Here is a 57,093-nt window from a genome sequence, read left to right on the forward strand (position 1 = left end):
AGTCTGTTATGCCAAGTTAGACGCAGTCAAAAAACACACAATCTGATTCCAGACTCTATGAATTCGCCAGGTAGTTCCCAGCAACTGCCCAGCAACAAGTTATGCCTGATGACCATAGCAAGTTGGTACCACTCCTTCCCATCCCGAACAGGACAGTGAAACGACTTTGCGCCGATGATAGTGCGGGTTCCCGTGTGAAAGTAGGTCATCGTCAGGCTCTTACAGCCCAGTAACGCCCCACTCAGCATTTGAGTGGGGCGTTTCTGCTTTCTGGCAGCAAACATATTCGTGTCTTATGGAGGCGGGAAACTGTCCGCACACGGTAATGCAACTTCAAGATATTTTGTATTCACAAGGGTTTGGTACCCGTCGTGTTTGCGCGGGCCTGGTTCAGCATGGCTGGGTGGAGACGGCACGCCTGGGCCAAGGCGCTTCTTTTAGCCCTTGTACGGATGCCTCGCTGGAATTCGATACCGCCGATCTGCGTTTGCGGATTCAAGGTGTGGAGTGGCAGTACCACGCCAAAGCGTATGTGATGCTGCACAAGCCTGCAGGCACCGAATGCTCGCAGAAACCGTCAACTTACCCCAGCATCTACACCTTGCTGCCAGCGCCGCTGCGGCAGAGGCCGTGCAAGAGTGCTATCCAAGGTGTGCAGGCTGTCGGTCGTCTTGACCAAGATACGACGGGTCTGCTGTTGCTCAGTGACGATGGGCAATTCATCCATCGCATGAGTTCACCTAAAAAGCATGTTCCGAAGATATACCGGGTAAGGGCCAAGCATCCGGTGGATGAATTGCAAATTGCCAAATTGCTGGAAGGCGTGGTGCTTGACGATGATCCCAAACCTGTGCGGGCCGCCGCGTGCACATTCGTGGACAGCCATAGCCTGGATCTCACCCTGACGGAAGGTAAGTACCATCAGGTCAAGCGCATGCTGGCTGCCGTGGGCAATCGGGTGGAGCAATTGCATCGCTCGCGCATTGGCGCGCTGGACCTTCCCTCTGATCTTGCGCCCGGTCAGTGGAGATGGTTGTCTGATGAGGATTTGTTGAGGCTGACCTCCGTGCCTTGAACTCGTGTCTGCAGGACAACGTCAGGCGAGACGGTCATTTCGTTTGCTGCCTTTTTGCTGCGGTTGCCCAATTCATGCGTGGCCAGTACGCGCATTTTTTACGCCTTGGGTTGAATACATGGGGTTGCGCAGCGCTAAACTTCCTTGCAGCTTTGAAAGTGGGTTCCTGTGAAGATTTTTTCTCATGTGTGCGGTTACGCCACGTTGGCATGGTTCATGTTGTCTTTCGCCCATGCTGCAACGCCTGCCCCTCCCCCTGTTTTTGTCCTGAATTCGCTGGAGGCCAATGTCAGCGTGATCGATCCCGTGACCTGGACTGAAACCGTGCGAATTCCCACAGGAAAGGAGCCGCACCATCTGTACCTGACCCCGGACGAAAAATCGCTGATCGTTGCCAATGCCCTGGGCGACACCCTGACCTTTGTGGATCCGAGAACGGCGCAGGTGCAGCGCACGGTCCGGGGCATCGTCGATCCCTACCATCTGCGCTTCACGCCCGACATGAAGTGGCTCATCACGGCGGCCAACCGGCTCAACCATGTGGACTTTTACCGTTGGGACGGAAGCGAGCCCGTGCTGGTGAAACGTGTGGCCACTTCTCGCACACCCAGCCATATGTGGATAGACAGCCGCAGCACCACGGTTTACGTGTCGATGCAGGACAGTGATGAACTCGTGGCGATGGACATCGCTACGCAAACCATCAAATGGCGCACGAAAACGGGTGCCATGCCCGCAGATGTGTATGGCAGCGGCGACGATCGGCGTCTTTTTGTCGGGCTGACGGGCAGCGACGGCGTCGAGGTCTTCGATATTTCCGGCCGTGAGCCGCGCAGCATCAAAAAGATCACCACCGGCAATGGTGCCCACGCCTTCCGGGCTGCGGGAGATGGTCGCCACCTCTATGTCAGCAACCGCGTGGCCAACTCCATCAGCAAGATCGACATGGGCACGCAAGAGGTGGTGGCAACCTATCCCGTGCCAGGAGGGCCCGACTGCATGGATGTGTCTGCCGACGGCCGCTGGATTTATGTGAGCTCGCGCTGGGCGCGCAAGCTTTCGGTGGTGGATACCCAGGTCGGCAAGGTGGTGCGGCAAGTGGCCGTGGGGAAATCGCCCCATGGCGTCTGGACCTTGCAGCACGCGCCCCGGTGACGTGATGTGCGGCGTGCTCATGCGGTGGTTGGGGGCGGCGGCGAATGCTTTTATTTTGATAGCGTTTGGCGCCTTTCCTGTAAGCGCTGGCGCTCAAAATGATTGTAAAAAACCGCTCTATCTCACCTTCGACACGGGCCACATGGAGGTGGCTCCACTGATTGCGGATGTGCTGCAACGCCAGCAGGTAAAGGTGACCTTTTTTGCCGCGCAGGAACCCACCAGGCAGGGTGATGGCAGTCTTGGATCGCACTGGGCGGCATGGTGGCGCGCCCGCGGGGGCGAAGGCCACGCCTTTGCTTCCCACACCTGGAACCACGTTTACTGGCGTGCCGACCTGGGCGATGCGGCCACACCTGCGTTTCGCGTGCGACCCTCGGTCGGTCCGCGCCAGGGACAGGAGTTCACCATGGGGGCACCAGAATATTGCGAAGAGCTTGCCCGTGCCGCGGATCGGCTGCTGGCCCTCACCGGCCAGAAGCCATTGCCCCTGTTTCGGGCGCCGGGTGGCAAGACATCGCCCCAGTTGCTCGCCAGCACCAAGGCCTGTGGCTACACCCATGTGGGCTGGTCGCCGGCGGGGTTTCTGGGGGATGAGTTGCCCAGCGAAAAATTCAGCAATGAAGCACTGCTGCGCAAGGCCTTGCAAGGAATACGCAGTGGAGACATCCTGATGGCGCACCTGGGCATCTGGTCACGCAAGGACGCTTGGGCCCCGGCTGTGCTGGAGCCCTTGATCGTGGGTCTGAAGGCGAAGGGTTTTTGTTTTCACACCTTGCGGGAGCACCCGGATTACGCGCCCGGGCAGGTGCGCTGACCTGGGCACTGCCGCTGCATTCGCTCAGCACCATGCGCAGAACAACGACAGAGGGGTGAAATGATGGAGTGGTGGGCCGATGCCTTCGATGGGGTGCAGCAGTGCTTGTTCGAGTCCACGCTGCAGCCTTTGCTCTTTGCGTTGGGACTGGGCAATCTGCTGGAAAATGGGTACGAGGCCACGGGTTGGCTGCTGGTGGGCCTGCTTCAGCTCGTGGTCATCGTGGCGGTATTCGGTCCCTTGCAGCGCTGGCGTCCCGTGGAGCCCATCACCGACCGGGCGACCGTTCGTACCGACATGCTCTACACCTTGCTGCACCGGCTGGGGCTGTTTCGGGTGCTTCTGTTCTTTGCCATTGCCCCATTGATGGACATGCTGTTTGGCACGCTCCGGGTGTTTGGCATCAGCACGCTGCAGCTCGATGGCCTGTGGCCCGGGGTGACGGATATTCCATGGGTCAGCCTGCTGCTTTACCTGGTGGTTTTCGACTTCGTGGACTACTGGCTGCACCGGGGCCAGCACCATTTCGATTGGTGGTGGCGGCTGCACTCGCTGCACCATGCGCAGCGCCAGATGACCATGTGGAGCGACAACCGCAACCACCTGCTCGACGACGTGCTCCGGGACACGCTTCTCGTGATCGTTGCGCAGGCCATCGGTGTCGCACCGGGGCAATTCATCGCCATCGTGGCGATCACGCAGCTCAGCGAGAGTTTCCAGCACGCCAACCTGCGCATCTGGTTTGGCCGCTGGGGTGAGAGGCTGTGGATCAGCCCCCGGTTTCATCGGCGGCACCATACCATCGGTTTTGGCCATGAAACCGTCCCTGCGTTGCCGCCATCCACCCCACGGGCCGACAAGGCCCCAGGTCAGTTGCCACCCGCAGTGCGCAAGGAGGTGTTGGGCGGACATAACTTTGGCGTGCTGTTGCCTTGGTGGGACATGATGTTTGGCACTGCTGATTTCGCTGTCCGATACGACCCCACGGGCGTCAGAGACCAGGTGGAGCCCGATCCGCAGGGGCGCCTGCGCGACTACGGCAGTGGTTTCTGGTCACAGCAATGGCGCGGCCTGCTGCGGCTGGTCGGAAAGGCCTGAATCCGCGTTCAGACCGCCTGTTGAACCGATTTTGGGGCAGTCAAGGTATGCTTGCCAACATGGGACTCATGGTCGATTCTTTCTGGCGCGCGGCAGTGTATTGCCTGCGCCCCCGTGTAATCTTGCTGTCGATGGTGCCATTGCTGCTGATCGGGGTTTTGGGTGGCGCCTTGGGGTATTTCTATTGGGATGGCGCTGTACGGGGCATGCGTACATTGCTGGAGTCTTCGGCGCTGCTGGCAACCTTCTGGGGCTGGCTGCATGCCTGGGGCATCGGCGACGTGACTGCGGTGATGGCGCCGCTCCTGGTGATTCTGGCCGCCGCGCCGGTGCTGGTCATGATCTCTCTGCTGGCGGTCGCCCTGCTGACGACGCCTGCCCTGGTCATCCTGGTCGCGCAGCATCGGTTTCCCCATCTTGAGCGCAAGAAGGGCGGCTCTTTCTGGGCCAGCACCATGTGGTCGTTGGGCTCCACCCTTTTGGCGCTGATTGCCCTGGTGGTGTCGGTGCCGCTGTGGCTGGTGCCGCCCTTGGTGCTGGTGCTGCCGCCGCTGATCTGGGGCTGGCTGACCTACCGTGTCATGGCGTTCGATGCCTTGGCCGAGCATGCCAGCAAGGAAGAGCGTTGGGAGATTTTGCGCAGCCACCGAGCCAGCCTGCTGGGAATCGGTGTGTTGACCGGCTATCTGGGCGCAGCGCCCAGTCTCGTATGGGCGTCCGGAGTGGTGTTTGCTGCTGCATTTTTCATACTGGTGCCGCTGGCGATCTGGATCTACACACTCGTTTTTGCCTTCTCGTCCCTGTGGTTTGCCCACTATTGCCTTGCAGCTTTGGAGCGCCTGCGATCGGAGGGCAGTGCGCCGTCGCCTCCGGCGGCGTCTGGCGGCGATCAGGCCGCCCTGGCCATTGCAGCCACGCCGGATGCGCCCCCCGACACCTTCATTTCGGAGCACAAATTGCCATGAGTTCGCATATTGGTCTGATCATCGTGGGTGACGAAATTCTTTCCGGCAAGCGTGCCGACAAGCACATGCCCAAGGTGATCGAGTTGCTGTCTGCGCGCGGGCTGGCCTTGTCCTATGCCGACTATGTGGGCGACAGCCCCGAGCGCATCACCAGCACCTTGCGGCGTGCGTTCTCCACGGCCGATATCGTTTTCTCGTGCGGCGGCATCGGTGCCACGCCCGATGACCACACGCGCCAGTGCGCGGCGCGGGCGCTGGGTGTTGGGCTGGTGCTGCACCCGCAGGCCGAGGTTCTGATCCGGGAGCGCATGCAAGACATCGCACGCGAGCAGGGCGTGCCCTACTCGGCAGACCGGCCAGACAATGTTCAGCGGCTCAACATGGGCGTGTTCCCAGAAGGCGCGCGCATCGTGCCCAACCCCTACAACAAGATCCCTGGCTTCAGCTGCCATGGGCCCGGCGGTGGGGCCGTGCATTTTGTGCCCGGCTTCCCGGTGATGGCGTGGCCCATGATCGAATGGGTGCTGGACCACGAATACCCGCATCTTTTCAATCGGTCCCCCCAGACCGAGCGGTCCGTCATTGTCTTTGGCGCCATGGAGGCGGCGTTGACGCCGCTGATGGAGCGCATCGAGCAGGAGCACCCCGGAATCCGGGTCTTCAGCCTGCCCAGCGTTGATCATCCACAATATGGGCGCCACATAGAATTGGGCGTGAAGGGGCCTGCCGCAGCGGTTCCCGCCGCCTGGGCGGACTTGCAGGCAGGGCTGCACAATGTTGGTGCAAATTGTGGCCCAGAATTGGTGCGAAATTTGCGTTGAGCATATTGCGAATGCAGATATGCACATTTTTGGTGATGTTGCGTGCCGGGGATTCTTTGGTTTTGCCCTGAATGCTCCGTCCGAGTGCAGTCATCGCACTCGCCTGGCACGTAAACTGCTTTTCGTTTGGCAGATTTTTTAACAAGCGCTTTACCCAGGAGAACCTGATGGCCAAGACCGTTGCAGACGTGATGAAGCTGGTGAAGGAAAACGAAGTCAAATTCGTGGATTTCCGCTTTACCGATACCCGTGGCAAGCAGCACCACACCACGGTGCCCGTCTCGCATTTTGACGAAGACAAGTTCGTTTCGGGCCATGCCTTTGATGGCTCTTCGATTGCCGGATGGAAGGGCATCGAAGCCTCCGACATGCAGCTGATTCCTGACCCGAATTCGGCCAACATTGATCCGTTTTTCGAAGAAACGACGCTGATCCTGACCTGCGACGTGATCGAGCCCAGCGATGGCAAGTCGTATGACCGCGATCCCCGCTCGGTTGCCAAGCGCGCCGAAGCCTATCTCAAGGCCTCTGGCCTGGGCGATACCGCATTCTTTGGTCCCGAACCCGAATTCTTCATCTTCGATGGCGTGCGCTGGAGCACCGAACCCAACCATACCTTCTACGAAATCGAAGAATACGAAGCACCCTGGAACACCGGTTCCAAGCTGGAAGGCGGCAACCGCGGCCACCGCCCCACCCTCAAGGGCGGCTACTTCCCCGTGCCTCCTGTCGACAGCACGCAGGATATGCGCGCCGAGATGTCGCTGATTCTCGAATCCCTGGGCATTCCGGTCGAAGTGTTCCACCACGAAGTGGCGGGTGCCGGCCAGAACGAAATCGGCACGCGTTTCAGCACCCTGGTCGAGCGCGCCGACTGGACCATGCTGCAAAAGTATGTGATCCACAACGTGGCCAACGCCTACGGCAAGACCGCCACCTTCATGCCCAAGCCCTACCATGGTGACAACGGCTCCGGCATGCATGTGCACCAGTCGGTCTGGAAGGATGGCAAGAACCTGTTTGCGGGCGACGGCTACGCCGGTCTGTCGGATTTTGCGCTGTACTACATCGGCGGCATCATCAAGCACGCCCGTGCGCTGAACGCCATCACCAATCCAGGCACCAACAGCTACAAGCGCCTGGTGCCGCACTTCGAAGCGCCGGTGAAGCTGGCCTACTCGGCCAAGAACCGTTCCGCCTCGATCCGCATTCCTTACGTGGCCAACCCCAAGGGCCGCCGCGTGGAAGCCCGCTTCCCCGATCCACTGATGAACCCCTACCTGGGCTTTGCTGCGCTGCTGATGGCGGGTCTGGACGGTGTGGAAAACAAGATCCATCCCGGCGAAGCTGCCACCAAGGATCTGTACCATCTGCCTCCCGAAGAGGACAAGCTGGTGCCCACCGTGTGCCACAGCCTCGACCAGGCGCTGGAAGCGCTGGACAAGGATCGCGGCTTCCTGACCAAGGGTGGCGTGTTTTCTGACAGCATGATCGACGCCTACATTGACCTGAAGATGGGCGAAGTCACGCGTTTTCGCATGGCGGTTCATCCGGTCGAGTACGACATGTACTACTCGCTGTAATCGCCTGCCCGCAGGCCATTGCATCCCAAGGCGGCGCGAGCCGCCTTTTTTCTTGGGGCGGGTGAGGCGAGAGGGCATGCGCGGGCGCTGCGCCTTCATCGGTGCCATCCTCCCACAATAGCCCGTGGGTCAGCGGGTGGTGAATTGGCGATGTATTGTGATTAGGGGATACTCAACAGCACACCCCTGCATTGCATGTGCGAGAGACCTCATGAATAAATCGCTCACTATCCTCCTGGTTTTTACCGCCATGGCGCCCGCGGCCTGGGCTCAAGACCGCATCTACCGTTGCGGCAATGAATACACCAATAACGCCACGCAGGCCAAGGAGCGCGGCTGCAAGCTGGTCGAAGGCGGCAATGTGACGGTGGTGCAGGGCAGCCGCCCCAAGACTTCGGGCGCTGTCGCGCCGACCACCACCACGGCCTCACCGGCCGGAGCACCCCGCGTGGACAACAACGATCAGCGCGCCCGCGATGCCGATGCCCGTGCCATTCTGGAGTCCGAACTGCGCAAGGCCGAGGCACGCCACGCCGAGCTGCTGAAGGAATACAACGACGGCGCACCCGTGCGCAGTGCGCTGGAGCTGCGCAATCCCCAGATTTACATGGAGCGCACGGCCGAACTCAAGGCGAGTGTTGCGCGCAGCGAGAGCGACCTGGCCGGAATCCGGCGCGAACTGGCCCGCCTCGCCCCCGCCACCAGTGCAAAGTAAGCAGGGTGGAGCGTTCGGTGCGTGATTCACTGGTGGCAGAAACGGAGCGCTTTCACTCGCTGGACCTCATGTCCACCCTGGTGGCGGTGCTGCGGTCGGACGGTGCCGTGCAGTTTGCCAATGCGGCCCTGGAAAACACGCTGGGCCTGTCGCGGCGCACGCTGGAAGGCGTGGATTTTTCGACCTTTTTTACCGACCCCACCCTGCTGCAGATGGCATTGTCCGGTGCGCGTGGCAAGGATTTTGCAGCGCTGCGTTACGAGGCCAGCTTGAAGCGTCTGCACCAGGAGCCTGTGCCCGTGCATGTCAATGTGGCCGATGCCGAACAGGTGGGTGAAATCCTGGTAGAGCTGTGGCCGCTGGAGCAACACGCCCGCCAGGACCGTGAAGAGCGGCTGCTGGATCAGGCCCAGGCCAACAAGGAGCTGATCCGCAATCTGGCCCACGAGATCAAGAACCCCCTCGGTGGCATTCGGGGCGCCGCGCAATTGCTGGAAATGGAGCTTGAAAGCCGCGAGCTCCACGAATACACCCAGGTCATCATCCATGAGGCCGATCGACTGCAAAGCCTGGTGGACCGGCTGCTGGCGCCGCACCGGCACCCGCATCTGGTGGGTGACGTGAACATCCACGAGGTGTGCGAGCGCGTGCGTTCGCTGGTGCTGGTGGAGCATCCGCAGGGCCTCAAGGTGCTGCGCGATTACGACACCTCGATCCCCGAGTTCCGCGGTGACCGTGCCCAGCTCATCCAGGCCTTGCTGAACATCGTGCAGAACGCCGCGCAGGCACTGGCAGAACGCATGGCGGCGGGCGATGCCGTGATCACGCTGCGCACCCGCGTGGCCCGCCAGGTCACGTTTGGCCGCCAGCGCTATCGGCTGGCACTGGAATTGCATGTCATCGACAACGGACCGGGCGTGCCCGATGCCATCAAAGAGCGGATTTTTTACCCGCTGGTGTCGGGACGGGACGGGGGATCGGGGCTGGGGCTCACGCTGGCGCAAACCTTCGTGCAGCGACACCATGGGTTGATCGAATGCGACAGCGTGCCGGGTCGCACCGACTTCCGCATCCTGATTCCCTTGCCCTGAGGTCCCCTGACACGCAACCACAGTGAAGGTATAAAAACACATGAAGCCGATCTGGATAGTAGATGACGACCCCTCGATCCGCTTCGTCCTGGAAAAGGCGCTGGCCCGCGAGAACCTGCCCACGCGCAGTTTCACACACCCCCGCGAAGTGCTGGATGCCCTGGCAGATGTCACCGTTGGTGACACCGCACGCCAGAGCCCCCAGGTCCTGGTGAGCGACATCCGCATGCCTGGTGGCTCGGGCCTGCAACTGCTCGAAAAAGTGCGCGAACTGCAGCCCGGCCTGCCCGTCATCATCATGACGGCGTACTCCGACCTGGACAGCGCTGTGTCGGCCTTCCAGCGTGGAGCGTTCGAATACCTGCCCAAGCCGTTCGACCTGCCCAAGGCGGTAGAGCTGATCCGCCGCGCGGTCGAAGAGAGCCAGCGCGAAGAAGTGACGGAAGAGCGGCAGGCCGACACTCCCGAAATGCTGGGCCAGGCGCCCGCGATGCAGGATGTGTTCCGCGCCATCGGCCGGCTCAGCCAGAGCCAGGTCACGGTGCTGATCACAGGCGAATCTGGCTCGGGCAAGGAGCTGGTGGCACGTGCGCTGCACAAGCACTCGCCGGTTGCAGACGGCCCCTTTGTCGCCATCAACACGGCCGCCATCCCCAAGGACCTGCTGGAGTCCGAACTCTTCGGCCACGAACGTGGCGCCTTCACCGGCGCACAGACGCAGCGGCGCGGCCGCTTCGAGCAGGCCGAAGGCGGCACGCTGTTTCTCGACGAAATCGGCGACATGCCGTTTGATCTGCAGACCCGCCTGCTGCGCGTGCTGTCGGATGGCCAGTTCTACCGCGTGGGTGGCCATGCGGCCGTGAAGGCCCATGTGCGCGTGATCGCCGCCACCCACCAGAACCTGGAGCAGCGCGTCAAGGAAGGCGGTTTCCGCGAAGACCTGTTCCACCGCCTTAACGTGATTCGCCTGCGCCTGCCCGCGCTGCGCGAGCGGCATGAAGACGTGCCCATGCTCACGCGCCACTTCCTGCAGCAAAGTGCGCGCCAGCTGGGTGTGGAGCCCAAGCGCATTGCCGACTCGGCGCTGGCGCGGCTGGAGCAGTTCGCGTTTCCGGGCAATGTGCGGCAACTGGAGAACATCTGCCATTGGCTCACGGTGATGGCTCCTGCCCAGGTGATCTCGCTGCAGGACCTGCCGCCCGAAGTGCTCGAGGTCCCCGTGTACCAGCCACCCGTGCGGGCAACGGTGGGTGCTGAACCTGCTGCGGCCACGGTGACATCGATGCCGGTAGCGCCGCAGACCCCTGTGGCACCCGCGGTGCAGGCGCCCTTGGCGCAGCAGCCCCCGCCTGAAATGGTGGGTGGGCTGCACCCTACCGCGGCAGTGCCGTCCTGGTCGGCTGATGCTGCTGCCACTGCCCACAGCTGGGAGCAAGCGCTGGAAACCGAAGCGCAAAGGCTGCTCGCTGGGGGCCAGCCCGAGGTGTGGGATGCACTGACGCGGCGTTTCGAGTCGCGCCTGATTCGCACGGCCCTTCTGGCCACCCATGGCCGTCGCATGGAGGCCGCGCAGCGGCTGGGCATTGGGCGCAACACCATCACCCGCAAGATCCAGGAACTGGGGCTGGATGCCCCGGATGAAGCATGAAAATGGCCGCTAGCGCTTGATGAGATTGCGCTGGCCGCAATTGCATTGAGAACTCATCTGGTGAAGGTGGGTGGCGCGGCTTTTGCCAAAAGATCGGCGCCTGATGCGCCAAGACCCCAGGCCGGGTGCTGGCCGATGTCCTACACGCAGGTCCTCCATGGGCTGACCTGCAGCTCCGGTGCTTGCTTCAACAATGAAGTCACTGCCAACCAACCGGAGATTTCCTATGTCGGATTTCAACGATGCCAACCGTGACCCTTTGACCCATGAGCCCGGTGCCCACCCCGTCGGAACCGGTGTGGGGGCTGCCATGGGTGGCACCGCAGCAGGTGCTGCCGCAGGTGCATTCGGAGGCCCCGTCGGGGCTGCCATTGGGGGTGTGGCGGGTGCGGTGGCGGGCGGCTTGGCAGGCAAAGCCGCTGCCGAAGCCGTGAACCCCTCGGCCGAAGACGCCTACTGGCGCGTGGCCTATGACCGCGAGCCCTACTACGTGGGCGGGCGCACATATGACCACTACCGGCCCGCGTACGAACTGGGCTGGTCGTCGGTGGGGCGGTACGACGGTGACTTTGACGTCATCGAACCGCGCCTGGCGGATGACTGGCGCGCCCGCCACGCCGCCGATGGCCTGGCGTGGACCGATGTGCGTCCCGCCACGCGTGCCGCCTGGGAGCGGGCCTCGGTCAACCGCCAGGTCCCCGGTGACCGCTCCCCGGATGGGATCATCGGCAACGAAGACGTGGTTGATGTGCTCAATGACCTGCTGGAATCGGCGCACGATGGTGAATATGGCTTTCATGCCTGTGCGGAGCATGCCGAGTCGGGTGCGCTCAAAAGTATCTTTGAGCGCCACTCGCGCGAATGCGCCGCGGCCGCCATGGAACTGGAGCATGAGATCCGGCGCCTCAACGGCGAGCCAGCTTCGGGTGGCACGGTGGCCGGAGCGTTGCACCGCGGCTGGGTGTCGCTCAAAGCGGCGCTGTCCTCACGGGATGACAAGGCCGTGCTCGAAGAGTGCGAGCGTGGCGAAGATGCCGCCGTGGCCCGCTATCGCAAGGCGTTGAAGACCGCGTTGCCCGTTGGTGTCCACGCACTGGTGGAACGCCAGGCGCAGGGGGCGCAGCGCAACCATGACGAGGTGCGCACGCTTCGCGACAGTTTTTCGCCACAGCGCTGATCCCACCGTCTGCCGTTGAATGGGTACAGCCAAAAGGCTGCCAGGTGAAAACCTTGCAGCCTTTTTCGTTGTTGCCCCGGCACCTACCGATGGGGGCGTTTTACCCGGCATCGGGCTTGGCAGATCGCTCAGGCCAGCGTGACCACCACCGGCGCATGGTCGCTGGGCTGCGGATTCTTGCGCGGGGCACGGTCCACCACGCAGGCAGTCACACCGGGGCGCAGGGCTTCGCTCACAAGAATATGGTCGATGCGCAGGCCCCGGTTCTTCTGGAAGCCCAGCATGCGGTAATCCCACCATGAGTAGCTTTTTTCGGGCTGCTCGAACAGGCGAAATGCGTCGGTCAGGCCCAGGGCCAGAAGGGCCTGGAAGTGGTTGCGCTCTTCGGTGGTGTGGTGAATGGTCTCGCGCAGGCCCACGGGGTCGTAGGAGTCGCGGTCTTCCGGCGCCACGTTGAAGTCGCCCACCAGCATCAGGCGGGAGTGGGCCGCCATCTCGGCGCGCACCATGTCCTGCAGGGCCTGCAGCCAGCGCATCTTGTAGGCGAACTTTTCCGAGCCTGGCTCCTGGCCGTTCACGAAATAACCGTTGAGCAGGCGCAGGGGGCCCGTGGGCGTATCCAGCGTGGCCGCGATCACGCGGGCCTGCTCATCCCCGAACCCGGGGATGTTGCGCACCACATCGCGCAGCGGGTGGCGGCTCAGGATCGCGACGCCGTTGTAGGTCTTTTGCCCGAATGCCGCGGTTTCATAGCCCGCCTCTTTCAGCGCATCGTGCGGAAACTTGTCGTCGGTGAGCTTGAGCTCCTGCAGGCACAGTGCATCGACCGGATGGGCGGCCAGCCAGGCCAGCACCTGGGGCAGGCGCACGCTGAGGGAGTTGATGTTCCAGGTGGCGATCTGCATCGTTGATTCTCTATGGGAAGCCGTGAAGGTGCGCCATTGTCGTCTGACCGCACTCCGCTCGGGCGATGCCGTGCCAGCTGGGGATGGCTGCGGATTTCTCCGGCTGCCTGCACTCTGCGCGGTGGCGGCTCGGTGGCGGCCATCGTCACCCACGGCAATTGCATGGAGCTGGGGCTGGCCGTGGGCGGCACGGCCGCGGCGATCTTCAGGGCTTCCTGCGTGATCGTGGGCGCTCCGGCGTAGGCGTTCAGCCCCGGCGCTCGTAGCGCACAAAGGCGAACGGCAGGCCGCTGGCGCTGGTGTGCTCTTCGCGCGTGGTTTCCCGCCATTCGGGGCCGAGTTCGGGGGCGTAGGCGTCGCCGTCGAAGCGCTGCGCGATTGCGGTCACTTCCACGCGGTGGGCCAGGGGCAGGGCCTGGGCGTAGATCTGCGCGCCGCCGATGACCCACACGGTGGTGGGATTGGATTGCTTTGCTACTTGCAGCGCCTCGTGCAGGTTGGACGAGCGCTGAGCGCCGATTTCACTCCAGTCTGGTTGGCGTGTGACGACGATGTTGCTGCGCCCCGGCAGCGGGCGAAAGCGCGGCGGGAGCGAGTCCCAGGTCTTGCGCCCCATGATGACGGGGCTGCCCTGCGTGAGCTGCTTGAAATGCGCTAGGTCTTCGGGCAGGTGCCAGGGCATGGTGCCGTCCTTGCCGATGACACCGTTGGTGGCGCAGGCATAGATGAGGGCGATTTCCATCACACCGCCACCGGTGCCTTGATGGCGGGGTGGCACTGGTAGTCCAGCACTTCAAAATCTTCGTACTGGTAGTCGAAGATGCTGTCGGGCCGGCGTTGGAGGCGCAGCGTGGGGTAGGGGTAGGGGGCGCGCGCCAGTTGCGTCTGCACCTGCTCGGTGTGGTTGCTGTAGATGTGGCAGTCGCCACCGGTCCAGATGAAGTCACCCACCTCCAGATCGCACTGCTGCGCCACCATGTGCGTGAGCAGGGCGTATGACGCAATGTTGAAAGGCACGCCGAGGAAGATGTCGGCGCTGCGCTGGTAGAGCTGGCAGCTCAATACTCCTTTGCCGCCGGGCGTGGTGGCCGGCGCCACGTAAAACTGGAAGAAGGCATGGCAGGGCATGAGGGCCATCTTGGAAAGCTCGGCCACGTTCCAGCTGCTCACGATGATGCGGCGCGAATCGGGGTTGGTTCTGAGGGTGTCTATCACCTGGCTGATCTGGTCGATGTGGCCGCCATCGGGGGTGGGCCAGCTGCGCCACTGCACGCCATACACCGGGCCGAGGTCGCCGTCGGCACGCGCCCATTCGTCCCAGATCGTGACACCGCGCTCTTTGAGCCACAGGTTGCTGCTGGAGCCGGTGAGAAACCACAGCAACTCCACGATGATGGACTTGAGGTGCACCTTCTTGGTGGTGACCAGCGGAAAGCCTTCGCGCAGGTCAAAGCGCATCTGGTGGCCAAACACGCTCTTGGTGCCGGTACCCGTGCGGTCGCCCTTGTCCACGCCGTGCGTGAACACATGGCGCATGAAGTCTTCGTATTGCGAGCGGACGGGGCGCAGGTGAGGGGTAGAAGTCATGGGGTAAATAAACTGGCGTTTGACAGGCGGCGGCCCGCGGTGGCGCCGAGCCCGGTAGTGTGCCACCGATGGCCGGGCGGTCCCTGGGGCTAGGCGCCAAACCCTGTGGTGGCCACCTCTGTGCCATCTTCGAACAGCAGCGTGCGCTCGGGCCAGCGCAGTGCGGCCAGCCGGTATTGCGGGTCGTGGGGCATGCCGGCCTGGCGGGCCCGCCAGCGCCCGCCCACCGAGTAGTCCACGCAAAACACGTTGTGGCGCTGGCCGTGCCAGGCAAAGGGCGGGATGTGGCCGAACAGGCCGGCTTCTTCGGGCGTCAAGCTGCCCAGGGTGTCGGGCGCGGCCACGACGGGGCGCCGCCAGTAGTGGCCCACCACCACGGGGGTGGCGTCGGTGTAGCTGTCCCACCAGGCCATGCGTTCGACAAAGCGCCATTTGCCGCCGGCAACAAAGGGATCGGTGCCCTGGCGTTCGACCCCCGAGGTCAGCACCTTCAGGGGGTTGAGCATGGCCTTGAGCAGCTCGTTGTCGGCATGGGCCTGCAGAAAGGGCGGCTTGTGCAGCGGGTCTTCGAGGTCGTGCGGCCATTGCTGGCGCTCGGCCGCCATGCGCCGGGCGAGCGTGCCGTCCTGGGCCTGGCGGCGCACCTCGGCTTCCCAGTGGTCGTATTCGCTGCGGACGCTGCCGGGCGGCAACTGGCGTGCGGCAGCGATCTGGCCTGGCAGCCATGCGGCGTGCACGATGCGCAGGTCTGGCCGCTCCAGCGCCACTGGCAGGGTGCTTAAAAAGGCGACGATGGCCGCGCGCTCGCCGGCCGTGGGGCGCGCAAAGGGCGCATATTTGCCCTCGTCGGAGGCCAGGCGCGCATCAAAGTACCAGCCGGCGCCATCCTTGGCGTCGTTGCGCAGCAGGTTGATCTCGTGGTTGCCGATCACGGCCACAGCGCGGCCGCTGGCCACCAGCTGCGCCACACGCATCAGCACGGCGGGGCTGTCGGGGCCCCGGTCGCAGAAGTCGCCCACAAAGACCAGCGTGCGGCCACCCGGGTGCTGGCCCTGGGCGTCGTAGCCCAGGTGGGGCAGCAACTGTTCCAGCGCATCGATTTCGCCGTGGATGTCGCCGACGATGTCGAGTGCTCCCGAGGGCAGTGCCTGGATGAGACTCATGCGGCGCCCAGTACACGCCCCGGGTTCATGATGCCCTGCGGATCCAGTGCCGCCTTGATGGCGCGCATCATCCCCAGTGCCGTGGGCGACTGGTATTGCTCCAGCTTCTCCACCTTGAGCGCGCCAATGCCGTGTTCGGCCGAGAACGAGCCGCCGAACTGCGCCACGGCCTCGTAGACGAGGTGGTTCACCCGGTCTTCCTGCTCGCGCAGGAAGGCCTTGGCGTCGCCGCCCTCGGGGGCCTGCACGTTGTAGTGCAGGTTGCCGTCACCGAGGTGGCCGAAGTTGACCAGGCGCACGCCCGGAATCTCGCGCACCATCAGCGCGTCGGCGTATGCGACAAAGGCCGGAATGCGCGAAATGGGCACCGAAATATCGTGCTTGATGTTCAGCCCCTCTTCGGCCTGCGCCAGCGGGATGCTCTCGCGGATATGCCACAGGTTGTGCGCCTGCGTGAGGTTTTCGGCCACCACGGCGTCGGTCACGCAGCCGGCCTCGAAGGCGGTCTCCAGCAGCGCCTCGAAGCGTGCGCGGGCGTGGTCCTCGGATTCGCTGTCCGAGTTTTCCAGCAGCACGCCGTAGGGCACGTCTTCCTGGTCGATGAAGGGAACGCGCAGTTGCGACATGTGCTTGTGCACGAGCGACAAGGCAAAGCGCCCCATCACCTCAAACCCCGTGAGCCCCGCGCCCAGGTGCTGGTGTGCCAGGCCCAGCAGCGCCACGGCATGTTCCATCGAGGGCACGGCGGCCCAGGCCGTGAGTTGCGCAGCGGGCTTGGGATACAGCTTGAGTGTGGCGGCCGTGATGACGCCCAGTGTGCCCTCGCTGCCGATAAGCAGGTTGCGCAGGTCATAGCCCGTGTTGTCCTTGCGCAGGCCCTTGAGGCCATTCCATACCTCGCCCTGGGGCGTGACCACTTCGATGCCCAGGCACAGATCGCGGGCGTTGCCGTAGCGCACCACCTGGGTGCCGCCGGCATTGGTGCCCAGGTTGCCGCCAATGGTGCAACTGCCCTCGGCCGCCAGCGACAGGGGGAACAGCAGCCCCGCCTTGTCGGCCGCGTCCTGCACGTTCTGCAGGATGCAGCCGGCCTCCACCGTCAGGGTCAGGTTGTCCTTGTCGAGGTCGCGCACGGCGTTCATGCGCGCAAGGCTCAGCACCACCTGAGTGCCCGACAGATCCGGCGTCGAGCCCACGGCCAGGCCGGTGTTGCCGCCCTGCGGCACGATGGCGGTGCCCGCGGCGGCGCAGGCGCGCACCACGGCTGCCACCTCATCGGTGTTGCCCGGGCGTACCACGGCCAGCGCCTTGCCGCGCTCGCGGCGGCGCCAGTCTTGTTCCCAGGCGCTCAGGTCGCCGTCGGTCAGAACATGGGCGGCACCCACAATGCGCCGCAAGGTGTCGAGCAGGGGGGACATGGGGAGGACTCTTTCAGGTGAACAGTGAAGGGTGCGCAGAGGGCGGTCTCAGGGCGCTATGGCTGTGGTTTCGGCATTGGCCTGTGCCTGGGCCCGGGCGTTGCGCTGGCGCAGCCGTATATGCAGCGTGCAGGCCGTGAACAGCACCACGCACAGCACGATCTCGCCCATTGCCAGCCAGGAGCTGGGGCGGGTGTCGCCCCAGGCCCGTACCACGCCTTCGATGAAATACAGCCAGATCACCAGGCTGACCCAGCGGTAGGTGTACATGCGGTTCTTGAGGATGCCGGCCAGTGGAATGCACAGCGGCAGCGCCTTGAGCGCCAGCCACGAGCCGCCGGGGCGCAGCGGGGCCAGTACCAGCTCCCAGGCCAGGCTCAGGGCGATCAGCGCCAGCAGGCTGCCTGCGGCGAGCCAGCGGGTGGCGGCAACGGCATTGTCAGGAGAGGGGCGGGATGAATTCATGGAATAGGTGGTCGGGAGGGGGACGGCGCGGATTGCGCTCAAGCCAGGCGGTTGGGGCCACAATGCGCGCTCGATCTCAGCACAAATCGGCAGCATCCATGCAGCGTTTTTTCATCAGCTTAGGAGCCCGTCGGACTTGGAGCGTCGATAGCGAAAATTGGCCCCAGCGAGAACAGTTTTTGCCAGATTTGCAGCCCCATAGCATGGCTATGGGGCAAAAAGACGGTAAAAAATGGACCGCTGCGGCCAATTTGCAGCCGACGATTTCCAAGTCCGACAGGCTCCTAACGGCCCCAGGATCATATCGGCCATGTCCTTGACCCCACAGACCGTGGTCCAGCGCTTGCAGGCGCTGCTGGCCGAGCTGTCGCACTTTCCCTGGAAAACCACCGCCCAGACGCTGCGCGAGCGCTTTCGTGAAGACCGCCTGGGCCTGACCGCCAGCAGCCTCACGTTCACCACCGTGCTGGCCCTGGTGCCGTTTGTGACGGTGGCGCTGGCCGTTTTCACGGCGTTTCCCATCTTCGGCAAGCTGCAGGAGGTACTGCAGCGCTGGCTGGTGGACAGTCTGGTGCCCGACAGCATCTCGCGCCAGGTGCTGGGCTACCTCACGCAGTTCGCGGCCCAGGCCAGCCGGCTGGGGGTGGCGGGCTTCAGCATCCTGCTGGTGACGGCGCTGGCGCTGATCCTGACCATCGACCGCACCCTCAACAACATCTGGCGCGTGCGCCGCCTGCGGCCGCTGGGGCAGCGGGTGCTGATCTACTGGGCCGCGATCACGCTGGGGCCGGTGGTGCTGGGCGCCAGCCTGGCGCTCACCTCGTATGTGATGTCGGCCTCGGGCGGGTTGGTGCGGGCCGTGCCCGATGGCGTGCGCCTGCTGTTCGACTCCATCGAGTTCTTCGTGCTGGCAGCCGGCATGGCGGCGCTTTACCACTATGTTCCCAACACGCCCGTGAAGTGGCGCCACGCCTGGGCTGGCGGCCTGTTCGTGGCCGTGTGCATCGAACTGGCCAAGAAGGTACTGGCCATTTACCTGGGCAAGGTTCCGACCTATTCGGTGGTGTATGGCACCTTTGCCACGCTGCCCATTTTGCTGGTCTGGATCTACGTGGCGTGGGTCATCGTGCTGCTGGGGGCGGTGGTGGTGGCCTACCTGCCCAGCCTGCTGGCGGGTGTGGCCCGGCGCGGCAAGGTGCCGGGCTGGACCTTTCAGCTGGCGGTGGAGGTGCTGCAGGAGCTGCAGCGCGCGCGCCGCCACATCGGCAAAGGCCTGCGTGCCAGCCAGCTGGCGCAGCTGCTGCGCGTGGATGTGCTGCAGCTGGCGCCGGTGCTCGACGCCCTGACGGCGCTCGACTGGGTGGGGCGCACCAGCGACCCGGCGCAAAGCGCTGCCGACGACCCCGAGCCGCGCTATGTGCTGCTGGCCGACCCCGGCACCACCCTGCTGGAGCCCCTGCTGCAACGCCTGCTGCTCGACCGCACCGACCGCCTGGAGCCACTGTGGGGCAGCGCCGGGCTGGCGCAGTTGCATCTGTCGGATGTGCTTCCAAAAGAATAGCCGCTGGCGTTTATGGAAAAAGCGCCGGATGGCGATGGAGTCGCGTATTCAACTGCGTAGTGCGCAGCTGTCCGGTAAAGGTGTTCTGCGTCGTTGCGCAGGCCTGGCCAGCCCATCGCGGCACTGCCGGGTGCATCCTGCTGCCGTTTCGCGGGTTTCTGCAGGCCTTGCTGGCGGCGCCTGAACAACCGGTTCTGGCTCGCAGACTGCATTTTGAAAAATGACCCATGGACCTGTTGAGCAGGAACTGGTAAATCAAGTAAGTCTTTATTCCGGATGGCGGATTGCCTTGCAAAGGCTGCGGCGTAGTGCTAAACCGCACCAGCGGTAAATTTCTCACGCCACTGATCAGGAGCGACCGGTCGGTCTTGCTCCATCCTTTGTGCAAGGGGCGAATTCAGCCGCAGCGAAGGAGAAGGTCATGAAAAATTTGCAAACCCAGCAGGTGCGGGCGTTGAAAGAGGGGCTTCAGGGGCCGGTGATTTTGCCGGATGACTATGCCTACGAAGCCGCGCGCAAGGTCTGGAACGCGATGATCGACAAGCACCCTGCAGCCATCGTCTGCTGCACGACCACCGCGGATGTGGTGCATGCGGTGAATTTTGCGCGCGACCAGGGCTTGCCGCTGGCCGTGCGCGGCGGTGGTCACAACATTGCCGGTAGCGCTCTGTGCAACGATGGCATCGTCATCGATCTGTCGGAGATGCGGTCGGCGCAGGTGGATGCCGACGCGCGCCGCATCACCATCGAAGGCGGTGCCACACTGGCGGATTTTGATGCCGCCACCCAGGCCCACGGCCTGGCGACGCCGCTGGGCATCAACTCCACGACCGGCGTCGCCGGCCTCACGCTGGGCGGCGGCTTTGGCTGGCTCAGCCGCAAATACGGCATGACCATCGACAACCTGGAATCTGCCGAAGTGGTGACGGCGGCGGGCGAGGTGTTGCACGCCAGCGCCACCGAGCATCCAGACCTGTTCTGGGCGCTGCGCGGCGGCAGTGGCAATTTCGGTGTGGTGACGCGCTTCGAGTTCCGGTTGCATCCCGTCGGCCCGAATCTGCTGGCTGGGCTGATCGTGTTTCCGATTGCCGAGGCAAAACGGGTGCTGCAGCAGTACCGCGAATTCATGGACCAGGCGCCTGACGAACTGTCGGTCTGGGTCGTTTTGCGCAAGGCGCCGCCGCTGCCGTTCCTGCCCGAAAGCGTCCATGGCAAAGAGGTGGTCGTGCTGGCGCTGCTCTATAGCGGCGACCCCGTGCCGGGAAAAGCGCTGGTCGAGCCGCTGTACCGCTTTGGCACACCGGCTGGCTCCCATGTTGACGTGATGCCCTACGTGGCTTGGCAAAAAGCCTTTGATCCGCTGCTCACGCCCGGTGCACGCAACTACTGGAAGTCACACAATTTCTTGGAACTCAAGGACGGACTGTTCGATGCCGTCATCGACTACATCGCCAGGTTGCCGTCCTCCCAGTGCGAGATATTTTTCGGTGCCATTGGCGGCGCCACCACCGAGCCTGCGCCCGATGCCACCGCCTATGCCCACCGGGATGCCCGTTTCGTCATGAATGTTCACGGCCGCTGGGATGACTCGGCCGATGACGCGCGTGGCATGGGCTGGGCGCGCGACTTCTTCAAGGCCTCGGCGCCCTATGCCAGCGGCGGTGTCTATGTCAATTTTCTGACCGACGATGAGAGCGACCGGGTGAAGGCAGCCTATGGCCAGAACTACGAGCGGCTGGTGCAGATCAAGCGCCGGTACGACCCCGCCAACCTGTTCAGCACCAACCAGAATATCCGACCCGCCTGAACGCGATCCTCGGTGGGGCAGGTCGGCAAAAAAGCTGCTTTGGAATCAAGCAGGCGGCGTGCTCATGCGTTCAAAAAATCCCGGATGGCCGTCAGCGTGCCATCGGGCGCCTCGGTCATCTGGTTGTGCCCCACGGGCAGGCTGACCACCTGCACGACCTTGCCGGCGGTGCGGGCCATGGCGATCAGGCCCTGCGCGGCCTTGGGAGCGGTCATCTGGTCTTGCGCACCCAGTGCAAACAGCACCGGGCACTGCAGCTGCGCCATGGCCTGCTCGCCGTGGGCATAGCTGTCGCAGGCCACGAAGCCCCGGTGGAACAGGTTGACCTCGCGGTTGCTGCGCAGCACCTTGCGGCCCAGCGCCATGCCGGCGCCAAACACCCAGAAGCCCGCACCCGATGGCGGTGCCAGCGTGCTGCGCGAGAACACATTGACCATGCGCAGCGCCTTCTCGGGCGCATTCAACGCCGATTCGATGAGCGCGGGTGACACCTTCATGGGGTAGGCCGTGCCCACCAGCACCAGGTGGCTTGCGCGCGGGCCCAGCTGGGCCGCCGCTTCCAGCGCAATCAGCGAGCCCCAGCTGTGGCCCACCAGTGCGGCGCGTTCAATGCCCAGGGCGTCGAGCAGCGCCGCCACAAAGGCAGCGCCTTGCTCCACGCTGGCCGGGGCATCGCCACCGCTGCGGCAGTGGCCGGGCAGGTCGACGGCCAGCGCATTCCAGCCGTGGTGGGCCATGTAGCGGCTTTGCAGGGCCCACACGCTGTGGTCGTTGAGCACGCCGTGGATGAAGACCACCGTGGGCTTGGCCGCATCGAAGGCTTTGCCACCGGTGTAGCAATAAATCGGGGCACCGTTGACTTGGATGTGCATGGTCAGGCTCCCGCTTTCTCGGCGGCCTTGAGTGCGCGCTTGAGATCGTCAATCAGGTCGTCGGCGTCTTCCAAGCCAATCGACAGCCGGATGGTGCCCTGGCTGATGCCCGCATTGGACAGGGCCTCGTCGCTCATGCGGAAATGCGTGGTGCTGGCCGGGTGGATCACCAGGCTGCGGCAGTCGCCCACATTGGCCAGGTGGCTGAAGACCTTGAGGGTTTCGATGAACTTCTTGCCCTGCTCGCGGTTGCCCTTGAGGTCGAAGCTGAACACCGAGCCGGCGCCGCGCGGCAGCAGCTTTTGCGCCAACGCATGGCTGGGGTGCGACGCCAGCATGGGGTGGCCCACACGGGCCACAAAGGGCTGTGCCGCCAGAAACTCCACCACCCTTTCGGTGTTGCGCATGTGCTGCGCCATGCGCAGCGGCAGGGTTTCGATGCCCTGCAGGATGAGCCAGGCCGTGTGCGGGCTCATGCAGGCGCCAAAGTCGCGCAGGCCTTCGCGGCGCGCGCGCAGCAAAAACGCGCCCACGGTGCTCTCCTCGGTGAACACCATGTTGTGAAAGCCGTCGTAGGGCTGCGTCAGCTCGGCAAACTTGCCCTGCGACCGGGGGCCGTCCCAGTCGAAACTGCCGCCGTCCACCACGATGCCGCCGATGACGGTGCCGTGGCCCGAGAGGAACTTGGTGGCCGAGTGGTAGACCAGGTCGGCGCCATGCTCGAACGGCTGGATCAGCCAGGGCGAGGTGAGGGTGGAGTCCACCAGCAGCGGCACGCCCGCTTCATGCGCAATGGAAGACACGGTGGGGATGTCCAGCACATCCAGGCCGGGGTTGCCCACGGTTTCGCCAAAAAAGAGCTTGGTGGTGGGCCGCACGGCGGCGCGCCAGGCGTCGATGTCGCCGGGCTGCACAAAGGTGGTCTCGATGCCGAAGCGCGCCAGCGTGTAGTGCAGCAGGTTCTGCGAGCCGCCATACAGCGCCGTGCTGGCCACGATGTGGCTGCCCGCGCCCATCAGTGTGGCAATGGCCAGGTGCAGCGCGGCCTGGCCGCTGGCCACGGCGATCGAGCCCACGCCGCCTTCCAGCGCCGCCACGCGCTGCTCCAGCACGGCATTGGTGGGGTTGCTGATGCGGCTGTACACATGGCCCGGGCGTTCGAGGTTGAACAGCGAGGCGGCATGGTCGCTCGATTCAAAGACAAACGAGGTGGTCAGGTGGATGGGCACGGCACGCGCGCCGGTGGCGGGGTCGGGTGCGGCGCCTGCATGCAGCGCCAGCGTGTCAAAGCCGGGGTCGGAGTAACCGGGCATCTTGTGTCTCCAGGGTTGTCAGATCAGCCGGGCATTGTGGGCTATATTTGCCGAGAACCAGCCTGTTGCGCCCCACGCGCCCTCGGAGAGCACACCATGAAAGTCAGCGACATCCTTCGCGTCAAGGGAAATACCCTCTACACCGTGACACCGGACGAAACCATTGCCGTCGCCTTGAGCGTGATGGCGGAAAAAGACATAGGTTCGCTGGTGGTAATGGAGCTGGGCGACCTGGTGGGCATGCTCACCTTTCGCGAAGTGATCCAGGCCATGGTGCGCAATGGCGGCAGCATCGGCAGCATGCTGGTGCGTTCGGCCATGGACGACCACCCCCTGACCTGCACGCTCGAAACCGACATGGACGAGGTGCGCCGCATGATGCTCGACCGCCACGCGCGCTACATGCCGGTGATGGACCGCAGGATGCTCATGGGCGTGATCAGTTTTTACGACGTGGCCAAGGCCGTGGTGGACGCCCAGAACTTCGAGAACAAGATGCTCAAGGCCTACATTCGCGACTGGCCGGACGAAGACGCGCGTCCGGTGGTTTGAGAGATTTTTTGGTGAAATAAGGCGGCAGTGCCTGCTGGCAAATCGCTGGCAGCTATTTTTTGAGAGCGACGGGTTTGCCGCCTGCATTGCGGGGCAAGTGCCGGGCTCTGGGATAATCCAGCGCCATGAGCGGCAACACCTTCGGCACCTTATTCGCAGTCACCAATTTTGGTGAATCCCACGGCCCGGCCATTGGCTGCGTGATTGACGGTTGCCCGCCTGGCATGCCGCTCTCCGAGGCCGACATCCAGGCCGATCTGGACCGGCGGCGCCCCGGCACCAGCCGCCACGTCACGCAGCGCAACGAGCCCGATGCGGTGGAAATCCTCTCGGGCGTGTACGAGGGCCGGACCACCGGCACTCCGATTGCCCTGTTGATCCGCAACACCGACCAGCGCAGCAAGGACTACAGCAACATCGCCGAGAGCTTTCGCCCCGGCCATGCCGACTACACCTACTGGCACAAATACGGTATCCGTGATCCGCGCGGTGGCGGCCGCTCGTCAGCCCGCCTCACGGCGCCCACGGTGGCGGCCGGCGCAGTGGCCAAGAAGTGGCTGGCCCAGCAATATGGTGTGCAGTTTCGTGCCTGCATGACGCAGCTGGGCGAGCTGCCCATCCCGTTCGAAAGCTGGGACCATGTACCTGGCAACCCCTTCTTTGCGCCGGTGGCCGATGTGGCGCCATACGAGGACTACATGGACGCCTTGCGCAAGGCCGGAGATTCCTGCGGTGCCCGCATCCGCGTGCAGGCCACGGGCGTGCCGGTGGGCCTGGGCGAACCCCTGTTCGACAAGCTCGATGCCGACATCGCCTACGCCATGATGGGGCTCAACGCGGTCAAGGGCGTGGAGATCGGCGCCGGCTTTGCCAGCGTGGCCCAGCGCGGCACCACGCATGGTGATTCGATGAGCCCCGGCGGTTTTCGCAGCAACCACGCAGGCGGTGTGCTGGGCGGCATCAGCACCGGGCAGGACCTGGAAGTGAGCATCGCCATCAAGCCCACCAGTTCCATCATCAGCCCGCGCGAATCAATCGACATCCACGGCCACAGCGCCGAGGTCATCACCAAGGGGCGCCACGACCCCTGCGTGGGCATCCGCGCCGCGCCCATTGCCGAGGCGCTGCTGGCCCTGGTGGTGATGGACCACGCCCTGCGCCACCGCGCCCAGTGTGCCGATGTGGTGGCCAGCGTGCCGCCCATTCGGGCTTCATTGCTGTAAGAGCCTGTTGACGATCTTCCAGGGGTCGCGCAGCGGTCTTTGCGCGATGGGATGCCAGGTGCGGTGCGCAGTGGATAGTCCGGCTATCCACAAGCGCCCCAACGCGGCAGACCGCCCGGCAAGGCAATTGCCCGAAGGGTTGGAGTGAAATCGGGCCGATGTACTTGGAGTGTTGGCGCCCCGGCTGCCGGCATGGGCGCGAGCCCATGCGGCGCATCCAAGGCATCCACTCATCCCGATGGCGCTCCAACGCGATTTTCTCCGAGATCGTCAACAGGCTCTTATGGTGAAGTGCCGTGTGGAAAGACCCACTGCCCGGGTTCCGTGGTGATGCCATCGGTCCACGATTTGCTATTTAAGTGATAGCTGTAGTGCCTGGTGCGTAAGCACTTTGGGCCCAAACGCTCTCAATCTGGCGCAATTTACTTGCGCACCTCATCGACCATCGCGCGGAAGTCGTCGATGTCCTCAAAGCTGCGGTACACGCTGGCAAAACGGATGTAGGCCACCTTGTCGAGCTTCTTCAATTCGCGCATGACCAGTTCGCCGATGCGGCTGGAAAGCACTTCACGCTGCCCCAGGTTGAGCAGCTTTTCCTCAATGCGCTCGATGGCGCTGTCAATCTGGGTGGTGCTTACGGGCCGCTTGCGCAGGGCCAGGTTGAACGAGGCGAGGAGCTTGCCGCGCTCGTACTCGATGCGGCGACCATCCTTCTTGACGATGGCCGGGAAGTTCACTTCCGGCCGCTCGTAGGTGGTGAAGCGCTTGTCGCAGGCGCCGCACTGGCGCCTGCGGCGAATGAAGTCCCCGTCTTCCGACACCCGGGTCTCGACCACCTGGGTTTCCTGGTGGCTGCAGAAGGGGCACTTCATTGGAGCAGCGCGCCGGACTTAACCGTAGACCGGGAAGCGGGCTGTCAGCGCATTGACCTTGGCGCGCACGGCGGCGATGTTGGCTTCGTCGCGCGGGTTGTCCAGCACGTCAGCAATCAGGTTGGCCGTGATGCGGGCTTCTTCTTCCTTGAAGCCGCGCGTGGTCATGGCGGGGGTGCCAATGCGCACGCCGCTGGTCACCATCGGCTTTTCCGGGTCGTTGGGGATGGCGTTCTTGTTGATGGTCATGTGGGCGGCGCCCAGCACGGCCTCGGCTTCCTTGCCGGTGATGCCCTTGGCGCGCAGGTCCACCAGCATCACATGGCTCTGGGTGCCGCCGCTCACGATGCGCAGGCCGCGTGCGGTCAGCGTCTCGGCCACCACCTTGGCGTTCCTGGCGACCTGTTCCTGGTAAGCCTTGAACTCGGGCTGCAGTGCTTCCTTGAACGCAACGGCCTTGGCCGCGATCACATGCATCAGCGGGCCGCCTTGCAGGCCGGGGAAGATGGCGCTGTTGATGGCCTTCTCGTGCTGGGCCTTCATCAGGATGATGCCGCCACGCGGGCCGCGCAGGCTCTTGTGCGTGGTGGAGGTGACCACGTCGGCGTGCGGCACGGGGTTGGGGTACACGCCGGCGGCGATCAGGCCGGCATAGTGGGCCATGTCCACCATGAAGATCGCGCCCACGTCCTTGGCCACCTTGGCAAAGCGGGCGAAGTCGATATGCAGGCTGTAGGCCGAGGCACCGGCGATGATGAGCTTGGGCTTGGTTTCGTGGGCCTTCTTCTCCATCGCGTCGTAGTCGATGGCTTCGTTGGCCTCCAGGCCGTAGGAGACTACGTTGAACCACTTGCCGGACATGTTCAGCGGCATGCCGTGCGTCAGGTGGCCGCCTTCGGCCAGGCTCATGCCCATGATGGTGTCGCCGGGCTTGAGGAAGGCCAGGAACACGGCTTCGTTGGCCGAGGCGCCGCAGTGCGGCTGCACGTTGGCGGCCTCGGCGCCGAAGATCTGCTTGACGCGGTCGATGGCCAATTGCTCGGCCACGTCCACATGCTCGCAGCCACCGTAGTAGCGCTTGCCGGGGTAGCCTTCGGCGTACTTGTTGGTCAGCTGCGTGCCCTGCGCCCACATGACGGCGGGCGAAGCATAGTTTTCACTGGCGATCAGCTCGATGTGCTCTTCCTGGCGCTTGTTTTCAGCCTGGATGGCGGCAAAGAGTTCGGGATCGGTTTGCTCGACAAGAGTTTTGCGGTCGTACATGGTATTGGCAGTCCTATGAACTTGTGTCCCTTGAAGCAGGGGCTGCCCAGGCGAACGGCGGAACACAGAAGGTTTTGAGCCTTTGCGGCACGCTCCCTAGTGGTTCGCAAGGGGCATGTCCTTGCTGGTTTCCACGTCAGCGGCGGCCCCCTGTGGGAAGCCGCGCCTATCGCCAGTCGCGTACGTCGCTAGTGTAGCCGACCAGCACCTGGCGCCCATGCCAGCATCCGGGGCGGCCTTGTCGCCCGATTTCGCTCCGGTCTTTGCGGGCGGTCTGCGGCGTTGCGGCGCTTGCCAAGAGCGGGACTATTGGCCGCACACCGCGCCTGGCATCCCCTCGCGCAAAGACCGCTGCGCGACCCCTGGGAGATCGTGAACAGGCGTTTACAGCAAAGCGAGCTTGTCGCCAGCGGTTTCAGGCGCAGTGACGGGGGTGGTGCGGGCCGGGGCCTGGGTTGACAGGGTGGCGGGTGGGTTCATGGGGGCAGAACGTCCACCAGCGACCTGGCGCAAGCGGAAGTGCTCGGCCAGCACCTTGGCGGCGTAGCCACCGTCATCCGGCAGATTGGCCGCACCCACGTAGTAGCGCAGTCCGCCTTCCACCGATCCGGCCCGCGCTATGCATTCCTGCAGCACCTTCACGCCGACGCGCAGGTTGGTGACCGGATCGAACGCCGCGAAATGACCACCGAAGTTCTCGTACTTGTCGGTGTGGACCCGTGTCATGACCTGCATCAGGCCCTGGGCGCCCACAGCGCTCTGGGCAAATGGGTTGAAGCTCGACTCGATGGCCATGATGGCCAGGATCAGGGTCGGATCAATCTTGGTGCGGGCGCCGGTTTCATAGGCTTCGGCCACCAGCGCGCTCAGGGGTTCTGGCGCGACGCGGTACTTCTTGCTCAGCCAGTAAGCCACCGCGGCCTGCTCTTTGGGCAGGTCTTTGGGATTGGTGGCGGTTGCGCGCTCGCTGGCATCCAGCTCGACCGGCATGTCCAGCAGGGCCACCTGGCGGGACTGCAGCCAGTCTCTCAGCTGCTCCTCGCCTGCCTGGCGCAAGTCCGGGCGGGCGGTAAGGGTCAGGACGACAAAGGCAACGGCGAGCCCGATGAGGGCAAAGCTGTTGTGGGTGATCTCAAGGAAACCTTCGGTCACGTCGGTAACGAAGGTTCGTACACCGGAGACAATTTTTCCTGACGCTGTCATAGCTCTTCCTTTCTGAGGCGAGCTCTGCAGACGATGCCGCCGTCAACGACAGCATCGGTTCAGTCACTCACCTGGATTGGTACGCCATCAATTTCGTGCTTCGTTCATAAGGCGAAGCGAGGAACTGACTTAGCCGGGTTCGGCAGCGGGTTGGGGTTTTTACCAGCCCTTTTGGGGGCTGGCGGATTCTAGAAGTTCACTAAATGCCAAGTCAATACTAACAAATTTGTTTTAAATACTAATTTGTTATAAAAAGACTGTAAAAAACACCAGTAAAAGCTTGATTTTTGCCGATTTCACGGAAATGTTGGGGTGCGTTCTGTGACGGCCGTGTGTCAGATTCAATCGTGTTCACGCGACCCATTGAGAATGCAATTTGAGTCAGTCCCGCGAATTTGCTAAGGTGGCGTTGCCTGTGGATTTCAGGCATCGCCAGACAAGGCAAAGTCTCCCGCCGAAGGCATGCAGTGCCCAGGTGCAGCAGATGCTGCTTTTATGGCAAACCTTGGAGGCAATCCCTTGCCTCCTCGCAATGTGGATCTTCATCTCCAGATTGCGAAACGATGGCAAAGACCGTTGCGTCAGCCGTCAAGCCCGGTGAACAGGCCATGCGGCCTGTTTTCCGGGCTTTCTTGTTGGTGCATGGTTCAGCGTGCGGCCCTGAAGGCCGCGGGCGGCTGACGAGGCATGCTGGCCTGGTCGCTGGTGGCGCATATATATAGATAATGGGGCAGTTTTCCTGGGTGCATTCCGTTGTACCGGAGGATGAAGTCCATCAACCGACCTATCTGCGTTCGCCGGCCTGACCGGCTTGCGTCAGATCATTGCTTGATGCGTGGCCCAGGACCGTGGTGTGGTCTTTTGCTGGAACCCGGTGAAAATAGTCTTCTCACCTGCAGGCACGCATGGCACAGGGCCCCAGCGGCCGGCTTTCCACCGCAGCCTGTCCGGTTTTCGTTATCCATTGGATCCATGTTTCCTTTTTTTTCTCGCAGCAAAATGTCCGACGCACCTGAAGTGAACCCGGCCCCGGCCAAAACCCAAGAGTCGCATCCACTGGATGCACTGACTGGCGGCGCTTTTTCGGCCGCCACGTCCAGTGAGCGGGCTTCCCGCATTCGTGACTGGCTCGCTTCCCAGCCGGCGCCCGAGCAGCTGCAGGAGGTCTTCAAGGAACTGAGCGGGCGTGACAAGGGCGCCGCCCGCGCGGTGCGTGAACGGCTGGATGAAATCCGCCGCGCCAAGGGCCAGGAGGCCATTGCGGCTGAGTGGGCCGAGAAGGCCCAGGCATTGCTGGCCGCTCCCAGGCTCAATATTGCAGACGCCCTGGCGTGGCAGCGTGATGCGGCCAAGGCCGGTGCACCCCTGTCGCGCGAACCTCTGTCGCTGCTCAAGGTGCAGGTGGCCGAGCGGGTGAAAGGGATCGAAGACCTGCAGCACCGCGTTCAGGTGCAGCGGGAAGCCGCCGTGTTGCTCGCCCAGCGCATCGAAGTGCTATCCACCAAATCCTGGAAAGATGCCCAGGCTGCGCTCGAATTGCTGCGTGCCGACGTGGCACGCTGGCAGGAGCAGGCCCAGGAGTTGACCGGAGACACCAGCTGGGTCAGCGTGGAGGCGCGCTTTCCCCCGCTGCTGGAGGCCTCGCGCACGCAGCTGCTGGTCGTGTGGGATGCATTCCAGCCTGCCGTGGCGCAAGCCGCTGCGGCTGCTGCGGATACGGCTGCCCCGTTGCCTCCCGTTCCCGTGTGGGCCGACGAGTTACGTGCTGCCCGTGGCTTGCCCGTGGAGGCTGCCGCTGCCACAGCGGCCAAGCCGGCCCGAGGGGCACGCCCCAAGGCGGATCCGCAGGTGCAGGAGCAGGCCATGCAGGTGGTGCGTGAAGCGCTGGCCACCCTGGAGAAGGAAACGGCCGAAGGGCATGGCAAGGCCAGTGCGGGCGCCGCATCTGCGCTGCGCGCGGTGCTGAAGGTGCATGGCAAGCATATAGACACCCCGTTGGAGCACCAGGTGCATGCCGCGCTGGTGGCTGCAGGTGAGCTCGAAGGCTGGCAGCGATGGAGCGCAGACCAGGTTCGCGAAGAGCTGGTGGCCAAGGCGCAGGCGCTGCTCCAGCGTCCCGAGGGCCAGGCCTTGGGTGGCCGCAAGATGCAGGAAACATTGCGCCAGTTGCGCGAGCAGTGGAAGCAGTCGGACCAGGGCGGAGCGCCCAACCACGGCCTCTGGAAGAAGTTTGATGAGGCGTGCAATGCCGCGCACAAGGTGGTCGAGGCATGGCTGGACAAGATTCGCACCGAGGCGGCCGAGCACAAGGCCCAGCGCCTGGCTCTCATCGAAGAGGTCAGGGCGTGGGCGCAGGAGCATGCCGCCTCTGGTGACTGGAAGGCCATCAACCGCGCGCTGCACCAGTTTGGCGACCGTTGGCGCGAAGGCGGGCATGTGGGGGAAAAGCTGTTTGCCGAACTGCAGCCGCTGTGGAAGCAGGCCATCAGTGCGGCTGCCGCACCGCTGGAAAACGCGCAAAAAGACAGTCTGGCCCGCCGCCACGCGATGATTGATGAAGCGGTGGCGCTGGGCGCTGCGCCCACGCTGCGCATTGATGCCGTGAAGGCCTTGCAGCAGCGGTGGCAGGCCGAAGCCCAGGCCGTGCCGCTGGACCGCAAGCATGAGCAAAAGCTGTGGGATGCCTTCCGCAAGCCGATCGATGAAGCCTTCAACCGCAAGTCGGCAGACCGGGAGAAGGCGGTCACCGAACTGAGCGCCCGCGACCGGGTGGTGCTGGAGGCCTCCAAGGCGCTGGAAGCCACCAATGCCACGGGCGACGCGCAGCAGATTCGCTCTGCCATGCAGGCGCTGGAGGCCGCGCTGCACGGACAGGCCCAGGCGGCACAGGTGGTGGCTTCGGCGCAGAAAGATGCCCAGAATCAGCTTGAGGCACCCGCCTCATCTGCGCAGGCAGTTGCTGAAAATGCAGCTGCAGAGGCAGCAGCAGAAGGTGCTGAAGAAGTGCCTGCATCTGCTGCTACCCCTGTCGTTCCCAAGCCGGTTGCACGCCCCGTGGTGGCGGTGCGTGGCGATGACCGTCCTGGCATGAAGAAGGATGCGCCCGCAGCGCCAGGCCGTGGCGGGCGTCCGGGTGATCGCCGCGATGGTCGTGGTGATCGCGATGGCGGCCGCAATGAACGTGGCGGCCGCTTCGGTGATCGTCCTGCATATGAAGAGCGCGGGCCGCGCCTGGGTGACGCGGCTTTCCGCGCCCAGCGTGAAGCCATGGAGCACGCCCAGCTGGCGCTCAAGAAGCTGGCCGCGCAGGCCCATGGTGAAGCGCTGACGCAGCTGCTGACGGCCTGGGAAAAGCGCGATGCGGCGCTGTTGCCGAGCACGCAGGAGTTGGGTGGCCGGGTCGCGGCCGGCGTGCGTGCTGCCTGGTCGCAGGCGTTGTCCGCCCCTGCAGCAGGCGATGCTGCCGAGGCCTTGCTCCGGCTGGAGATGGCGGCCGAGGCGCCAACGCCGGCGGAACATATCGGTGCGCGCCGGATGCTGCAATTGCAGCTGCTCACCCGCCGCAACGATCCGGCGCCGGCCCAGACCTGGGGGCAGGATGCTGCGCGTGTCCTGGCCAGTGCCAACGATGCTGCCAGTGCGCGTCGCCTGCAGAACGTGCTGAAAATCCTGCTGCGCAAGTGACTCCGTGACCACTGCATTCCAGATACGTCCTTTTGAAATGGAGGACGAAGCGGCCGTGGTGGCGCTCTGGCACGACTGCGGTCTGCTGCGCCCCTGGAATGATCCCCACAAGGACATTGCGCGCAAGCAGACTGTGCAGCCCGGGCTTTTTCTGGTGGCCATGGCACAGGGGCTGGATGGTGAGAATGTGCTCGTCGGAACCGCCATGGCGGGGTATGACGGCCATCGCGGTTCGGTGTATTACCTGGCGGTGGCGCCGGGGCGCCAGCGGCTGGCCATTGGCCGCAGCCTCATGGAGCGGGTCGAGCAGCAATTGGTGGCCATGGGTTGCCCCAAGGTCCATGTGCTGGTGCGCACCGCCAATGTGCAGGTCATGGCGTTTTATGAAAAGCTGGGCTATGCCCGGGATGATGCACTCAGCCTGGGAAAACGGCTGATTCCCGACCTTTAGAGTCTGTTTGCGATCTCCCAGGGGTCGCGCAGCGGTCTTTGCGAGATCGTCAGCAGGCTCTTGGGCTCCCGCGCGGATGGAATGCACCACCGGGTTTCCATGCGAGCGCAGGATCGGAAAGAAAAAAGCCGTTGCGGTTGCAACGGCTTTTTAATGTATTGGTGCCCAGGAGAGGACTCGAACCTCCACGATGTTACTCGCTAGTACCTGAAACTAGTGCGTCTACCAATTCCGCCACCTGGGCTTTCAGATCAGCTTTGAATTATAGAACAAGTTTTTCAGGCTTTCGGCGAATCGCTGGCAAATTTTGTGGAGCGCGCGCGATCAGGCGTGAACAGGAGGTGACGGGAGACTCGTGGCAAATAAAAAAGCCGCTGTAGATACAGCGGCTTCAATATTCTGAAAACCGTAACCGGTTCTCGTTAAACTTGGTGCCCAGGAGAGGACTCGAACCTCCACGATGTTACTCGCTAGTACCTGAAACTAGTGCGTCTACCAATTCCGCCACCTGGGCATTTCAGGAAAGTCTAAGATTGTATATCAAAAAAATCACCCCCGACACATCCGCTGCGCATCTGTCGGACGAGATTGAAGGCAGTGTGCAGGGGCACCGTGATGGCCATGGTTTCGTCATTCGCGATGATGGCGAAGGCGATATTTACATCCCCCCCAATGAAATGCGCGCCGTTCTGCACAAGGACCGGGTGCGCGTGCGCATCGTGCGCCAGGACCGCCGGGGCCGCCCCGAGGGGCGCGTGGTGGAGATCATCGAGCGCCCGCCGCAGCCCCTGATCGGCCGCTTGCTCCAGGAAAGCGGTGTCTGGCTGGTGGCCCCGGAAGACAAGCGCTACGGGCAGGATGTGCTGATTCCCAAGGGGGCCACCGGCGCGGCCAAGCCGGGGCAAGTGGTGGTGGTCGAGTTGACCGAACCCCCGGCGCTGTTTGGCCAACCCGTGGGCCGCATCACCGAAGTGCTGGGCGAGGTGGACGACCCGGGCATGGAGATTGAAATCGCGGTGCGCAAATATGGCGTGCCGCACGAGTTCTCGGCCGAATGCCTGGCGCAGGCCAAGGAACTGCCCGACAAGGTGCGTGCGCAGGACAAGAAGCAGCGGGTCGATCTGACCGACGTGCCGCTGGTCACCATCGACGGCGAAGATGCGCGCGACTTCGACGATGCCGTCTATTGCGAGCCCGCCAAGGTGGGGCGCGGCAAGGGCTGGCGTCTGCTGGTGGCCATTGCCGACGTGAGCCACTATGTGGAGACGGGCAGCGCCATCGATATCGACGCCTACGACCGCGCCACCAGCGTGTACTTTCCGCGCCGCGTGATCCCCATGCTGCCTGAAAAACTCAGCAATGGCCTGTGCTCGCTCAACCCCGAGGTGGAGCGCCTGTGCATGGTGTGCGACATGCTGGTCACCGCCAAGGGCGAGGTGCATGCCTACCAGTTCTACCCGGCCGTGATGTACAGCCACGCGCGCTTCACTTACACCGAAGTCGCTGCCATTCTGGCGAACACCCGTGGGCCGGAAGCGGGCAAACGCAAGGACCGGGTGAAAGACCTGATCAACCTGCACGACGTGTACCGGGCGCTGCTGCTGGCACGCCGTGAGCGCGGCGCGGTGGACTTTGAAACCACCGAGACGCAGATCATCTGTGATGAGAACGGCCGCATCGAAAAGATCGTGCCGCGCACCCGCAACGATGCCCACAAGCTGATCGAAGAAGCCATGCTGGCCGCCAATGTGTGCAGTGCCGACTTCATTGCGCAGGGCGGCCAACCCGGCCTGTTCCGGGTGCACGAAGGCCCCACGCCCGAGAAGCAGGAAATCCTGCGGGGCTACCTCAAGGCGATGGCGGTAGGCATGACGATCGGTGACAACCCCCATCCGTCGGAGTTCCAGGCGATTGCCGAGGCCACCAAGGACCGGCCCGACGCGCAGCAGATCCACACCATGCTGCTGCGGTCGATGCAGCAGGCCATCTACACCCCCATCAACAGCGGGCACTTCGGTCTGGCCTTCGAGGCCTATACGCACTTCACCAGCCCCATCCGGCGCTACCCCGACCTGCTGGTGCATCGCGTCATCAAGGCCATTCTGGGCAAGAGCAAATACAAGCTGCCCGCGCTGCCCACACCCGGCGAGGCGCATGCCAAGCTGGCCAAGCGCCTGGCGGCCCGCGTGGCGGCGCCTGGCACCAGGCCGCGCAAGGACGTGGCGCCCCCCAGCCGCGACACGCAGGCCTGGGAGGCCGCCGGCCTGCATTGCAGCGCCAACGAGCGACGCGCCGACGAGGCCAGCCGCGATGTCGAGGCCTGGCTCAAGTGCAAGTACATGCGCGAGCACCTGGGCGAGGAATACAGCGGCGTGGTCAGTGCGGCCACGAGCTTCGGCATCTTCGTGACGCTGGATGCGATGTATGTGGAGGGCCTGGTGCACATCACCGAGCTGGGGGGCGAGTACTTCAAGTTCGACGAGGCGCGCCAGGAGCTGCGCGGTGAACGAACGGGCATCCGCTATTCCATTGGCACGCGGGTGCGGGTGCAGGTCAGCCGTGTGGACCTCGATGGGCGCAAGATCGATTTTCGCCTGATCCGCGAGGGCGAGGAACTGATCGGCCGTGCGCTCAAGGAGAAGGGCGTGGCCCCGGAATCTGCGGCCCGCAAGGCGGGGCGTTCGGGCGGGCGCAAGCGCGCCCAGGCGCCAGAACCCTCGGCCACCGAGCGCGCCGGTCTGACGCGTGAGCAGGCGGCGCGCTCGCCTGCCGGTGCGGCCAAGGCATCGGCCAAGAAGGCGGCCGCGAATGGCAAGGCGGGCAAAAGCAAGAGCCGCAAGCCGCGCCGCAGTTGAGCCGCCTGCGGCGCGCACGCTGCAGGGAATGATTTGCTCTTGTATTGATAGCTGCTTGTGTATGATCCACAAGCGCAAACAGCTATTTTGTTAATAATTTCCGATGTGACGCGCCAGTGCGCTGGCCGTCAATGTGCCTTCGGCAGGCCAGCGGTCGGCGGCAAGGCCGTGCAGGTACACAGCCTCCGTGGCGGCACGCAGGGCATCGGCCCCCGTGGCCCTGCCGCCTGCCAGACCGGCGCCCACCATGCCCGCCAGCACATCGCCGGTGCCAGCGGTGGCAAGCCGGGCGTTGCCAGTGGGGTTGATGGCTGGAGCATGCCCCGGTGCCGCGATCACCGTGCCGGACCCCTTGAGGACCACTATGCAGTGCAACTGCTGTGCCAGTTGCTGCGCTGCGCGCAGCCGGTCGGCCTGCACCTCAGTGGCAGACAGGCCCAGCAGGCGTGCCGCTTCGAGGGGGTGGGGTGTGAGCACTGTGGGCAGCCCGCGCCCGCTGCGGTTGACCACCAGGGAGCGCAGCGCCGCATCAGCGGCCAGGGCATTGAGCGCGTCGGCGTCCAGCACCAGCCGGGCGGCCCTGGTCAGCACGGCGGGCAGCATCGTGCGCACGGCCTCGCCGCCGCCGCAACCACACACCACCGTGAGCTCTTCCAATGCCAGCGCGTCAAATTGGCGGAACATCACTTCGGGCTGTGCCCCATCCAGTGCCATCTGGCCATCGTCGAGCAAGGCCACCAGCACCCGGCCCGCGCCGGCATGCAACGCGGCGGCTGCTGCCAGCAGCGCAGCGCCCGTCATGCCCAGGCCGCGCGCCGCCAGGCCCTCACCGCCCACCACGGCCACATCGCCGTAGCTGCCCTTGTGGCTGGCGTGGCTGCGCGGCGCGGGCAGTGCGGGGCCGGCCAGCCACGCGCCGGGGGGCTCGTGGGCTGCGGGCAGCCCCAGGTCATCCAGCCACACGTTGCCGGCAGCGTCTCGCCCGGAGGCCGTGAACAGACCGGGCTTGAGCGTCAGCAGGCCGAGCGTGTGGCGTGCCTGTCGGTGCGAGAGGGCTTCCGAAGCCGGTGGACTGAAACCCGCAGCGAACTGGCCGGTGTCGGCATCGAGGCCCGAGGGCAGATCGACGGCGAGCACGGGCGCCGGGCTGTGGTGCAGGGCAGTCAGCGCGGCAAGCATCCGGCTGTCGGGTTTCCGCGAAGTGGTGGATGTGACGCCAATCCCCAGCAGGGCATCGATGCACAGGTCCGCAGCGGTCATGTCGGCGGGGGCCGCGTCGGCCCACACCACGCCTGCAGCCTGTGCTCGCTCCCACGACAGGCGGGCATCGGTGGGTGCGTGTTCCGGGCTGCCCAGCCAGGTCACCACGACCCGCAGCCCGTCGCGCTGCAAATGCGTGGCGGCTTCCAGCCCGTCGCCGCCGTTGTTGCCGGGGCCGCAGGCAATCCACACCGTGCGGGCATGGGGCGCCAGCGCGCGCGCCAGCCGTGCCACGGCCAGGCCGGCGCGCCGCATGAGGGTGTGGGGCGGCAAGGCTGCGGCGACCTGCTGCTCCATGCGCCGGGTGGCTGCGGTGTTGAACAGGGGGTGTGGCCGCTGTGGCGTGATGGGGTGCATGGAGATGTGTGGGCGTGGTGGGCAGCGCTGGATCAGGTTTTCGCCGTGGGCTGGTGGTCGTAGGCCAGTTCCATCCGGTAGGCCAGCCCCAGGAACAGGGATTGGGCGAGGCTGAGCGTGCTGGTAAGCGATCGGAAACCGAAGGTGGCACCGTCCTGCGCAATCAAGGTGGTGCAGGCGAGGGAGGCGAGGGGGCTGAGTTGGCTGTCGGTGATTGCGAGCAAGCGTGCGCCGCGCGCCACGGCTTCCTGCGCCAGTTCGAGGGTTTCCTGGGCATAGGGCTCAAACGACACGGCGACGAGCACATCACCGGGTGCCAGCGCACGCAGTTCGCCCTGGTGCATGAACCCCAGCCCGTGCAGCCAGTGCAAGGGTTTGGCCGTGTGCTGCAGCGCATAGGCCAGGTAGGCCCCCACCGGAAACGCGCGGCGTGATGCGGCCAGCCACAACGCGGGAGCCTGCAGCATCAGCTCCACCGCCGCATCGAACTGCGCATCCGGCAGGTTGCGCTGCAGTGCCTGCAGGCTGCCAATGTTGCCGTCGATCACCTCATGCGCCAGCTGGGCCGCCGAGCGCGCGCTCCCGCCGGGCACGATCAGTTCGCGGATGCGTTCCTGGTAGTTGCGGTTGGGCGCCAGCTGGCGCACGGCGCCGGCGCGGAACAGGGCCTGCATCTCTGTGTAGCCCGAAAAGCCGAAATGCTTGGCAAACCGCACCAGGGCCGAGGGCTGCACTCCGCATTGCGCTGCCGTGGCCTGCACGCCATCCAGTGCCAGCTGGTCGCGGTGCTTTTCCACGTAGCGCGCGATGGTCTTGAGCTGGCGGCTCAACGGCTCGAAGCCGGCATGTACCGCGGCCAGAAACGCGTCAGCGTGCGGGTAGGGCGTGGCGGTGGAGGTGGTGTCGGATAGTGTTTTTCTATTTTTCATTAAATTAGAAAATAATTTCTATTTTGGGCTATCATAGATGCAACGAACCATTATCCGGCGCACCGGTTTCAGCCCGGGGTGCATTTGAGGAGACCTGTACATGCTGTCCTTTCCCGCCGATCGGCCCTTCGACGTGGCCTGCCTGGGCCGACTGGCCGTGGACCTCTATGCCCAGCAGATCGGCTGCAGTCTGGAGGCTGCCAGCAGTTTTGCCAAATACCTGGGGGGCTCGTCGGCCAACATCGCGTTTGGCACTGCGCGGCTGGGGCTGCGCTCGGCCATGGTGTCCCGGGTGGGCAATGAGCAGAACGGCCGCTTTCTGCTCGACACGCTGCGGCGTGAGGGCTGCGATGTCAGCCAGGTGCAGGTGGACGACCAGCGCCTGACCGGCATGGTGCTACTGGGCATCAAGGACCAGGACACTTTTCCCCTGCTTTTTGCCCGCGAGAACTGCGCCGATATGGCGCTGGACGCGGACGGGATCAGCGAGGATTTTCTGGCGCGCTGCCGCAGCCTGGTGATCACCGGCACCCACCTGAGCACCCCCACCGTGCTGGCCGCCAGCCGCCGTGCGCTGGACATCGCGCAGCGCCATGGACTGGTGCGGGTGCTGGACATCGACTATCGCCCCGTGCTGTGGGGCCTGGCCGCCAAGGGCGATGGAGAAACACGTTACGTGGGCAGCGACGCGGTCAGCCGCCACTTGCAGGCGCAACTCGGGTCGTTCGAGCTCATCATCGGCACCGAAGAGGAATGGCTCATTGCGGGTGGCGTGCCGGGCGATTTGATGGCCAGCCTGCGCAGCGTGCGCGAACACACGCAGGCCGTGCTGGTGGTCAAGCGGGGGCCGCTGGGCTGCAGCATTGTTGAAGGAGCCGTACCCGCCGCGCTGGACGACGCGCCCACGGTGCTGGGCGAGCGCATCGAGGTGCTCAACGTGCTGGGCGCGGGCGATGCCTTTGCCTCGGGCCTGCTGTCAGGCCTGCTGCGTGGCAGGACTTTGGTCGAGTCGGCGGCCATTGCCAACGCCTGTGGAGCCATCGTGGTGTCGCGCCACGGCTGCGCGCCCGCCATGCCCACACCGGCCGAGCTGGCGCACTGGTTCTCGGGCCACCGCCATCCCCGTCCCGACCAGGACCCGCAGTTGGCCCACCTGCACCGGGTGACGGCGGCGCGGCCGCAGTGGCCCGAGCTGTTCGTGCTGGCCTACGACCACCGCGCCCAGTTCGAAGACCTGGCGCGCCAGGCCGGTGCGGAGGGCGCACGCCTGCCTGTACTCAAGCAATTACTCAACGCCGTGGTGGCCGATGTCGAGCGCGACCCCGGATGCCGGGGGCGCATGGGCGTGCTGATCGACGGGCGCATCGGTGAGGCGGCTTTGCATGACGCCACGGGCCGGGGCTGGTGGTTGGGGCGCCCGATCGAGCTGCCCGGTTCGCGCCCGCTGCGTTTCGACGGCACCCATTCGCTGGCCTCGCAACTGCTGCACTGGCCGCGCGAGCAGGTCGTGAAATGCCTGGTGTTCTACCACCCGGATGACGCGGCCGGGCTGCGCGCCGAGCAGGACGAGTGGTTGCAGCAGGTGTGGGAGGCCACGCGCGCCAGCGGGCACGAGCTGCTGCTGGAGGTGATTCCGCCGAAGGACATGCTCGCCCCAGGCGATACCGGCGAGGCGGTGCTGTGCGCCATTCGCCACTTCTACAGTATCGGCCTCAAGCCCGAGTGGTGGAAGGTGGGCACCATGGCCGCCCGCCACTGGGAGGCGCTGGATGCCCTGGTGCGCGAGCGCGACCCGTACTGCCGTGGCGCGGTGATCCTGGGGCTGTCGCAGCCGGTGGAGCAGCTCATTGCCGGCTTTGCCGAGGCGCGCGTGCCCATCGTCAAAGGCTTCATGATCGGCCGCACCGCCTGGGCCGGGCCCAGCCTGGCGTGGCTCAAGGGCGAGATCGACGATGCCGGGCTGCAGGCGCAGGTGGCCGCCAATTTCCGCCGCCTCATCGCGGGCTGGCGTGACAGCCGGCCCCAGCATCCGGCAACAACAGAAACAACCGACTCTGTGGTGGCGGGAGCGCTCGCATGACATTGCTGGTCAAAGCCCATTCCACGGGCCGTGTGGTGGTGGATGTGACGCCGGCCTCGGCCGGGTGGACCCACGTGGGGTTCAAGGCGCTGCGCCTGGCGGCGGGCGATGAGGAATCGCTGGCCACCGGCGCGCGCGAGCTGTGCATCACGGTGCTCAGCGGGCAGGTGGACGTGCATGTGGGGGCACAGGCCTACCGCGCGCTGGGCAGCCGCGCCTCGGTGTTTGAAGAGGCTTCGCCCACGGCCGTGTATGTGCCGCCTGCGCGGACGGTGCGCATCGTGGCGCGTGGTGCGGCCGAGGTGGCGTTGAGCAGCGCACCGGCGCGCGGCCTGTATCCCGAGCGGGTGATCGAGCCTGCGCAGATGCAGCGCAGCGTGCGCGGGCAGGGCAGCAACACGCGCCATGTCTGCGACATCCTGCCCGAGTCGCAGCCCGCCGAAGGCCTGCTGGTGGTGGAGGTGATCACTCCCGCCGGTCACTCGTCCAGCTACCCGCCGCACAAGCACGACAGCGCCGACGCCAGCCAGCCTCTGGCCGAAACCGTGCTGGAGGAAACCTACTACCACCAGCTCGATCCCGCGCAGGGATTTGCCTTCCAGCGTGTGTACACCGACGACCGCTCGCTGGACGAAGCCATGGCCGTGGAGCACCGCGACACGGTGCTGGTGCCGCGCGGCTACCACCCCTGCGTGGCACCGCATGGCTACGACCTGTACTACCTCAACACCATGGCAGGGCCCGAGCGCCGCTGGGCGTTCAAGAACGATCCTGCCCATGCCTGGATGGTTGCGCCACGCTGATGCTACTTATTCGATAGCTGCTGGCGCAGTATCAGCAAACGAAAGAGCGCCCAGCACTACAAACCCCTGAAAAGGTTCGCAGAAAACCTTTGCCCCTGAACCGCCAACCCCTGGAGACAAACCATGAAACGTCACACCCTTCGCATCCTTGCCGGCGCACTGCTCGCCTGCACGCTCGGCGCCCAGGCGCAGACCGCCTATCCCACGCAGCCCGTCAAGTGGGTGGTGCCCTATGCACCTGGCGGCACCACCGACGTGATTGCGCGCAGCCTGGCCGTGCGCATGGGGCAGGACCTGGGCCAGCCCGTGGTGGTGGACAACAAGCCGGGCGCGGCCAGCATCATTGGCGCCACCTTCATCGCGCGCTCGGTGGCCGATGGCTACACCGTGGGCACGGCCGACTCGGGCACGCTGGCCTTCAACCCGGCCATGTATTCCGCGCTGAGCTACAACGCCGAGAAGGACTTCAGCTTCATTGGCGGCCTGGGCCGCATGCCGCTGGTGCTGGCCGTGCACCCCGACTTTCCGGCCCGGAATATGCAGGAGTTTCTGGCCCAGGTGCGCAAGAATCCCGGCTCCGTCTCGTCGGCCTCGTCGGGCCCGGGCTCGCCGCTGCATGTGGCGCTGGAGCTGTTCAAGCAGCGCACTGGCACGAACATCCTGCACGTGCCCTACAAGGGCTCGGCCCCGGCGCTGCAGGACCTCATGGCCGGCCAGGTGCAGTCGATGTTTGTCGATCTGCCCCCCAGCCTGTCGATGATCAAGGCGGGCAAGGTGCGCGTGCTGGCCGTGGCCACGCCGCAGCGCCTGACCATCCTGCCTGATGTGCCCACCATGGCCGAGGCGGGGGTGCCTGGCTTTGAAGCCTACGCCTGGCAGGGCTTCGTGGGCCCGGCCAAGCTGCCCGCAGCCGTGGTCGAGCGCCTGAACAAAGACCTGGCGGCGGCGCTTCGCCATCCCGAGACTCGGGCCAAGCTTGAAGAAATCGGCATCCAGCCGCTGTCCATGACGCCCCAGCAGTTCACGGATTTCGTGCGCAGTGAGCAAAAGCTGTGGGCGGGGGTGATCCGCGCCGCCAACATCCGCCTGGACTGAGCGGCTTCGCCCCTGGAAACAAGACCCGAGAGAGACACCATGACCCTTTCCATGAATCGCCGCCAGGCCTGCGCCGCCCTGGCTTCCCTGTCCGCGGGTTTCGTGCTGCCCGCTGCTGCGCAGACCGGGGCCTACCCCAGCAAGCCCATCGAACTCATCGTTCCCTTTGCCGCAGGCGGCGGCACCGACGTGCTCGCCCGGGCGCTGGCTGAAGCGGCGCGCAAGCATTTGCCGCAGGACCTCATCGTTCTCAACAAGGCAGGCGCCAGTGGTGCCGTGGGCTGGACCGAACTGGCCAATGCCCGGCCCGACGGCTACAAGCTGGCCATCATCACGGTGGAAATCACGATGATTCCCCACATGGGCATCACCAAGCTGACGGCCGACAGCGTGACCCCCATTGCACGCCTGAATGCCGACCCGGCCACGCTGGCCGTGCGCGCGGATTCGCCGCTGCGCACCATCGAAGATTTGCTGGCCGCCGCCCGCAAGAACCCCGGTGGCGTGCGCGTGGGCAATGCGGGGCCCGGCTCGCTGGGGCATCTGGCGGCGGCGGCACTGGAAGACAAGGTGGGCGTGCAGTTCAACCATGCCCCGTATCGAGGTGCCAACCCCGCCGTGCTCGACCTGCTGGGCGGGCATATCGAGGCAGTGGCCGTGACGCCCGTGGAGGTGGCCACCTATGTGGCGGCGGGCAAGATCCGTTCGCTGGCCGTGATGTCCGAGCAGCGCATCGCCGCCGGCTGGGAAGCGGTGCCCACGCTTAAGGAGCGCAAGATCGATTTGGTGATCGGTGGCTGGCGCGGGCTTGCAGCTCCCAAGGGCACGCCCGCCGAGGTGGTGTCCGTGCTGCGCACCGCCATGGCCAAAACCCTGCAGGAGCCCGCGCTGCGTGACACCATGGCCCGTCAGAACATGGGAGAAGGCTATCTGGACCAGGCGGACTTCAATGCCCTGATCGCGCGGGACAACTCCACGTTCAAGCAACTGGTGGAGAAGCTGGGTATCAAGGCCTGAGTAGCGGCCCCCAGACCCTGCCGGCCCCGCCCCGCAGGGCTGCTGCCGGGCGGGTTTTTTGGGCGTGCGCCCGCGGCGCCCGTCTTGCGGTGGGCTCGGCCGCATGGCTGTCCTGGCCAGGAGGCCGTGGTCCGCATGGGTCATGCCCCGAAGCCGGGGGCAAAGGCCTCGCGCAGCCATTCCACGAAAACCGCCACCGCGCGCGGCACATGGGCCGAGTAGGGGCGGATGGCATGGATCGTCTCGCTGAAGGTGCCCACGGGGCGCCAATCCGGCAACACCTCGACGAGCTTGCCCGCCTGCAGCGCGGCCTGGGCGCTGAAGTCGGGCACCAGCGCGATGCCCAGGCCCGCCAGTGCGGCATCGCGCAGGGCCTCGCTGTTGTTGGCAGCCAGCGGGCCGGTCACGGGCACGGTCAGGCGCGGGCAGGCACCCGGCACCTGGGGCTCGAAGGTCCATGCCGGGGCTTCCTGGGTGCGGGGGTAGTGCAGGCAGTCGTGCTGGCGCAGGTCGTCGGGCGCACGGGGTGTGCCAGCGCGGCGCAGATAGGCGCGGTTGGCTACCAGCACGGACCGCGTGGTGCACAGCAGCCAGGCCACGTGGGTGTCGGGTGCCACGGCGGTGTGGCGGATGGCCAGATCCAGCCCTTCGAGGGTCAGTGAGCGCAGATTGTCCGACAGGTCCAGCTCCAGCCGCACCTCGGGGTAGGCACGCAGAAATGTCGGCAGTCTCGGCACCAGTTGCTGACGCGCCAGCGCTACCGGGGCGGTCACGCGCAGGCGGCCCTGGGGCACTCCGGCGCGGTCGCGCACGCCGGCAAAGCTCTCGGCAATGCGTTCGAAGGCGCCGCGCGTGTCGTCCACCAGTTGCCGCCCCGCCTCGGTCAGGCCCACGCTGCGGGTGGTGCGCCGCACGAGCGGTACGCCCGCGGCGCGCTCCAGCTCCGCGATGTGCTGGCTCATGGCTGCCTTGCTCACGCCCAGCCGTGCTGCCGCGCCGGTGTAGCTGCCTTGTTCGCCCAATACCACCAGCCAGTGCAGGTGGGACCAGAGGGCTTCGGGCTTGGTGTGGTCTGTCGATTTCATGTTGCTATTGTTCACCAATGTGAACAATCATTTCACGACTGCGGTCTTGGCAGGGCAGGGGGCGGCTTCTAGACTGCGGGCCACGTTCCACTGTTTTTGAAAGAGGTTTGCATGACCACCGCCGCCCAGCCCATCCACATTGGCCATTACATCCAGGGCGCGCGCGTCGCCGGCGCCAGCACCCGCAGCCAGGACGTGACCAATCCCGCCACGGGCGCAGTGACCGGCCGCGTGGCGCTGGCCCACCGCGCGGATGTGGATGCGGCCGTGGCAGCCGCGCAGGCGGCCTTCCCGGCCTGGGCCGACACGCCGCCCATCCGCCGCGCGCGCGTGCTGTTCAAGTTTCTGGAGCTGGTCAACCAGCACAAGGACGCGCTGGCCCGTGCCATCACGGCCGAGCATGGCAAGGTGTTCACCGACGCGCAGGGCGAGGTGGCGCGCGGCATCGACATCATCGAGTTTGCCTGCGGCATTCCGCAACTGCTCAAGGGCGATTTCACCGACCAGGTGAGCACGGGCATCGACAACTGGACGCTGCGTCAGCCCCTGGGGGTGGTGGCGGGCATCACGCCGTTCAACTTCCCGGTGATGGTGCCCATGTGGATGTTCCCGGTGGCCATTGCAGCAGGCAACACCTTCGTGCTCAAGCCCAGCCCGACCGATCCCACGGCTTCGCTGATGATGGCCGATCTGCTCCAGCAGGCGGGGCTGCCCGATGGCGTGTTCAACGTGGTGCAGGGCGACAAGGAAGCGGTGGACGCGCTGATCGAGCACCCGGATGTGAAGGCGATCAGCTTTGTCGGTTCGACCCCCATCGCCAACTACATCTACGAAACCGGCGCCCACCACGGCAAGCGCGTGCAGGCCCTGGGTGGCGCCAAGAACCACATGGTCGTGATGCCCGATGCCGACATCGATCAGGCGGTGGACGCTCTCATCGGCGCGGGCTACGGCTCGGCCGGCGAGCGCTGCATGGCCATCAGCGTGGCCGTGCTGGTGGGGGACGCCGCCGACAAACTGGTGCCCAAGCTCATCGAGCGTACCAAGGCGCTCAAGGTGCTCGACGGCACCAACCTGGCGGCCGAAATGGGCCCCATCGTCACCCGTGCCGCCCACGAGCGCATCTCGGGTTACATCGACCTGGGTGTGAAGGAAGGTGCGCAACTGCTGGTGGATGGCCGCGGCTTCGACGGCAAGCAGGCGGGCGAAGGCTGCGAAGGCGGCTTCTGGCTGGGCGGCACGTTGTTCGACCACGTCACGCCCGACATGCGCATCTACAAGGAAGAAATCTTCGGCCCCGTGCTGGCGGTGGTGCGCGCCAAGGATTTTGGTGAAGCGGTGAAGCTGGTCAACGACCATGAATTCGGCAATGGCGTGGCCTGCTTCACGCGCGACGGCAACGTGGCCCGCGAGTTCGGCCGCCGCATCCAGGCGGGCATGGTCGGCATCAATGTGCCGATCCCGGTGCCCATGGCCTGGCACGGCTTTGGCGGCTGGAAGCGCAGCCTGTTTGGCGACATGCACGCCTATGGCGAAGAAGGCGTGCGCTTCTACACCAAGCAAAAGAGCATCATGCAGCGCTGGCCCGAGAGCACACCCAAGGGCGCCGAGTTCGTGATGCCGACGGCGAAGTAAGGCAGATCCGGCACTGCACGCAACAAAGGGGCCATCGGCCCCTTTGTTGATGGTGATGTGGCGCGCGCAGTCGCACGCCATCTCCGGCCCTTGGCCATTCAAAAGCGCTGGATTCCGAGCCCCTCCAGACTGATATCCGGGTTGCGCTGGCCGATCAGGTCTGCCACGGCGCGGGCGCAGCCGCTGGCCAGGGTCCATCCGCCCGCGCCGTGGCCGGTGTTGAGCCACAGGCCTGGCACGCCGCTGGCGCCCACCACGGGCGCGCCGTCGGGCAGCGTGGGGCGTGCGCCGCGCCATACCTGCAGCCCCGAGGACAGCAGGGCGCCACCGGGGAACCAGTCGTTCATGGTCCGGTAGAGCTGCTGCAGTGTGGGGACGTGGTGTTCGGCATCCGGTGCGCCCAATTCGGCTCCGCCCGCGATGCGCACACGCAGGCCCAGCCGCGTGATGCTGATCTGCAACTGGCTGTCCACCACGCTCGCCACCGGCGCATGCAGGGCCTCGCGCAGCGGGGCGCTGACGGAATAGCCATGCACTGCCGCCATCGGCAGGCGCGGGCCCAGGGGGCGCAGCAGGGCGGCCGATGCCATGCCGGCGCACAGCACCACGGCATCGAAGGATCGCGTGCCGCTTTCGCCCTGCACCTGCACGCCCAGGGGCTGGGAGGCCAGCCGGGCCACGCGGGAGCCAAAGGCAAATTGCACGCCACCGGCCTGGGTGCCCTGGCGCAGCAGTTGGGCGAACAGCCGGCAGTTGCCAGCCGTGGCGTCGGGCAGGTGCAGCGCCCCCGCCAGCGGGGTTTCGGGGCACAGGCCGGGCTCGATCTGGCGTGCGGCGTCGGCATCGATCTCGCGCAGTGCAATCCCGGCGTCGCGCAGAACCTGCAGGGCGGGCTGCCAGCGGGCCTGCTCCTGCGCGGTGCGCAGCAGGATGAGGCGCCCCTGGCTGGTTTCGAATTCCAGCTCGTGTTGCGCAGCGATGTGCTGCAGGCGCTGCTGGCTGTAGCGTGCCAGGCCCTCCAGTGTCGACAGCTGTGCGGCCTGTGCGCCGCGCCGCGCTGCACGCCGCCAGCGCCACAGCCATGCCAGGTCTGTGCCTTTGACGCCTTCCAGCCGCAGCGTGGCGCGGCGGCCCAGGAGCTTCAGAGGCGTGTACAGGCCGGGTGCGCTCCAGGGTGTGAGCAGGTGCGGCGCCAGCAGGCCGGCATTGGCAAAGCTGGCCTCCTCGGCGGCGGCGTTGCGTTGTTCAAAGACGGTGACCTCGTGGCCGTCATGGGCCAGCTCATATGCGGTGGACACGCCGACAATGCCGGCGCCCACGATGGCGATTTTCATGAAATTGGACGTTTTTAGGCTCTAGCGCTTGATGGTAAGCCGCTGGCAGCTATTATTTTTGTAGTATCTGCTCGATCTGCAGGCCCACGTTGAGTACTGCGTCGTCGTGCAGGGCAGCGTGCCAGACCATCAGCCCGACCGGGAGTTCTCCGGCCACATGGCAGGGCAGCGACAGCGCACAGCCATCGAGCATGTTCACCACGCTGGTGTTGCGCAGCAGCAGGGCGTTGACGCGGAAGAACTCGGCATCGTGCTCGGCGCCGGGTGCCACCGCGGCGATGGGGGGCGCCACCATCGGCACCGTGGGCGAGAGCAGGGCGTCGTAGGGGGCCAGTGCGGCCTCCATGCGGGCGATCCAGTTCTGGCGGTTCTGCAGCAGATCGATGTAGTCTGCGGCCGCCATGGTGGCGCCGCGCTCGATGCGGCTGCGCACCCGTGGATCGTATTGCGCCGCCCGCCGCGCCAGCAGGGGGCGGTGCCAGGCATGGCTTTCTGCCGCCGACAGGCTGCCGCCCGCCTGCATGGGCCCGAGTTCGGCCGTCAGCGGCAGGTCGATTTCTTCAATGTGGGCGCCCGCTTGGCGCAAGGTGTCCAGCGTGCGGCCGAATGCCCGGGCCACCGTGGCATCCAGGTTGTCGAGGAAGGTGGTGGATGGCACGGCCAGCCGCCACCAACGCAGAGGGGCGGGGCTGCGCGTGACGCGCCGCGCGGCCAGCACCTCGTGCACCACGATGGCATCGCGCACGCTGCGCGTCATGGCGCAGGCCGTATCCAGCGTGGTGGACAGCGGAATGGCGCCCGCCGTGGGAACCAGCCGGGCCGTGTTCTTGAAGCCCACGATGCCGTTGAGCGCAGCGGGGATGCGGATGGAGCCGCCCGTGTCCGAGCCCAGGCCCACAAATGCGGCCCCGGTCGCCACCGACACGGCTGCGCCCGAGGACGAGCCGCCGGGAATGCGTGGCGCGCCCGGCAGCGCGCCAAAGCGCCCGTCCCACGCTGCGGGCGAGCCAAAGTGCGGGTTCACGCCGACACCCGAGAAGGCAAATTCCACCATGTTCGTGCGGCCGATGAGCGTGCCGCCGGCGGAGCGCAGGCGGGCGACGGCGGGGCAATCGTGCGGCGCCGGCGCCGCGTCGGCCAGGGCCGTGGAGCCGGCGGTGGTCGGTTGGCCGGCGATGTCAAACAGATCCTTGACCGACACGGAAAGCCCGGCCAGCGGCAGCCGGAGAAGATCGCCTGGCGCCGAGAGGCTGTGCGCCGCCTCCGGCATAAGGCGCAAGAAGGCATGGGTGCAGGCGGCAGACTGCGCTGCATCCAGGCACTGCGCCAGTGCCGCAGTGGCGGTGTGGGTGCCGTTCTGCAGGCGCTCGCGGGTGGAGGTAAGGTCAATAAGCATGGCTATGCTAGAATCTTTGGGTTTTGCTGAGAGCCGCGGCGCGTGCAATGCCTTCGTGGTGTGTGTGCCGCGAAGGAGGCAAAACCAATCGCAAACCAGCCCTGTCAAGGTGTTGCGTCTTCGTGCACAGGCACGGCGGCGCAAGTATTGGGGCTGGATTTTAGACCCAACCTTTGGAGTATTTTTATGTCCGTTACCATGCGCGAAATGCTGGAAGCCGGTGTCCACTTCGGTCACCAGACCCGCTTCTGGAACCCCAAGATGGCCCCCTACATCTTCGGCCATCGCAACAAGATTCACATCATCAACCTGGAAAAGTCGCTGCCACTGTTCCAGGAAGCCCAGAAGTTCGCCAAGCAACTGGCTGCCAACCGCGGCACGATTATGATGGTCGGCACGAAGCGCCAGGCCCGTGAAATCCTGGCCACCGAAGCACAGCGCGCTGGCGTGCCTTTTGTGGACCAGCGCTGGCTGGGCGGCATGCTGACCAACTTCAAGACCGTGAAGACTTCGATCAAGCGCCTGAAGGACATGAAGGCCCAGCTCGAAACCGGCCTCGATAGCCTGAGCAAGAAAGAGCAGCTGACGTTTAGCCGTGAAATCGCCAAGCTTGAAAAGGACATCGGTGGCATCCAGGACATGGCCGCCTTGCCCGACGCGATCTTCATCATCGACGTGGGTTTCCACAAGATCGCCGTGGCCGAGGCCAAGAAGCTGGGCATTCCGCTGATTGGTGTGGTGGATACCAACCACTCGCCCGAAGGCATCGACTACGTGATTCCCGGCAACGACGACTCGGCCAAGGCTGTGACGCTGTATGCACGCGGCATCGCTGATGCGATCATCGAAGGCCGTGCGAACGCCGTGAACGAAGTGGTCAAGGCGGTTGCTTCTGAAGGTGGCGACGAATTCGTGGAAGTGCAAGAGTCCGCTGCCTGAAGTCCCGGCTGCGCGATGTATCGCGGATAAAAGCGGGGCCCCTGGTGAGCCCCCTTTTTTTTAGCCCGAATCTGAACTGACTGAACTGAATACTGAAGGAATAAAGATGGCTGCAATTACCGCAAGCATGGTGGCTGAACTGCGTGGCAAGACCGACGCTCCCATGATGGAATGCAAGAAGGCCCTGACCGAAGCCGGCGGCGATATGGCCAAGGCCGAAGAGTTGCTGCGTGTCAAGCTGGGCACCAAGGCTGGCAAGGCTGCTTCGCGCGTCACTGCCGAAGGCGTGGTCGCCAGCTTCATCAACGGCAACCTGGGTGCGTTGGTCGAAGTCAACAGCGAAACCGATTTCGTTTCCAAGAACGACAGCTTCATCGCCATGGCCAACGCCGCCGCCAAGCTGGTGGCCGAGCACAACCCCGCCAGCATTGAAGCCCTGGGCGCGCTGTCCTACGAGCAAGACGGCTTCGGTCCCACGCTGGAAGACGTGCGCAAGGGCCTGATCGGCAAGATCGGCGAGAACATGTCGTTCCGCCGCTTCAAGCGCTTCAGCGATTCCAGCCTGGCTGCCTACCTGCACGGCTCGCGCATCGGCGTGGTCGTCGAGTTCGACGGTGACGCAGCTGCGGCTAAGGATGTGGCCATGCATGTGGCTGCCATGAAGCCCGTGGCGCTGACCAGCGCCGACGTGCCTGCCGAACTGATCGCCAAGGAGCGTTCTGTTGCCGAAGGCAAGGCCGACGAAGCCAACAAGGAACTGGTGGCTGCCGGCAAGCCCGCGCAAAGCGCGGAAATCACCGCCAAGCGCATCGACGGCGCTGTGCAGAAGTACCTCAAGGAAGTCTCGCTGGCCGACCAGGTCTTCGTGAAGGCTGCCGACGGCAAGCAGACCGTGGCCCAGATGCTCAAGGCCGCCAACACCAACGTGAAGGGCTTCACCCTGTACGTGGTGGGCGAAGGCATCGAAAAGAAGGTCGACGACTTCGCTGCCGAAGTGGCTGCCCAGGTGGCTGCCGCCAAGGCTGCTGCCTGATCGTTCCCTGTAACCACCCCACCCAAGCCTCGCACCACTTACCGGAGAAATTTCCCATGTCCCACGCTGCACCAGCCCACAAGCGCATTTTGCTCAAGCTGTCTGGTGAGGCGCTGATGGGGGATGACGCCTTTGGTATCAACCGCGCCACCATCGTGCGCATGGTCGAGGAGATCGCCGAAGTGACTCGCCTGGGTGTCCAGGTGGCTGTGGTGATCGGTGGGGGCAATATCTTCCGTGGCGTCGCCGGGGGCTCGGTCGGGATGGACCGTGCCACTGCCGACTACATGGGCATGCTGGCCACCGTGATGAATGCGCTGGCCCTGGCCGATGCCATGGACAAGCAGGGCCTGGTGGCCCGCGTGATGTCTGCCATCGCCATCGAGCAGGTGGTCGAGCCCTATGTGCGCCCCAAGGCCTTGCAGTACCTTGAAGAGGGCAAGGTCGTCGTGTTTGCGGCTGGCACGGGCAATCCGTTTTTCACCACCGACACGGCCGCTGCCCTGCGTGGCGCCGAAATTGGCGCCGAGCTGGTGCTCAAGGCCACCAAGGTGGACGGCGTTTATACTGCCGACCCCCAGAAGGACCCGACGGCCACGCGCTACACCAAGCTGAGTTTTGACGAGGCCATGTCCCGCAATCTGGGCATCATGGATGCGACTGCCTTCGCCCTGTGCCGCGACCAGAAGCTGCCGGTGAAGGTGTTCTCCATCATCAAGCATGGCGCCTTGAAGCGCGTGGTGATGGGGGAAGACGAAGGTACGCTGGTTTACGCTTGATCACGATGGATGGACCTGCACCGGATGCAGGCCGGCCCCAGGAGAAAACATGACGATTGCCGACATCAAGAAGACTGCCGAAACCAAGATGGACCAGTCCATCACCGCATTCAAGAACAACCTGCAGAAGATCCGCACCGGCCGTGCCAACCCTGCGCTGCTCGACACGGTGCAGGTGGAGTACTACGGCTCCATGGTGCCCCTGAGCCAGGTGGCCAACGTGGCCCTGATCGACTCGCGCACCATCAGCGTGCAGCCCTGGGAAAAGGGCATGGGTGCCAAGATCGAAAAGGCCATCCGCGAAAGCGACCTGGGCCTGAACCCGGCCTCCATGGGCGACCTGATCCGCGTGCCCATGCCGCCCATGAGCGAAGAGCGCCGCAAGGAAATGACCAAGCTGGCGCGCAATGAGGGCGAAAGCGCCAAGATCGCCGTGCGCAACCTGCGCCGTGACGCCAACGAATCCGTCAAGAAGCTGGTCAAGGACAAGCTGGCATCGGAAGACGACCAGAAGCGCGCCGAAGCCGAGGTGCAGAAGTTCACCGACAGACACATCGCCGAGATCGATGCTCTGGTAGCGGGCAAAGAACAGGAAATCATGGCGGTCTGAGCCGTCCATTGACGGGCCTGATCGTTTTACATGTCTGAATCAAAGGTGGTGCCACACCACATTGCCATCGTCATGGATGGCAACGGCCGCTGGGCCACACGCCGCTTCCTGCCGCGCCTGGCGGGCCACAAGCAAGGGGTTGATTCGCTGCGCCGCTGCGCACGCGCTTGCGTGCAGCGGGGCGTGGCCGTGCTGACCGTCTTCGCGTTCTCATCCGAAAACTGGAACCGTCCGGTCGATGAGGTCTCTGGCCTCATGGAACTGTTGGCGATGGCGCTGGCGCGCGAGGTGCCGCAGCTCAAAAAAGACGGCGTTCGCCTGTACTTTGTGGGGGAGCGCGCGGGCCTGTCGCCCAAGGTGCGTGACGGCCTGGCACAGGCGGAGGCCGCCACAGCGGAAAACACCCGCCTCGTGCTCAACGTGTGCTTCAACTATGGCGGCCGCTGGGACATCGCCCAGGCCGCTGCGTCGCTGGCAGCGCGCGGTGAATCCATCACCGAGGCCAGTCTGAATGGCGCGATGGGCCTGGCCCATGTGCCCGACCCGGACCTTGTGATCCGCACCGGGGGTGAAATGCGAATCAGCAACTTTTTGTTGTGGCAGGCCGCATACTCCGAGTTGTTCTTCAGCGACCGGCTCTGGCCGGATTTCGACGAGTCGGCACTGGACGAGGCGATTGCCGCCTTCAGTGCACGCGAGCGCCGTTTTGGCAAAACCTCCGAACAGATCCTGACCGCGCATCCCCTCCCGGTGCTCGGCTGAATAGGCCCCATGCTTCTACAGCGTGTCATCACCGCTCTTGTCCTGCTGGCCATTCTGCTGCCCGCGCTTTTTTATCCCTCCGCGGAGCCATTCGCGCTGGTCGTGCTGGTGCTCATGGCTGCCGGCGCATGGGAGTGGGGGCGCCTGAGCGGCTTTGGCCAGGCAGGTTCGCTGGCCGTGGGTGCTGCCTGCGTTGCCCTGTGTGCAGCGTCGTGGGCGCTGGGCTGGATTGATCGGCCCCTGACCGCCCTGTGGATCGTTGGTGGCGGCCTGTGGGTGCTGTGCGCGGCCTGGCTGTTGCGCGCCGGCGTGCCGGGCTGGCCCCGCATTCCTGCGGCTGTGCGCCTGGTGGCCGGGGTGCTTGCACTTTGGCTCGCCTGGCTGGCCGCTGTGCAGGCCCGCCATCTGGGCGTCAATTTTCTGCTGTCGGTGCTGGTTCTGGTGTGGGTGGCCGATATCTTTGCCTACTTTGCTGGTCGTGCCTTTGGTTTGCGTTTCACCAAGAGCAAACTGGCGCCTTCCATCAGTCCCGGCAAGAGTTGGGAAGGGGTGTGGGGCGGATTGGCGGGCGTGATCGTGCTGGCATTTGCCTGGGTTGCCGCAGATACCTATTGGCAGGCCGCAGTGCCCAGTTTTTACAGCCGCCTGGCGCATCAGGGTAGTTGGCTGCTGGTGATTTCGGTCCTGTTCATGGTGGCCATGAGTGTGGCCGGTGACCTGGTGGAGTCGCTGATCAAGCGCAGTGCGGGCGTGAAAGACAGCAGTGGCCTGCTGCCGGGGCATGGCGGTGTACTGGACCGCGTGGATGCCTTGTTGCCCACGCTGCCCCTGGCCCTGATGCTGGCGCGCCTGACGACACCCCTATGAAACAACGACTCACTGTTCTGGGCTCTACAGGCTCTATCGGTACCAGCACGCTTGACGTGGTGGCACGCCATCCGGATCGATTCGAGGTGTTTGCCCTCAGCGCAGCCACCCAGGTGGACCTGATGCTGGCGCAGTGCGCGCAGTTCAGGCCCTGCTTTGCCGTGATGGCCAGCGCACCCCATGCCCGTTTGCTGGCGGAGAAAATCAAGGCGAATGGGCTCAAGACACATGTCCTTCAATCCCCAGATGCTCTTGAAATAATAGCCTCCAACGAGGAGGTGGATACGGTCATGGCGGCTATTGTCGGGTCGGCGGGGCTGGCGCCTTGTCTCGCGGCGGCCTGGGCCGGAAAACGCCTGCTGCTGGCCAACAAGGAGGCGCTGGTCGTGGGGGGCGACGTGTTTCTGGACGCGGTGCGCGACGGGGCGGCCACGTTGCTGCCGATCGACAGCGAGCATTCGGCCATCTTCCAGTCCTTGCCCGAAGATGCTGCCACCTGGAGCCAGCGGGTCGAGAAAATCATTCTGACCGCCTCCGGTGGGCCATTTCGCACCCGGTCGCTCGACACGCTGCGTGATGTCACGCCGGAACAGGCCTGCACCCATCCCAACTGGAGCATGGGGCGCAAGATTTCGGTGGATTCGGCCACCATGATGAACAAGGCACTCGAAGTCATCGAGGCGCGCTATCTGTTTGGCCTGGCTCCGTCGCAGCTGGATGTGGTGATCCACCCCCAAAGCATCATCCACTCCATGGTGCAGTACCGGGACACTTCGGTGGTGGCGCAACTGGGCACACCGGACATGCGTGTTCCCATCGCTTACGGCCTGGCCTGGCCCGAGCGGGTCGAGTCGGGGGCTGCGGCGCTGAATTTCCATGCCCTTTCCGCCATGACCTTCGAGTCCATCGACGACCATGGGCATCGCGACCGCTTTCCCGGGCTCCAGCTGGCGTGGGACGCCCTGGCGGCCCCGCAGGGCACGACGGCGGTCCTGAATGCGGCCAACGAGGTGGCGGTGGCCGCGTTTCTGGAGCGCCGCATCCGATTCGATCAGATACACCATCTCAATCTTGCAACTTTGGAAGCGGTTTCTCCCTCCAACCCCGACTCACTCAAGGCCTTGCTGGCCCTGGATGCCCAGGCGCGCAGTGTGGCCGAGCAGGCTGTTGGCCGTCTGGCCGGCTGAATGCGGTTGATTCACGGAGCCATTGCATGCTGCTGACCCTTGTCGCGTTCGTTGTTGCCCTGGGTGTGCTGATCGCAGTGCATGAGTATGGGCATTACCGGGTGGCGGTGGCCTGTGGCGTCAAGGTGCTGCGGTTTTCGGTGGGTTTTGGCAAGCCGCTCCTGCGCTGGCAACCCAAGGGTTCAGCCACCGAGTTTGTGCTGAGTGCGTTTCCGTTGGGGGGCTATGTGCGCATGCTCGATGAGCGCGAGGCACCCGTGCCCGAGGCCGAGCGCCATCTTGCGTTCAATACCCAGCCCCTGCGCTCGCGTGCGGCCATTGTGGCGGCAGGTCCACTGGCCAATCTGCTGCTGGCCGTGTTGCTGTATTCGGCGGTCAACTGGATCGGGGTCCAGGAGCCCAGGGCGCTGCTGGCCAGTCCCGTGGCAGGTTCGGTCGCACAGGCTGCGGGTTTGCGCGGCGGTGAACTGGTGCACAGCGCGGCCCTGGGGGCGAACGAACTGGAACCCGTGCGTTCTTTCGAGGACTTGCGCTGGTTGTTGACCCGCGGCGCCCTGGAGGGCGAAAGGGTCCGGCTGGAGGTCGAGCCGACACCTGGTGCCATGCACCGAGAGGTGTTGCTGGATATGGCGCAGCTCGACACGCGCGAGGCCGATGCGCAACTGTTGCGCAAGATAGGGCTTCTGGGGCCCTGGACGCGTCCGGTGCTGGGTGAAATCATGGCCGGCGGCGCTGCGCAGCGCGCGGGGCTTCGCCAGGGCGATGTGGTGCTCGGAATTGGCGCGGCAGAGGTGGTGGATGGCCAGCAGCTGCGCGAACTGATTCGCCAGTCCGTGCGCGCCGAGGCGGCCGTGGTCCAGCCCTGGCGTATCGAACGCGGTGGCCAGCAGATCACCGTGGATGTGATGCCCGATGTCCAGAAGGAGCAGAGCGGCAGTGTGGGCCGCATCGGTGCCTATGTGGGCGCACCGCCTGAGCTGGTGATCGTGCAGCACAGCACGGTGGAGGGCTTGTGGAATGGCGTTGTGCGGACCTGGGACGTGTCCGTCCTGACGCTTCGCATGATGGGCCGCATGGTGCTGGGTCAGGCGTCCCTGAAAAATCTCAGTGGACCCTTGACGATTGCCGACTATGCCGGCCGCTCGGCCAGCATGGGTTTCACGCAGTACCTGGTGTTCCTGGCGCTCATCAGCGTGAGTCTGGGTGTGCTGAACCTGCTGCCCTTGCCAGTCCTTGATGGGGGGCACCTGATGTATTATCTTTGGGAGGGTGTGACCGGCAGGAAGGTGTCGGATGCTTGGATGGAGCAGTTGCAGCGCGGTGGCGTGGCAGTGCTTCTTCTCATGATGTCCATTGCCCTGTTCAACGATATCACCCGGCTATTTGGCTAACCTTTTTGCCGCTTTCCCCTGCGTCATGCGGCCTCCGCTTCACTCATGAAAAAACACATCAATCGCCTCGGCGTGCGTACTGCAGCGGCCGTTGCCGCCATGGTTTTTGTCGCCAATGCGGCCTGGGCTCTGGAGCCCTTCAAGGTGCAGGACATCCGGGTGGAAGGGCTGCAGCGCGTGGAACCTGGGACCATTTTTGCTTCCATGCCGCTGCGGGTGGGCGACGACTACAACGATGAAAAGGGCGCGGCCGCCATCCGGGCACTGTTTGGCCTGGGATTGTTCAAGGATGTGAGGTTGGAGGCCACCGGCAATGTGCTGGTGGTGGTGGTGGAAGAGCGCCCCACCATTGCCGATGTCGATTTTGCAGGCGCCAAGGAGTTCGACAAGGAAGCCCTCAAGAAGAGTATGCGCGACGTGGGGCTCACCGAAGGGCGCCCCTACGACAAGGCGCTGGCCGACCGGGCCGAGCAGGAGCTCAAACGCCAGTACATCAACAAGAGCCTGTATGGCGCCGAAGTGGTGACTACCGTGACACCCATCGAGCGCAACCGTGTCAACCTCACTTTCACGGTGGTGGAAGGCGAGCCTGCACGCATCAAGGAAGTGCGCATTGTCGGCAACAAGGCGTTCAGCGAGTCCACGCTCAAGGGGCTCTTTGACCAGGACACCGGCGGCTGGCTGAGCTGGTACACCAAGTCGGACCGCTATGCCCGTGCAAAGCTCAACGCCGATCTGGAGACCCTGCGCTCCTACTATCTGCAGCGCGGCTATCTGGAGTTTCGCGTGGACTCCACCCAGGTGGCCATCTCGCCCGATAAGCAGGACATCTCCATTGTGGTCAATGTCACCGAAGGCGAGCGTTTTGTGGTGTCGGGGGTCAAGCTCGAAGGCAATTACCTCGATCGTGACGACGAGTTCAAGTCGCTGGTCACCATTCGCCCGGGAGAGCCCTACAACGCCGATCAGGTCACTGAAACGACCAAGGCTTTTTCCGAATATTTTGGGCGTTTCGGTTTCGCCTTCGCGCGCGTCGAGGCGGTGCCCGACATCGATCGCGAAAACAACCGCGTGACCTTGGTGCTGCAGGCCGAACCGGCCCGTCGGGCGTATGTGCGGCGCATCAATGTGAGCGGCAACAACCGCACCCGTGATGAAGTCGTGCGCCGTGAATTCCGCCAGTACGAGGCCTCCT

At 64.7% G+C, this 57,093-nt stretch carries 49 protein-coding genes, 2 tRNA genes, 1 rRNA gene and 1 riboswitch (1 of these 53 only partly in view); of the genes, 34 read left to right on the forward strand and 18 right to left on the reverse strand.

All coding sequences use genetic code 11. From position 1 onward, the window contains the following. The first annotated feature begins 104 nt into the window (after positions 1–104). From rrf to K225_RS0112995, 12 genes are all read left to right on the forward strand, one after another. A 5S ribosomal RNA gene (gene rrf / locus K225_RS0112940) occupies positions 105–217 on the forward strand. Between the two features lie 108 nt (positions 218–325). After that, a complete protein-coding gene (locus tag K225_RS0112945; protein WP_026436816.1) occupies positions 326–1,075 on the forward strand; it encodes a 16S rRNA pseudouridine(516) synthase in 750 nt (249 codons plus the stop codon). A 216-nt stretch (positions 1,076–1,291) separates the two neighbouring features. Then, positions 1,292–2,230 carry a YncE family protein gene (locus K225_RS0112950; RefSeq protein ID WP_026436817.1) on the forward strand — a complete coding sequence of 313 codons (939 nt, stop codon included), beginning with the start codon at positions 1,292–1,294 and terminating at the stop codon, positions 2,228–2,230. A gap of 4 nt (positions 2,231–2,234) precedes the next feature. Then, positions 2,235–3,047, forward strand: coding sequence for a polysaccharide deacetylase family protein (locus tag K225_RS0112955; RefSeq protein WP_026436818.1), 813 nt, complete (start codon positions 2,235–2,237; stop codon positions 3,045–3,047). A 60-nt stretch (positions 3,048–3,107) separates the two neighbouring features. Further along, a complete protein-coding gene (locus tag K225_RS0112960) occupies positions 3,108–4,145 on the forward strand; it encodes a sterol desaturase family protein (protein ID WP_369794861.1) in 1,038 nt (345 codons plus the stop codon). 59 nt (positions 4,146–4,204) lie between these two features. Then, the gene (locus K225_RS0112965) at positions 4,205–5,110 is read left to right on the forward strand and encodes an EI24 domain-containing protein (RefSeq protein ID WP_026436820.1); all 906 of its coding nucleotides are present in this window, start codon (positions 4,205–4,207) and stop codon (positions 5,108–5,110) included. Then, entirely contained in the window at positions 5,107–5,931 is an 825-nt protein-coding gene (locus tag K225_RS0112970; RefSeq protein WP_026436821.1) for a molybdopterin-binding protein, read from the forward strand. The genes K225_RS0112965 and K225_RS0112970 overlap by 4 nt, the downstream gene beginning before the upstream one ends. Before the next feature lie 167 nt (positions 5,932–6,098). After that, positions 6,099–7,514 (forward strand): type I glutamate--ammonia ligase, encoded by a 1,416-nt coding sequence (gene glnA, locus K225_RS0112975; RefSeq protein WP_026436822.1) that lies wholly within the window; start codon positions 6,099–6,101, stop codon positions 7,512–7,514. Positions 7,515–7,725: 211 nt separating this feature from the next. After that, positions 7,726–8,229 (forward strand): hypothetical protein, encoded by a 504-nt coding sequence (locus K225_RS0112980; RefSeq protein WP_026436823.1) that lies wholly within the window; start codon positions 7,726–7,728, stop codon positions 8,227–8,229. 68 nt (positions 8,230–8,297) lie between these two features. Further along, positions 8,298–9,320 carry a nitrogen regulation protein NR(II) gene (gene glnL, locus K225_RS0112985; RefSeq protein WP_034712679.1) on the forward strand — a complete coding sequence of 341 codons (1,023 nt, stop codon included), beginning with the start codon at positions 8,298–8,300 and terminating at the stop codon, positions 9,318–9,320. A gap of 40 nt (positions 9,321–9,360) precedes the next feature. After that, positions 9,361–10,968, forward strand: coding sequence for a nitrogen regulation protein NR(I) (gene ntrC, locus K225_RS0112990; RefSeq protein ID WP_026436825.1), 1,608 nt, complete (start codon positions 9,361–9,363; stop codon positions 10,966–10,968). 226 nt (positions 10,969–11,194) lie between these two features. After that, a complete protein-coding gene (locus K225_RS0112995; protein ID WP_026436826.1) occupies positions 11,195–12,145 on the forward strand; it encodes a PA2169 family four-helix-bundle protein in 951 nt (316 codons plus the stop codon). Positions 12,146–12,273: 128 nt separating this feature from the next. Here K225_RS0112995 and xth read toward each other — a convergent pair whose 3' ends face one another. Beyond that, positions 12,274–13,050 carry an exodeoxyribonuclease III gene (xth, locus tag K225_RS0113000; protein WP_026436827.1) on the reverse strand — a complete coding sequence of 259 codons (777 nt, stop codon included), beginning with the start codon at positions 13,048–13,050 and terminating at the stop codon, positions 12,274–12,276. Between the two features lie 36 nt (positions 13,051–13,086). On the opposite strand from xth, the gene K225_RS22205 reads away from it, so the two are divergent. After that, positions 13,087–13,293, forward strand: a complete 207-nt coding sequence (locus K225_RS22205; RefSeq protein ID WP_155885270.1) for a hypothetical protein — start codon at positions 13,087–13,089, stop codon at positions 13,291–13,293. A gap of 4 nt (positions 13,294–13,297) precedes the next feature. Here K225_RS22205 and K225_RS0113010 read toward each other — a convergent pair whose 3' ends face one another. From K225_RS0113010 to K225_RS0113030, 5 genes are all read right to left on the reverse strand, one after another. Beyond that, positions 13,298–13,792, reverse strand: coding sequence for a dihydrofolate reductase (locus K225_RS0113010; protein WP_026436828.1), 495 nt, complete (start codon positions 13,790–13,792; stop codon positions 13,298–13,300). After that, a complete protein-coding gene (locus K225_RS0113015) occupies positions 13,792–14,637 on the reverse strand; it encodes a thymidylate synthase (RefSeq protein ID WP_034712664.1) in 846 nt (281 codons plus the stop codon). Before K225_RS0113015 ends, K225_RS0113010 begins: the two co-directional genes overlap by 1 nt. Positions 14,638–14,726: 89 nt before the next feature. Beyond that, positions 14,727–15,800 carry a metallophosphoesterase gene (locus K225_RS0113020; protein WP_026436830.1) on the reverse strand — a complete coding sequence of 358 codons (1,074 nt, stop codon included), beginning with the start codon at positions 15,798–15,800 and terminating at the stop codon, positions 14,727–14,729. Beyond that, positions 15,797–17,218, reverse strand: a complete 1,422-nt coding sequence (locus K225_RS0113025; protein WP_026436831.1) for an FAD-binding oxidoreductase — start codon at positions 17,216–17,218, stop codon at positions 15,797–15,799. The genes K225_RS0113020 and K225_RS0113025 overlap by 4 nt, the downstream gene beginning before the upstream one ends. Positions 17,219–17,266: 48 nt before the next feature. Continuing rightward, positions 17,267–17,683 carry a DUF2069 domain-containing protein gene (locus K225_RS0113030; protein WP_026436832.1) on the reverse strand — a complete coding sequence of 139 codons (417 nt, stop codon included), beginning with the start codon at positions 17,681–17,683 and terminating at the stop codon, positions 17,267–17,269. Between the two features lie 310 nt (positions 17,684–17,993). Between K225_RS0113030 and K225_RS0113035 the strand changes: the two genes are divergently transcribed. Further along, on the forward strand, positions 17,994–19,244 hold the full coding sequence (locus K225_RS0113035) for a YhjD/YihY/BrkB family envelope integrity protein (protein ID WP_026436833.1): 1,251 nt from the start codon (positions 17,994–17,996) through the stop codon (positions 19,242–19,244). Positions 19,245–19,665: 421 nt separating this feature from the next. Continuing rightward, positions 19,666–21,051 (forward strand): FAD-binding oxidoreductase, encoded by a 1,386-nt coding sequence (locus K225_RS0113040; protein ID WP_026436834.1) that lies wholly within the window; start codon positions 19,666–19,668, stop codon positions 21,049–21,051. 62 nt (positions 21,052–21,113) lie between these two features. Here the strand turns inward: K225_RS0113040 and K225_RS0113045 are convergent, their stop codons facing one another. Together K225_RS0113045 and K225_RS0113050 are read right to left on the reverse strand one after the other, a co-directional pair. Further along, on the reverse strand, positions 21,114–21,923 hold the full coding sequence (locus K225_RS0113045) for an alpha/beta fold hydrolase (RefSeq protein WP_026436835.1): 810 nt from the start codon (positions 21,921–21,923) through the stop codon (positions 21,114–21,116). A 2-nt stretch (positions 21,924–21,925) separates the two neighbouring features. Further along, positions 21,926–23,236, reverse strand: coding sequence for an O-acetylhomoserine aminocarboxypropyltransferase (locus K225_RS0113050; RefSeq protein ID WP_026436836.1), 1,311 nt, complete (start codon positions 23,234–23,236; stop codon positions 21,926–21,928). Between the two features lie 96 nt (positions 23,237–23,332). Here K225_RS0113050 and K225_RS0113055 point away from each other — a divergent pair, with 96 nt between their 5' ends. Together K225_RS0113055 and aroC are read left to right on the forward strand one after the other, a co-directional pair. Further along, positions 23,333–23,788, forward strand: a complete 456-nt coding sequence (locus K225_RS0113055; protein ID WP_026436837.1) for a CBS domain-containing protein — start codon at positions 23,333–23,335, stop codon at positions 23,786–23,788. Between the two features lie 125 nt (positions 23,789–23,913). Further along, positions 23,914–25,011: a chorismate synthase gene (aroC, locus tag K225_RS0113060; RefSeq protein ID WP_026436838.1), complete on the forward strand. Its 1,098-nt coding sequence runs from the start codon at positions 23,914–23,916 to the stop codon at positions 25,009–25,011. Between the two features lie 422 nt (positions 25,012–25,433). On the opposite strand, the gene nrdR is transcribed toward aroC, so the two are convergent. The 3 genes from nrdR to K225_RS0113075 form a co-directional block, all read right to left on the reverse strand. Next, positions 25,434–25,883, reverse strand: coding sequence for a transcriptional regulator NrdR (gene nrdR, locus K225_RS0113065; RefSeq protein WP_026436839.1), 450 nt, complete (start codon positions 25,881–25,883; stop codon positions 25,434–25,436). A gap of 18 nt (positions 25,884–25,901) precedes the next feature. Then, positions 25,902–27,146 (reverse strand): serine hydroxymethyltransferase, encoded by a 1,245-nt coding sequence (glyA, locus tag K225_RS0113070; RefSeq protein WP_026436840.1) that lies wholly within the window; start codon positions 27,144–27,146, stop codon positions 25,902–25,904. Positions 27,147–27,183: 37 nt separating this feature from the next. Continuing rightward, a riboswitch (ZMP/ZTP riboswitch) is annotated at positions 27,184–27,336 on the reverse strand. A 194-nt stretch (positions 27,337–27,530) separates the two neighbouring features. Further along, the gene (locus K225_RS0113075; protein ID WP_026436841.1) at positions 27,531–28,349 is read right to left on the reverse strand and encodes a lytic transglycosylase domain-containing protein; all 819 of its coding nucleotides are present in this window, start codon (positions 28,347–28,349) and stop codon (positions 27,531–27,533) included. Between the two features lie 972 nt (positions 28,350–29,321). On the opposite strand from K225_RS0113075, the gene K225_RS0113080 reads away from it, so the two are divergent. After that, positions 29,322–32,033: a DUF349 domain-containing protein gene (locus tag K225_RS0113080; protein WP_026436842.1), complete on the forward strand. Its 2,712-nt coding sequence runs from the start codon at positions 29,322–29,324 to the stop codon at positions 32,031–32,033. Positions 32,034–32,037: 4 nt separating this feature from the next. Further along, positions 32,038–32,484, forward strand: a complete 447-nt coding sequence (locus K225_RS0113085) for a GNAT family acetyltransferase (RefSeq protein WP_081679686.1) — start codon at positions 32,038–32,040, stop codon at positions 32,482–32,484. Between the two features lie 159 nt (positions 32,485–32,643). Here the strand turns inward: K225_RS0113085 and K225_RS0113090 are convergent. Further along, a tRNA-Leu gene (locus tag K225_RS0113090) sits at positions 32,644–32,728 on the reverse strand. A gap of 185 nt (positions 32,729–32,913) precedes the next feature. After that, positions 32,914–32,998 (reverse strand) — tRNA-Leu (locus K225_RS0113095). Positions 32,999–33,017: 19 nt separating this feature from the next. On the opposite strand from K225_RS0113095, the gene rnr reads away from it, so the two are divergent. Further along, positions 33,018–35,339: a ribonuclease R gene (rnr, locus tag K225_RS0113100; RefSeq protein ID WP_026436844.1), complete on the forward strand. Its 2,322-nt coding sequence runs from the start codon at positions 33,018–33,020 to the stop codon at positions 35,337–35,339. 90 nt (positions 35,340–35,429) lie between these two features. On the opposite strand, the gene K225_RS0113105 is transcribed toward rnr, so the two are convergent. Both K225_RS0113105 and K225_RS0113110 read right to left on the reverse strand, forming a co-directional pair. Further along, a complete protein-coding gene (locus K225_RS0113105) occupies positions 35,430–36,956 on the reverse strand; it encodes a bifunctional ADP-dependent NAD(P)H-hydrate dehydratase/NAD(P)H-hydrate epimerase (RefSeq protein WP_034712670.1) in 1,527 nt (508 codons plus the stop codon). A 32-nt stretch (positions 36,957–36,988) separates the two neighbouring features. Further along, positions 36,989–37,885, reverse strand: a complete 897-nt coding sequence (locus tag K225_RS0113110; protein WP_026436846.1) for a MurR/RpiR family transcriptional regulator — start codon at positions 37,883–37,885, stop codon at positions 36,989–36,991. A 100-nt stretch (positions 37,886–37,985) separates the two neighbouring features. On the opposite strand from K225_RS0113110, the gene iolC reads away from it, so the two are divergent. The 4 genes from iolC to K225_RS0113130 all read left to right on the forward strand — a co-directional run bounded on the left by iolC (position 37,986) and on the right by K225_RS0113130 (position 42,880). Then, positions 37,986–39,965 carry a 5-dehydro-2-deoxygluconokinase gene (iolC, locus tag K225_RS20785; RefSeq protein ID WP_051248929.1) on the forward strand — a complete coding sequence of 660 codons (1,980 nt, stop codon included), beginning with the start codon at positions 37,986–37,988 and terminating at the stop codon, positions 39,963–39,965. Continuing rightward, a complete protein-coding gene (gene iolB, locus K225_RS0113120) occupies positions 39,962–40,768 on the forward strand; it encodes a 5-deoxy-glucuronate isomerase (RefSeq protein ID WP_026436847.1) in 807 nt (268 codons plus the stop codon). The genes iolC and iolB overlap by 4 nt, the downstream gene beginning before the upstream one ends. Before the next feature lie 123 nt (positions 40,769–40,891). Next, positions 40,892–41,863, forward strand: coding sequence for a tripartite tricarboxylate transporter substrate binding protein (locus tag K225_RS0113125; RefSeq protein WP_026436848.1), 972 nt, complete (start codon positions 40,892–40,894; stop codon positions 41,861–41,863). Positions 41,864–41,902: 39 nt separating this feature from the next. Continuing rightward, entirely contained in the window at positions 41,903–42,880 is a 978-nt protein-coding gene (locus tag K225_RS0113130) for a tripartite tricarboxylate transporter substrate binding protein (RefSeq protein WP_026436849.1), read from the forward strand. A gap of 140 nt (positions 42,881–43,020) precedes the next feature. Here K225_RS0113130 and K225_RS0113135 read toward each other — a convergent pair whose 3' ends face one another. Continuing rightward, complete coding sequence (locus tag K225_RS0113135; protein ID WP_026436850.1) at positions 43,021–43,965, reverse strand: LysR family transcriptional regulator; 945 nt, start codon at positions 43,963–43,965, stop codon at positions 43,021–43,023. 111 nt (positions 43,966–44,076) lie between these two features. On the opposite strand from K225_RS0113135, the gene K225_RS0113140 reads away from it, so the two are divergent. Then, positions 44,077–45,600, forward strand: coding sequence for a CoA-acylating methylmalonate-semialdehyde dehydrogenase (locus K225_RS0113140; protein WP_026436851.1), 1,524 nt, complete (start codon positions 44,077–44,079; stop codon positions 45,598–45,600). A 98-nt stretch (positions 45,601–45,698) separates the two neighbouring features. Here K225_RS0113140 and K225_RS0113145 read toward each other — a convergent pair whose 3' ends face one another. After that, positions 45,699–46,934, reverse strand: coding sequence for an FAD-dependent oxidoreductase (locus K225_RS0113145; protein WP_026436852.1), 1,236 nt, complete (start codon positions 46,932–46,934; stop codon positions 45,699–45,701). Positions 46,935–46,986: 52 nt separating this feature from the next. Next, complete coding sequence (locus tag K225_RS0113150; RefSeq protein ID WP_026436853.1) at positions 46,987–48,330, reverse strand: amidase; 1,344 nt, start codon at positions 48,328–48,330, stop codon at positions 46,987–46,989. Between the two features lie 186 nt (positions 48,331–48,516). Here K225_RS0113150 and rpsB point away from each other — a divergent pair, with 186 nt between their 5' ends. From rpsB to bamA, 9 genes are all read left to right on the forward strand, one after another. After that, positions 48,517–49,269 (forward strand): 30S ribosomal protein S2, encoded by a 753-nt coding sequence (rpsB, locus tag K225_RS0113155; RefSeq protein ID WP_026436854.1) that lies wholly within the window; start codon positions 48,517–48,519, stop codon positions 49,267–49,269. A gap of 106 nt (positions 49,270–49,375) precedes the next feature. Next, on the forward strand, positions 49,376–50,302 hold the full coding sequence (tsf, locus tag K225_RS0113160; RefSeq protein ID WP_026436855.1) for a translation elongation factor Ts: 927 nt from the start codon (positions 49,376–49,378) through the stop codon (positions 50,300–50,302). A gap of 56 nt (positions 50,303–50,358) precedes the next feature. Then, positions 50,359–51,081, forward strand: coding sequence for a UMP kinase (pyrH, locus tag K225_RS0113165; protein WP_026436856.1), 723 nt, complete (start codon positions 50,359–50,361; stop codon positions 51,079–51,081). 49 nt (positions 51,082–51,130) lie between these two features. Next, positions 51,131–51,691, forward strand: coding sequence for a ribosome recycling factor (gene frr / locus K225_RS0113170; protein WP_026436857.1), 561 nt, complete (start codon positions 51,131–51,133; stop codon positions 51,689–51,691). A gap of 30 nt (positions 51,692–51,721) precedes the next feature. Continuing rightward, complete coding sequence (gene uppS, locus K225_RS0113175; RefSeq protein WP_026436858.1) at positions 51,722–52,453, forward strand: polyprenyl diphosphate synthase; 732 nt, start codon at positions 51,722–51,724, stop codon at positions 52,451–52,453. A gap of 9 nt (positions 52,454–52,462) precedes the next feature. Further along, the gene (locus tag K225_RS0113180) at positions 52,463–53,320 is read left to right on the forward strand and encodes a phosphatidate cytidylyltransferase (protein WP_026436859.1); all 858 of its coding nucleotides are present in this window, start codon (positions 52,463–52,465) and stop codon (positions 53,318–53,320) included. Beyond that, entirely contained in the window at positions 53,317–54,507 is a 1,191-nt protein-coding gene (ispC, locus tag K225_RS0113185) for a 1-deoxy-D-xylulose-5-phosphate reductoisomerase (protein WP_026436860.1), read from the forward strand. The genes K225_RS0113180 and ispC overlap by 4 nt, the downstream gene beginning before the upstream one ends. A 26-nt stretch (positions 54,508–54,533) precedes the next feature. Beyond that, a complete protein-coding gene (rseP, locus tag K225_RS0113190; RefSeq protein WP_026436861.1) occupies positions 54,534–55,898 on the forward strand; it encodes an RIP metalloprotease RseP in 1,365 nt (454 codons plus the stop codon). A 45-nt stretch (positions 55,899–55,943) separates the two neighbouring features. After that, on the forward strand, positions 55,944–57,093 hold the 5' portion of the coding sequence (gene bamA, locus K225_RS0113195) for an outer membrane protein assembly factor BamA (RefSeq protein WP_026436862.1). Its footprint extends 1,148 nt past the window's final position; only the first 1,150 of its 2,298 coding nucleotides appear in the window; its start codon is at positions 55,944–55,946; its stop codon lies off the right edge, out of view.

Origin of the sequence: Acidovorax sp. JHL-9 (assembly GCF_000426205.1) — a bacterium.
Classification (GTDB): Bacteria; Pseudomonadota; Gammaproteobacteria; order Burkholderiales; family Burkholderiaceae_C; genus Acidovorax; species Acidovorax soli.

Coding starts and splice junctions, on each gene's coding strand:
- iolC (WP_051248929.1), top strand. CDS start 37,986: ATGCTGTCCTTTCCCGCCGATCGGCCCTTCGACGTGGCCTGCCTGGGC.
- ntrC (WP_026436825.1), top strand. CDS start 9,361: ATGAAGCCGATCTGGATAGTAGATGACGACCCCTCGATCCGCTTCGTC.
- K225_RS0113145 (WP_026436852.1), bottom strand. CDS start 46,934: ATGAAAATCGCCATCGTGGGCGCCGGCATTGTCGGCGTGTCCACCGCA.
- K225_RS0113125 (WP_026436848.1), top strand. CDS start 40,892: ATGAAACGTCACACCCTTCGCATCCTTGCCGGCGCACTGCTCGCCTGC.
- rpsB (WP_026436854.1), top strand. CDS start 48,517: ATGTCCGTTACCATGCGCGAAATGCTGGAAGCCGGTGTCCACTTCGGT.
- K225_RS0113030 (WP_026436832.1), bottom strand. CDS start 17,683: ATGAATTCATCCCGCCCCTCTCCTGACAATGCCGTTGCCGCCACCCGC.
- K225_RS0113050 (WP_026436836.1), bottom strand. CDS start 23,236: ATGCCCGGTTACTCCGACCCCGGCTTTGACACGCTGGCGCTGCATGCA.
- K225_RS0112995 (WP_026436826.1), top strand. CDS start 11,195: ATGTCGGATTTCAACGATGCCAACCGTGACCCTTTGACCCATGAGCCC.
- glnL (WP_034712679.1), top strand. CDS start 8,298: ATGTCCACCCTGGTGGCGGTGCTGCGGTCGGACGGTGCCGTGCAGTTT.
- K225_RS0112950 (WP_026436817.1), top strand. CDS start 1,292: ATGTTGTCTTTCGCCCATGCTGCAACGCCTGCCCCTCCCCCTGTTTTT.
- ispC (WP_026436860.1), top strand. CDS start 53,317: ATGAAACAACGACTCACTGTTCTGGGCTCTACAGGCTCTATCGGTACC.
- K225_RS0113135 (WP_026436850.1), bottom strand. CDS start 43,965: ATGAAATCGACAGACCACACCAAGCCCGAAGCCCTCTGGTCCCACCTG.
- K225_RS0112980 (WP_026436823.1), top strand. CDS start 7,726: ATGAATAAATCGCTCACTATCCTCCTGGTTTTTACCGCCATGGCGCCC.
- K225_RS0113075 (WP_026436841.1), bottom strand. CDS start 28,349: ATGACAGCGTCAGGAAAAATTGTCTCCGGTGTACGAACCTTCGTTACC.
- K225_RS0113150 (WP_026436853.1), bottom strand. CDS start 48,330: ATGCTTATTGACCTTACCTCCACCCGCGAGCGCCTGCAGAACGGCACC.
- K225_RS0113045 (WP_026436835.1), bottom strand. CDS start 21,923: ATGCACATCCAAGTCAACGGTGCCCCGATTTATTGCTACACCGGTGGC.
- uppS (WP_026436858.1), top strand. CDS start 51,722: ATGTCTGAATCAAAGGTGGTGCCACACCACATTGCCATCGTCATGGAT.
- K225_RS0112955 (WP_026436818.1), top strand. CDS start 2,235: ATGTGCGGCGTGCTCATGCGGTGGTTGGGGGCGGCGGCGAATGCTTTT.
- K225_RS0113055 (WP_026436837.1), top strand. CDS start 23,333: ATGAAAGTCAGCGACATCCTTCGCGTCAAGGGAAATACCCTCTACACC.
- pyrH (WP_026436856.1), top strand. CDS start 50,359: ATGTCCCACGCTGCACCAGCCCACAAGCGCATTTTGCTCAAGCTGTCT.
- K225_RS0113105 (WP_034712670.1), bottom strand. CDS start 36,956: ATGCACCCCATCACGCCACAGCGGCCACACCCCCTGTTCAACACCGCA.
- K225_RS0113010 (WP_026436828.1), bottom strand. CDS start 13,792: ATGGAAATCGCCCTCATCTATGCCTGCGCCACCAACGGTGTCATCGGC.
- K225_RS0113040 (WP_026436834.1), top strand. CDS start 19,666: ATGAAAAATTTGCAAACCCAGCAGGTGCGGGCGTTGAAAGAGGGGCTT.
- K225_RS0112960 (WP_369794861.1), top strand. CDS start 3,108: ATGATGGAGTGGTGGGCCGATGCCTTCGATGGGGTGCAGCAGTGCTTG.
- K225_RS0112965 (WP_026436820.1), top strand. CDS start 4,205: ATGGGACTCATGGTCGATTCTTTCTGGCGCGCGGCAGTGTATTGCCTG.
- nrdR (WP_026436839.1), bottom strand. CDS start 25,883: ATGAAGTGCCCCTTCTGCAGCCACCAGGAAACCCAGGTGGTCGAGACC.
- glnA (WP_026436822.1), top strand. CDS start 6,099: ATGGCCAAGACCGTTGCAGACGTGATGAAGCTGGTGAAGGAAAACGAA.
- frr (WP_026436857.1), top strand. CDS start 51,131: ATGACGATTGCCGACATCAAGAAGACTGCCGAAACCAAGATGGACCAG.
- xth (WP_026436827.1), bottom strand. CDS start 13,050: ATGCAGATCGCCACCTGGAACATCAACTCCCTCAGCGTGCGCCTGCCC.
- tsf (WP_026436855.1), top strand. CDS start 49,376: ATGGCTGCAATTACCGCAAGCATGGTGGCTGAACTGCGTGGCAAGACC.
- K225_RS0113140 (WP_026436851.1), top strand. CDS start 44,077: ATGACCACCGCCGCCCAGCCCATCCACATTGGCCATTACATCCAGGGC.
- K225_RS0113180 (WP_026436859.1), top strand. CDS start 52,463: ATGCTTCTACAGCGTGTCATCACCGCTCTTGTCCTGCTGGCCATTCTG.
- K225_RS0113020 (WP_026436830.1), bottom strand. CDS start 15,800: ATGAGTCTCATCCAGGCACTGCCCTCGGGAGCACTCGACATCGTCGGC.
- K225_RS0113035 (WP_026436833.1), top strand. CDS start 17,994: ATGTCCTTGACCCCACAGACCGTGGTCCAGCGCTTGCAGGCGCTGCTG.
- rseP (WP_026436861.1), top strand. CDS start 54,534: ATGCTGCTGACCCTTGTCGCGTTCGTTGTTGCCCTGGGTGTGCTGATC.
- K225_RS0113025 (WP_026436831.1), bottom strand. CDS start 17,218: ATGTCCCCCCTGCTCGACACCTTGCGGCGCATTGTGGGTGCCGCCCAT.
- K225_RS0113110 (WP_026436846.1), bottom strand. CDS start 37,885: ATGAAAAATAGAAAAACACTATCCGACACCACCTCCACCGCCACGCCC.
- K225_RS0112970 (WP_026436821.1), top strand. CDS start 5,107: ATGAGTTCGCATATTGGTCTGATCATCGTGGGTGACGAAATTCTTTCC.
- K225_RS0112945 (WP_026436816.1), top strand. CDS start 326: ATGCAACTTCAAGATATTTTGTATTCACAAGGGTTTGGTACCCGTCGT.
- aroC (WP_026436838.1), top strand. CDS start 23,914: ATGAGCGGCAACACCTTCGGCACCTTATTCGCAGTCACCAATTTTGGT.
- K225_RS0113015 (WP_034712664.1), bottom strand. CDS start 14,637: ATGACTTCTACCCCTCACCTGCGCCCCGTCCGCTCGCAATACGAAGAC.
- K225_RS0113130 (WP_026436849.1), top strand. CDS start 41,903: ATGACCCTTTCCATGAATCGCCGCCAGGCCTGCGCCGCCCTGGCTTCC.
- glyA (WP_026436840.1), bottom strand. CDS start 27,146: ATGTACGACCGCAAAACTCTTGTCGAGCAAACCGATCCCGAACTCTTT.
- K225_RS0113080 (WP_026436842.1), top strand. CDS start 29,322: ATGTTTCCTTTTTTTTCTCGCAGCAAAATGTCCGACGCACCTGAAGTG.
- iolB (WP_026436847.1), top strand. CDS start 39,962: ATGACATTGCTGGTCAAAGCCCATTCCACGGGCCGTGTGGTGGTGGAT.